At 48.9% G+C, this 57,671-nt stretch carries 49 protein-coding genes (2 of these 49 running past the window's edge); 7 read left to right on the top strand and 42 right to left on the bottom strand.

Translation table 11 applies throughout. The features are described from left to right. The 21 genes from HQN90_RS14655 to iolD form a co-directional block, all read right to left on the bottom strand. On the bottom strand, positions 1-457 hold the 5' portion of the coding sequence (locus HQN90_RS14655; RefSeq protein WP_173219740.1) for a response regulator transcription factor. 353 nt of this gene lie to the left of the window's left edge; 457 of the gene's 810 nt are visible here — the first part of the coding sequence; it begins with the start codon at positions 455-457; the stop codon falls past the left edge of the window. Between the two features lie 133 nt (positions 458-590). Further along, positions 591-1,436, bottom strand: a complete 846-nt coding sequence (locus tag HQN90_RS14650) for a carbohydrate ABC transporter permease (protein WP_246362379.1) — start codon at positions 1,434-1,436, stop codon at positions 591-593. Next, complete coding sequence (locus HQN90_RS14645; protein WP_246362377.1) at positions 1,433-2,371, bottom strand: carbohydrate ABC transporter permease; 939 nt, start codon at positions 2,369-2,371, stop codon at positions 1,433-1,435. The genes HQN90_RS14650 and HQN90_RS14645 overlap by 4 nt, the downstream gene beginning before the upstream one ends. 32 nt (positions 2,372-2,403) lie before the next feature. Next, positions 2,404-3,711 (bottom strand): extracellular solute-binding protein, encoded by a 1,308-nt coding sequence (locus tag HQN90_RS14640; RefSeq protein ID WP_173219737.1) that lies wholly within the window; start codon positions 3,709-3,711, stop codon positions 2,404-2,406. A gap of 211 nt (positions 3,712-3,922) precedes the next feature. Next, complete coding sequence (locus tag HQN90_RS14635; RefSeq protein WP_173219734.1) at positions 3,923-4,333, bottom strand: hypothetical protein; 411 nt, start codon at positions 4,331-4,333, stop codon at positions 3,923-3,925. A gap of 187 nt (positions 4,334-4,520) precedes the next feature. After that, positions 4,521-6,782 carry a glycoside hydrolase family 88/105 protein gene (locus HQN90_RS14630; RefSeq protein WP_173219731.1) on the bottom strand — a complete coding sequence of 754 codons (2,262 nt, stop codon included), beginning with the start codon at positions 6,780-6,782 and terminating at the stop codon, positions 4,521-4,523. Positions 6,783-6,797: 15 nt separating this feature from the next. Further along, complete coding sequence (locus HQN90_RS14625) at positions 6,798-8,534, bottom strand: hypothetical protein (protein WP_173219728.1); 1,737 nt, start codon at positions 8,532-8,534, stop codon at positions 6,798-6,800. A gap of 12 nt (positions 8,535-8,546) precedes the next feature. Beyond that, on the bottom strand, positions 8,547-9,494 hold the full coding sequence (locus HQN90_RS14620; protein WP_173219725.1) for a sugar phosphate isomerase/epimerase family protein: 948 nt from the start codon (positions 9,492-9,494) through the stop codon (positions 8,547-8,549). Positions 9,495-9,595: 101 nt separating this feature from the next. Next, complete coding sequence (locus tag HQN90_RS14615; RefSeq protein ID WP_173219722.1) at positions 9,596-10,612, bottom strand: Gfo/Idh/MocA family protein; 1,017 nt, start codon at positions 10,610-10,612, stop codon at positions 9,596-9,598. Between the two features lie 22 nt (positions 10,613-10,634). Beyond that, positions 10,635-11,714 carry a Gfo/Idh/MocA family protein gene (locus HQN90_RS14610; RefSeq protein ID WP_173219719.1) on the bottom strand — a complete coding sequence of 360 codons (1,080 nt, stop codon included), beginning with the start codon at positions 11,712-11,714 and terminating at the stop codon, positions 10,635-10,637. Positions 11,715-11,833: 119 nt separating this feature from the next. Next, positions 11,834-13,510 (bottom strand): extracellular solute-binding protein, encoded by a 1,677-nt coding sequence (locus HQN90_RS14605; protein ID WP_246362373.1) that lies wholly within the window; start codon positions 13,508-13,510, stop codon positions 11,834-11,836. A gap of 109 nt (positions 13,511-13,619) precedes the next feature. Beyond that, positions 13,620-14,492 carry a carbohydrate ABC transporter permease gene (locus tag HQN90_RS14600; RefSeq protein ID WP_173219713.1) on the bottom strand — a complete coding sequence of 291 codons (873 nt, stop codon included), beginning with the start codon at positions 14,490-14,492 and terminating at the stop codon, positions 13,620-13,622. Between the two features lie 20 nt (positions 14,493-14,512). Further along, the gene (locus HQN90_RS14595; RefSeq protein WP_246362398.1) at positions 14,513-15,367 is read right to left on the bottom strand and encodes an ABC transporter permease; all 855 of its coding nucleotides are present in this window, start codon (positions 15,365-15,367) and stop codon (positions 14,513-14,515) included. 789 nt (positions 15,368-16,156) lie between these two features. Next, positions 16,157-17,176: a LacI family DNA-binding transcriptional regulator gene (locus HQN90_RS14590; protein ID WP_173219707.1), complete on the bottom strand. Its 1,020-nt coding sequence runs from the start codon at positions 17,174-17,176 to the stop codon at positions 16,157-16,159. A gap of 76 nt (positions 17,177-17,252) precedes the next feature. Beyond that, positions 17,253-18,071 (bottom strand): 5-deoxy-glucuronate isomerase, encoded by an 819-nt coding sequence (gene iolB, locus HQN90_RS14585; protein WP_173219703.1) that lies wholly within the window; start codon positions 18,069-18,071, stop codon positions 17,253-17,255. An 18-nt stretch (positions 18,072-18,089) separates the two neighbouring features. Beyond that, positions 18,090-19,127: an inositol 2-dehydrogenase gene (iolG, locus tag HQN90_RS14580; protein WP_173219699.1), complete on the bottom strand. Its 1,038-nt coding sequence runs from the start codon at positions 19,125-19,127 to the stop codon at positions 18,090-18,092. Further along, entirely contained in the window at positions 19,124-20,002 is an 879-nt protein-coding gene (gene fba / locus HQN90_RS14575) for a class II fructose-1,6-bisphosphate aldolase (protein ID WP_079414223.1), read from the bottom strand. The genes iolG and fba overlap by 4 nt, the downstream gene beginning before the upstream one ends. Before the next feature lie 20 nt (positions 20,003-20,022). After that, complete coding sequence (locus tag HQN90_RS14570) at positions 20,023-21,468, bottom strand: CoA-acylating methylmalonate-semialdehyde dehydrogenase (RefSeq protein ID WP_173219696.1); 1,446 nt, start codon at positions 21,466-21,468, stop codon at positions 20,023-20,025. A 25-nt stretch (positions 21,469-21,493) separates the two neighbouring features. After that, positions 21,494-22,504, bottom strand: a complete 1,011-nt coding sequence (gene iolC / locus HQN90_RS14565) for a 5-dehydro-2-deoxygluconokinase (protein WP_173219693.1) — start codon at positions 22,502-22,504, stop codon at positions 21,494-21,496. A 7-nt stretch (positions 22,505-22,511) separates the two neighbouring features. Then, positions 22,512-23,420 carry a myo-inosose-2 dehydratase gene (iolE, locus tag HQN90_RS14560; protein WP_173219690.1) on the bottom strand — a complete coding sequence of 303 codons (909 nt, stop codon included), beginning with the start codon at positions 23,418-23,420 and terminating at the stop codon, positions 22,512-22,514. A 21-nt stretch (positions 23,421-23,441) separates the two neighbouring features. Continuing rightward, positions 23,442-25,307: a 3D-(3,5/4)-trihydroxycyclohexane-1,2-dione acylhydrolase (decyclizing) gene (iolD, locus tag HQN90_RS14555; RefSeq protein WP_173219844.1), complete on the bottom strand. Its 1,866-nt coding sequence runs from the start codon at positions 25,305-25,307 to the stop codon at positions 23,442-23,444. A 183-nt stretch (positions 25,308-25,490) separates the two neighbouring features. Between iolD and HQN90_RS14550 the strand changes: the two genes are divergently transcribed. Further along, the gene (locus tag HQN90_RS14550) at positions 25,491-27,299 is read left to right on the top strand and encodes a cache domain-containing sensor histidine kinase (RefSeq protein ID WP_173219686.1); all 1,809 of its coding nucleotides are present in this window, start codon (positions 25,491-25,493) and stop codon (positions 27,297-27,299) included. Further along, positions 27,286-28,863 carry a response regulator gene (locus HQN90_RS14545; RefSeq protein ID WP_173219683.1) on the top strand — a complete coding sequence of 526 codons (1,578 nt, stop codon included), beginning with the start codon at positions 27,286-27,288 and terminating at the stop codon, positions 28,861-28,863. The genes HQN90_RS14550 and HQN90_RS14545 overlap by 14 nt, the downstream gene beginning before the upstream one ends. A 395-nt stretch (positions 28,864-29,258) precedes the next feature. On the opposite strand, the gene aroC is transcribed toward HQN90_RS14545, so the two are convergent. Next, on the bottom strand, positions 29,259-30,314 hold the full coding sequence (gene aroC, locus HQN90_RS14540) for a chorismate synthase (protein WP_173219680.1): 1,056 nt from the start codon (positions 30,312-30,314) through the stop codon (positions 29,259-29,261). Between the two features lie 173 nt (positions 30,315-30,487). Here aroC and HQN90_RS14535 point away from each other — a divergent pair, with 173 nt between their 5' ends. After that, a complete protein-coding gene (locus HQN90_RS14535) occupies positions 30,488-31,813 on the top strand; it encodes a hypothetical protein (protein WP_173219677.1) in 1,326 nt (441 codons plus the stop codon). 55 nt (positions 31,814-31,868) lie between these two features. Here the strand turns inward: HQN90_RS14535 and HQN90_RS14530 are convergent, their stop codons facing one another. The 11 genes from HQN90_RS14530 to HQN90_RS14480 form a co-directional block, all read right to left on the bottom strand. Continuing rightward, positions 31,869-32,684, bottom strand: coding sequence for a response regulator transcription factor (locus HQN90_RS14530; protein ID WP_173219674.1), 816 nt, complete (start codon positions 32,682-32,684; stop codon positions 31,869-31,871). Continuing rightward, complete coding sequence (locus HQN90_RS14525) at positions 32,668-34,521, bottom strand: cache domain-containing sensor histidine kinase (RefSeq protein WP_173219671.1); 1,854 nt, start codon at positions 34,519-34,521, stop codon at positions 32,668-32,670. Before HQN90_RS14525 ends, HQN90_RS14530 begins: the two co-directional genes overlap by 17 nt. 98 nt (positions 34,522-34,619) lie before the next feature. Beyond that, positions 34,620-36,254, bottom strand: coding sequence for an extracellular solute-binding protein (locus tag HQN90_RS14520; RefSeq protein WP_173219668.1), 1,635 nt, complete (start codon positions 36,252-36,254; stop codon positions 34,620-34,622). Between the two features lie 68 nt (positions 36,255-36,322). Then, positions 36,323-37,198 carry a carbohydrate ABC transporter permease gene (locus tag HQN90_RS14515; RefSeq protein WP_173219666.1) on the bottom strand — a complete coding sequence of 292 codons (876 nt, stop codon included), beginning with the start codon at positions 37,196-37,198 and terminating at the stop codon, positions 36,323-36,325. Between the two features lie 18 nt (positions 37,199-37,216). Next, positions 37,217-38,167 carry an ABC transporter permease gene (locus HQN90_RS14510; protein WP_079414236.1) on the bottom strand — a complete coding sequence of 317 codons (951 nt, stop codon included), beginning with the start codon at positions 38,165-38,167 and terminating at the stop codon, positions 37,217-37,219. 141 nt (positions 38,168-38,308) lie between these two features. Continuing rightward, positions 38,309-39,190, bottom strand: a complete 882-nt coding sequence (locus tag HQN90_RS14505) for a LysR family transcriptional regulator (RefSeq protein ID WP_173219663.1) — start codon at positions 39,188-39,190, stop codon at positions 38,309-38,311. A 72-nt stretch (positions 39,191-39,262) separates the two neighbouring features. After that, the gene (locus tag HQN90_RS14500; protein ID WP_173219660.1) at positions 39,263-40,471 is read right to left on the bottom strand and encodes an MFS transporter; all 1,209 of its coding nucleotides are present in this window, start codon (positions 40,469-40,471) and stop codon (positions 39,263-39,265) included. Positions 40,472-40,679: 208 nt separating this feature from the next. Further along, positions 40,680-42,086 carry a sulfatase family protein gene (locus HQN90_RS14495; protein WP_173219657.1) on the bottom strand — a complete coding sequence of 469 codons (1,407 nt, stop codon included), beginning with the start codon at positions 42,084-42,086 and terminating at the stop codon, positions 40,680-40,682. A 7-nt stretch (positions 42,087-42,093) separates the two neighbouring features. Next, positions 42,094-42,972, bottom strand: a complete 879-nt coding sequence (locus HQN90_RS14490; RefSeq protein ID WP_216855317.1) for a carbohydrate ABC transporter permease — start codon at positions 42,970-42,972, stop codon at positions 42,094-42,096. Positions 42,973-43,006: 34 nt separating this feature from the next. Beyond that, positions 43,007-43,963: a carbohydrate ABC transporter permease gene (locus tag HQN90_RS14485; RefSeq protein WP_246362370.1), complete on the bottom strand. Its 957-nt coding sequence runs from the start codon at positions 43,961-43,963 to the stop codon at positions 43,007-43,009. A 5-nt stretch (positions 43,964-43,968) separates the two neighbouring features. Beyond that, positions 43,969-45,288: an ABC transporter substrate-binding protein gene (locus HQN90_RS14480; RefSeq protein WP_246362368.1), complete on the bottom strand. Its 1,320-nt coding sequence runs from the start codon at positions 45,286-45,288 to the stop codon at positions 43,969-43,971. Between the two features lie 133 nt (positions 45,289-45,421). Between HQN90_RS14480 and HQN90_RS14475 the strand changes: the two genes are divergently transcribed. Both HQN90_RS14475 and HQN90_RS14470 read left to right on the top strand, forming a co-directional pair. Then, positions 45,422-46,897, top strand: a complete 1,476-nt coding sequence (locus HQN90_RS14475) for a sensor histidine kinase (protein WP_173219654.1) — start codon at positions 45,422-45,424, stop codon at positions 46,895-46,897. Positions 46,898-46,932: 35 nt separating this feature from the next. After that, a complete protein-coding gene (locus HQN90_RS14470; protein WP_246362367.1) occupies positions 46,933-47,619 on the top strand; it encodes a response regulator transcription factor in 687 nt (228 codons plus the stop codon). Positions 47,620-47,973: 354 nt separating this feature from the next. On the opposite strand, the gene HQN90_RS14465 is transcribed toward HQN90_RS14470, so the two are convergent. Further along, positions 47,974-49,017: a YeiH family protein gene (locus tag HQN90_RS14465; protein WP_246362364.1), complete on the bottom strand. Its 1,044-nt coding sequence runs from the start codon at positions 49,015-49,017 to the stop codon at positions 47,974-47,976. Between the two features lie 171 nt (positions 49,018-49,188). Between HQN90_RS14465 and HQN90_RS14460 the strand changes: the two genes are divergently transcribed. Next, positions 49,189-50,070 (top strand): LysR family transcriptional regulator, encoded by an 882-nt coding sequence (locus tag HQN90_RS14460; protein WP_173219645.1) that lies wholly within the window; start codon positions 49,189-49,191, stop codon positions 50,068-50,070. 399 nt (positions 50,071-50,469) lie between these two features. Here HQN90_RS14460 and HQN90_RS14455 read toward each other — a convergent pair whose 3' ends face one another. The 3 genes from HQN90_RS14455 to HQN90_RS14445 form a co-directional block, all read right to left on the bottom strand. Next, entirely contained in the window at positions 50,470-51,585 is a 1,116-nt protein-coding gene (locus HQN90_RS14455) for a PAS domain-containing sensor histidine kinase (RefSeq protein WP_173219642.1), read from the bottom strand. Next, positions 51,578-52,228, bottom strand: a complete 651-nt coding sequence (locus tag HQN90_RS14450) for a response regulator transcription factor (RefSeq protein ID WP_173219833.1) — start codon at positions 52,226-52,228, stop codon at positions 51,578-51,580. The genes HQN90_RS14455 and HQN90_RS14450 overlap by 8 nt, the downstream gene beginning before the upstream one ends. A 96-nt stretch (positions 52,229-52,324) precedes the next feature. Continuing rightward, complete coding sequence (locus HQN90_RS14445) at positions 52,325-52,786, bottom strand: GAF domain-containing protein (protein WP_173219639.1); 462 nt, start codon at positions 52,784-52,786, stop codon at positions 52,325-52,327. Positions 52,787-53,076: 290 nt separating this feature from the next. Here HQN90_RS14445 and HQN90_RS14440 point away from each other — a divergent pair, with 290 nt between their 5' ends. Beyond that, on the top strand, positions 53,077-53,754 hold the full coding sequence (locus HQN90_RS14440) for a Crp/Fnr family transcriptional regulator (protein ID WP_173219830.1): 678 nt from the start codon (positions 53,077-53,079) through the stop codon (positions 53,752-53,754). A gap of 83 nt (positions 53,755-53,837) precedes the next feature. On the opposite strand, the gene HQN90_RS14435 is transcribed toward HQN90_RS14440, so the two are convergent. From HQN90_RS14435 to pflB, 5 genes are all read right to left on the bottom strand, one after another. After that, positions 53,838-54,269: a universal stress protein gene (locus tag HQN90_RS14435; protein ID WP_173219636.1), complete on the bottom strand. Its 432-nt coding sequence runs from the start codon at positions 54,267-54,269 to the stop codon at positions 53,838-53,840. Positions 54,270-54,342: 73 nt separating this feature from the next. Continuing rightward, positions 54,343-54,864, bottom strand: a complete 522-nt coding sequence (locus HQN90_RS14430; RefSeq protein WP_079414249.1) for a hemerythrin domain-containing protein — start codon at positions 54,862-54,864, stop codon at positions 54,343-54,345. A gap of 25 nt (positions 54,865-54,889) precedes the next feature. Then, a complete protein-coding gene (locus HQN90_RS14425) occupies positions 54,890-55,432 on the bottom strand; it encodes a hemerythrin domain-containing protein (protein ID WP_173219633.1) in 543 nt (180 codons plus the stop codon). A gap of 18 nt (positions 55,433-55,450) precedes the next feature. Beyond that, positions 55,451-56,176, bottom strand: coding sequence for a pyruvate formate-lyase-activating protein (pflA, locus tag HQN90_RS14420; protein ID WP_173219630.1), 726 nt, complete (start codon positions 56,174-56,176; stop codon positions 55,451-55,453). A gap of 22 nt (positions 56,177-56,198) precedes the next feature. Continuing rightward, positions 56,199-57,671, bottom strand: the 3' portion of a protein-coding gene (gene pflB, locus HQN90_RS14415) for a formate C-acetyltransferase (RefSeq protein ID WP_173219627.1). Its footprint extends 786 nt past the window's final position; the window shows 1,473 of its 2,259 coding nt (coding positions 787-2,259); its start codon lies beyond the right edge, outside the window — the gene reads right to left on this strand; its stop codon occupies positions 56,199-56,201.

The following is a 57,671-nucleotide window of genomic DNA, read 5'->3' as shown; positions in this document are numbered from 1 at the left end:
TTCCCTGCACTAGCTCCGGCAAACGCTGCTGCTCTTGTCGATATGCCTTCTGCCATTCTTGCTGCTCCCGCTTAGCCGCCTGCTCCTCATCAAGCTGCTGAATGACAGCCTGAATCACCGATCGGAACTCCTCCGGTTCAATAGGCTTTAGCAAATAGTGCGACACTTGCAGGGAGATGGCGGTCTTCGCATAGTCGAACTCCCCATGTCCGCTGAGGATCAGAATTTTGAGCTGCGGCTTCAGCGCTCTGGCTTCTCTTGCCAATTGAATGCCGTCCATGAAGGGCATTTTGATATCCGTGAGCAGCACATCTGCCTCATATTCCTGAAGCATTTCCAGGGCGGCTCTGCCATGCTTAGCCTCCTGAATTTCAAAAGGAAAAGCGTACTTATTTAGAAGGAATTGGATGCCTTCCCGCTCAATTTTATCATCTTCTGCAATTAACATCCGGTACATGTGACTCCCCCCTGTCTCCCATTTTATCAAGCAAAATTGATGGCGTACATACAGGTGCTGAGTGCTGGCCGTGAAATAGCAAACAGTTCTCAATCTCCCGATTGAAAACTGTCATTGACTCGCCTTCTTTCCATTAACCTTTGAGCGCTCCGGCCGCAACACCTTTAATCATGTATTTTTGCATCAGTAGATAGAACAGCAGCAGCGGCGCCACACCAAGCAGCAGCATGGGAAACAGGCTGGTCCAATCCACCGAGAACTGTCCGATGTTGCGAAATACTTCCAACAAGATGACGTTGTTTTCCCGCGACTGCAGAAACAATAGCGGATTCATGAAGTCATTCCAGACATTCAAGGTGGTCACAATCGCGACTGTCGCGATCACAGGCTTAAGCAGCGGAAAAGCAATTCGCCAGAACGTCCCCTGCACCGAGCAGCCATCCATGAAAGCAGCTTCCTCCAGTTCCAGCGGCACAGACGTGCTGATAAAGCTGTGAAACAGAAAGATCGCGATGACACAACCATTTCCAATGTTCACGACAATTACGGCAAGCAGATGATCCATCAGCCCTAAACCGTTAATCAGCTTATACAAACTGATCAATCCCATTTGAAACGGAACCATCATCCCTGCTAAAAATAAGTAAAAAATGAACGTGTTGAGCGCATGCGTACGTCTGGCTAAACCATAGGCCGCCATGGATGAGAAAACGATGATCCCACTAACCGAAGCCCCCGTTACGATCAGCGTATTCAGAAAGACTCGTGGGAATTTCATCGCCTGCCAAGCCACCATGTAGTTATCCAAATTAAAATGACTTGGCCATGAAAGTGGGTTTATCGTTGCTTCACTCGGCGATTTGAACGTCGTGACGATGAGATAATAAACCGGGATAAAAAATAACGCAGCAATCGCGATCATGAGAATCTCTAGAGAGCCATTCATCACCTTCGCTTGGGTGGAAAGTCTCATCTTCATTTGATTCGCTCCCCCCATTTCCCCAGAACACGCATCATAACGACCGTAATGACCATGACCACAAAGAAGAACACAACACCGGATGCTGCTCCCTTGCTGTAGAAGCCTTCATTAAAAGAAGTTTTAATATACGCTGTCATAATCGTCTGCGTCGCATTGCCTGGACCACCGTCCGTAAGCGCAAGGATAATATCGAATACTTTTAAACCGCCAATCATCGCCGTAACGGCCACGACATTAACCGATGGCTGCATCAAAGGCAGCGTCACTTTCCAGAACTGATTCCACTTGGAGGCCCCGTCGATGTCGGCGGCTTCGTACAAATCCTTCGGAATACTTTGCAGGTTAGCCAGAAAAATAACCATCGCCCAGCCGGTCCACTGCCACAACTGTGTGAATACGACCGAATACAGCGCTAAATCGGCATCACCGAGGAAGTTGATTTTCGCCAAACCGAGCCCTTGCAGCCCCTGATTGATTAAGCCGAAATCCGACGTAGACATCAGATAATTCCAAAGGAATCCAATAATCAGCGGGCTGAATACAGCGGGTAAAAAGAAAACAGAACGCAGCACATTCCGTGTCAGCAGCTTGCGGTCGAGAAATACGGCTAGCACAAGGCCAAAAGCCGTCTGAAAAACAGTCATTAATACCGCGTATATAATCGAATTTTGGAAACCCGCTATCAGCAAATCATTATGAAAAATACTCAGGTAGTTTTTGAAGCCAACGAAGCTCAAATTCGTCATTTTCGAAACGGAGTAATCGGTCACACTGTAATAAAACATAGATAGGAACGGATACACGGAAAACAATACATAAAACAAAAGCGCAGGCACAATCAATAAGCCATAGTCCAGCTCTCTTCGCAGCAGCTTCATTCGCACAGCATTCAACCTTTCCAGAAAACTTACGGCGGCTGCTTCATCCTGCAAAGCGCCGCCGCAAATTTGATTCTATATTCGCTTTACTTTTTGATGACCTCGGCCATTTTCTTATCGGTCCCTTTTAAAACCTGACTAACATCGCTTTTGCCACCCAGCAGCTCTTGCAAGTGCTTGCCGTAATCCTCAATCATCGATTGAGCATTGTCTCCCCAATTGTTCCACGGCGCATAGACGTTACCCGCTTTAAAAGTAGCTTTGACACTTTCATATTCAGCCGGCATCTCAAATTCTACGCCTTTCAAGTAGCTGCTTCCGCCCTTGTTGTCGTTCCAGAAAGCCTTCTGCCCCTCAGGTGTCGAAATCAGATCGAACACTTGCTTCACTGCATCCAAGTTCTTGGACTTGCTGTTCGCCGCGAAACCAACGCCCGGCCCGCCAATTAGCCAACCTGGTCCTGCTGCAGAGCCGTAGAAAGGGAACATATCCACTTTGATATTCGGATTTTTCTTCTTAATAGCTTCCATCGCCCACGGACCTGACTCCCACATGGCCGCTTTGCCTGTTGCGAATTCGTCCAACGCCTGATCGTAATCCACACCCAGCATATCCTGCGTAATGTAGCCTCGTTTAATCAATTCCGACCATTTGTCAACGGCGCCGTTCCAATTGCCTTCCAAGGTTTTCTGGCCTTGACCAAACTGGACGTCGAACGTTTTGTTTTCCGGTTTGGACAGGAAGTCATTCATGACGAGTCCCATCGACGATTTCATCATGGGTTCCCATGATTTCGCGCCCATTGCTTGCGGCTTGATGCCATTTTTCTTCAAGGCTTCATGGAGCTGAAGCTCTTCTTCAAACGTGGTCGGCGGCTTTAGGCCAAGCTTATCAAAAATCTCTTTGTTATAGAAAATCCCCTCAAACCAGCTAATCCCGGGAAGAGCGTATAGTTTGCCGTCTTGCGAGTACACATTTTTGCCTGCATCATTATAGCGGTCGGACAGTGAAGACAAATCTGCCAAATAGCCCAGCTTCGCATACTTGGCACTTGCCGGAGGGCTCACAGAAATAATATCCGGGCCGGACTGCGCTGCCAATTGCGTAGCCACGATGTTGTCGAACTGTTTATTATCGATAAATTGATATTCGAGCTCAATATTGGGAAGCTTTTGCTTAATCAAATCCAGCAGTGACTTCACGCTGTCTTCTTTATTCCAATAGGCCATTCTGACCTTCACTTTATCTGGCTTGCCTGCCGCCGGCTTCGTCGAAGCTTCAGCATTTGGCGTCTGGGAAGCTTTGGTATCGCTTGCATTTTGACTGGAGCAACCCGTAAGCGCCATAGAAGCAGCCAACCCTACGGATACAAGCATCGTCGATATTTTTTTCACAAAATGACCCTCCCGCTATCTATAAAATGTCGTCGCATGAACTGAACCGGTTCTGTCACTAAGTATATCCAATGCGGCGAACGGACAAAATCTAAGATTTTTTGGAACAGTATGATAAAACAGCTTTCTGTGGGTGGGTAGATCGGACTAAAAAAGCTACCCTCACTCCAAAGCAGAGTAGGTAGCTCCATTTTCAAACTATTTCAACTGCCTATTCAGTACTCTTTCCTGGTTTATCCCCGATCAGTCCCAGCAAAAACATTTGTGAAAAAGCAAAGCCGCCATACGTTTTGGTTACAATCGAAGGTATGGTCAGATCATTCTCCAGATAAATGGATAAAATGAGCTGCGTAAACTCCTTCTGGTTCGTTAAGGAGTATTCCTGCAATTGCTTCGCAAAGTCTTTGCTGACTTGCCCTCTTCCCCCAAGTGATTGCTGCAGCTCATACCCAGCCAGATAGAGAGCAGCAGCTACCGCTTCATCCGTCTTCTGATGCTCAGTCACATAGTTCGAAATCCAATCGCGTACAAGGGACGATGTATCTTTATTGTTTTCTTTGGCGGCAGCTTGAAAACTCTCTTTCAATTCTGTTGATAAACGAATGTGCAAGTTCGTATCCATTTCGCTCATACCTCCAATAAAAGGATAAGCTTAGTGTACTATTTCAGTAAACACAATGTCAACACAACGTGCATACATTTAAAATACAGCCTCTGTGCGGGCAGCCGCCCTTGCTCTTATCCGCCGCTTTTTGAAACACGAAGCTGGATACTTCGGACCAGCATTTGGCAAGCTAATTTGCCAGCTATTACTCAAACACTCCACTTCGCTCTATCTCCTGCTTTCTCAACCAAATCTTCAGCTTCACAACTTCCGTACCTGCAAGCATCATGATTCCGACGCCATGATTGTCATTGGTGACGGTGAGCAGATCTTTTTTATAATAATCGGCTGTAAAGGCATAACGCGATCCGCTGCACACACCGTGAACATTACCTTGGCCGTCTATAGCCAGTCGAGTCAACGCTCGCCATGCTTTCAAAGCTGCGCCGACAAAGCGCTGAGGCTCTTGGAGCCAACCAAAGCGCACACCACGCGCAAAGCTATACGTAAACATCGCCGTGCAGGAGGCTTCTTCATACGCCTCAGGATCATTCAGCACTTGATGCCAAAGCCCGCTGTCTGCTTGCAGCTCCATGTATCCTCCACATAACTCGTTGAAAAACTCAACAAGCGCAGGCCGATTCGGATGCTCGGATGGCAGCACCTCCAACACTTCCGTCAGGGAGAAAAGCGTCCAGCCATTTCCTCGTCCCCAAGGAATTCCCGTCGGCACTTGGTATTTAAAATCAAACACATGAGACATAATCTGTTGATCTGGCATGTACAAATACTTGCGGAATAAGAGAAACTGCTTGGCTGCCTCATCCAGCGCCTCGCTGCTGCCCGTGATCCCGGCATAGCGGCACAGAAACGGCGTGCTCATGTACAAATCATCCGCCCACATCGTATTCTCGGAATATTCGTCCTTGCATATCCGGTAAAAGGCGCCATCTTCCTTCCGTTCCAGCCGATGCAGAATGAAATCCGCGATACGCTCCGCTATGGGCAAGAAGCCAGCATCCTGCTCTTCTTTGAAGGCTTCCAGCATCGCGGAGCCAAAAGACCCGCAGTTGTCCAGCATTTTCATCATCACCAATTGCTGATTCACTGCCGGGAAACCGTACTGCTCCCGGTCCCACAGGGAGTACTCGAACATCTCGGTGCAGCTTCGGACATGATCCAGCGCATACGCAATCATATCCTGCCGCTCCAGCAAGCGGCCCGCTTGCAGCAGTCCGTAGATCGTTACCCCCAGCGGATAATCCCAACGCGCGTAATTCGTAACGTTGCCAACCGTCCATTTATTGCTCAGCATCGCATTCTCATAGTATGGACGCAGCCAAGCATCGGGTCGATCCAGCCGCCAATACGTTTTGGCGTGGGCGTATACATCTGTCGCATACAATTGATCCGTCCGAATCAATTCCGCAACGTTTAACTCCACATCATCATCTAGTGGCCCCACATACAACCACGGTTCACTCGAACCATGAACCTTTCGAGGAGGGAGCAAAGGAAATCTTTCACCAGCACCACCTGAAGCACTTGCACGCAAGGTGCAGCCCCACGAAGCATCCCCGCTTCTGCTGCGGATAACAAGATCGTGCAGCCCCGAGGACAGCTGCACGTCTACTCGAAAGCTGCCCTCATCGATTAACTCCACGACTCGCGTCCCATCCACCCAAACGGTCAGCGGCCCCGTCGAGCTGCCTTCCAAGGAACAAAGCTCGCTCCTATAGCTGGCTTGGTCCAGCTTCGTCCAGCCGTAGAACTGCTTGCCAGGCTGCACGCCAAATAAGCGCTCGCCAACCGGCATCGCAAGCTCGCTCTCGCTCCAATCGCACCTCGGGAGCCAGCGCAGCTCACCCTCCTGCTCAGATCCCAACGCATCGGGCAGCGAAGTGTTCTCGAACACATCCCGGTCCACCGGAGCGGAATATATCCAACCGGCTTGCCCTTGTCGTTCAGCGAATGGGGTCAATACATGGAGAATCCGCACCTTGGCTTCGTCAGACCCAAACAGACAGCCGAAACCGGCAGCGGTATGCTTAGCTTTGATGAAGAGACGATTCCAGCCCTTGACGAAATTGAGATTCAATTTCATGCACGCATCCGGCTTGATTTCATCAATGACATTCGAGCGATACGCCAGCTCGTCATTAAAATATAACTGAATCGGACCCAAACATTGCAGCAGCACATCCAGGTTCCGTTCCCCGTCACTCCAAACCAGCCCATAAGCGTAGGCATACTGGCCCGGCTTAGCTTCAGGCCATCTGCTGCCAAGGTTCAGATCGTACAATCCTTGCGCATTTTGCAAAATGCCGGAACGATAGAAAGCGCGAAAAGCAAAAGGAATCGGAGAATTCGCTCCTATATAGCGATCGGCAAGCACTTTCAATGTGCGGCTATCGTCCTCTCCCAGACGGGAGTGAATACTTTCCATTTCATTAAAATAAGTTGTCATCTCGGGCTTCACCTCCTAAAGCAAACGGATCTTACATGTATAATCGAATGGCGTTACCAAATTTACATGGACATATTGGCAGCCTGCTGGATGCTGATCTTCACGCAGAACAGGCAGTAAGTGCTCATAGGCACCTGAGGATATCTCAATGGCTTCGCCTTCAACTTCGTACTTCATTGCGCCGCTTTTCAGGAAGTACTTCCCTTCTCCGACATTCTCCAATCCCATACCGCTAACTTGACCTTCGTCTCCCAGTATAAAAGTTAGCTGCGTAAATACATCTTCACGCGCATCCGAATGAATGCGAATCTGCCACTCGGATTCACCAGCTGTCATTTCCGCCTGAATTTCATGGGTTTGCAAATGCGTCATTGGCCGATGCTGATGCGGCAGCAGGTACCAAGGGCTGCCTCCTGTTTGATTCCGTCTATCAGGCAAATGCTTACGCGGAATAGGCCCGCTATACCCTTTTTCCATGATGGTGCTCAGCTTGTAGCTGCCCGCTTCGGCGGTCAAACGATCAAACTTGATGATGCCTGGCGAAAAAGAGGTGGACAGCTTGATGCCCAGCAGTCGAACTTTCCCGTGACGAAGTGAGAAAAAGGATGGCGCCAAAGGCATCATTGTCACGCTAAGATCGTGATCGCGAATGCGCACGATGGGGGCACCGAATGCAACATGCATGCTGCTGTGCTGAATCTTCATATGATGGCCAACACGTTCCATGCGCTGCAAATGCTCATCAATCGGGTGCTTCTCGTTAATCATCAGCGTATATTGCTCCGGCAGCTCAGCGCGTTCTAAATCACGAATCGCTGTGTCAGGATACAGCAGCAGACCAAGCAGTGCGTTGTTATTTACGCCTTCTGCTTTGCGAATAAAAGTGCCCGCATAATCGGACATCGCCGCAAACAACGGATTGCGGTCATGCGCAGCCATAAGCCGATAAATCAAGAAATAGGTTGCCATATCATAGGTCTGCCCGAAATCTTGGCGTCCCGAATAATCCGTGACGACTTCACCTGAGGGATGGACTAAATACATCATCATGTTCAAATTGCGGCGCACGCCCTCCAAGAGCTCAGGACGGTTTAATAATCGTGCTGTATGATAGAGCGCAATATCGCTGACCGCATTGTAGATGCCATTACTCCGTTCAGTCCACTCGCCATCTTCCGTAATATCCAGGCCCTCTGCCAACCATTCATTAGCTCTAGCTGCCAGCTGAGGCATTGGAAAAATGTCAAACAGCAGGGCAAGAGCTGCCGTTATTACCCAACGATGGTTAGGCGTATGGCAGCCACCGGTCAGCATAGCTGGAATCGTTCGTTCCAGAAAAAGCTTTAGCTTGGCCTGAGCAGGTTCCACTGCTGCCCAATTCTGCTGCTCCAGCAGTTGATACATCTGCGTCACGCCGCCAACGACGAAACCTGTATCCGGCGGCGAATTATAGTTCGTGGAGCCAAGCGACACAGTACCATCCGGATGCTGGCGATTAAGCATAAACTGCGCAGCCTTGTCGAGTGCTGCCAGCAGCGTTTCGTCGTGATAATAGCGCGAATCCTCGTTCACTAAAGCCGAAACCCAGCATGCCATGATGCTTGGAGAGCTCATATGACTAGCGCGGGCAATCCCCGTTTCATCCCTAATACCGCCGTCATATTTGGAACTGGGATCAAGGATTTGAAGCGGCAGCGTAGACGTGGTGTAATCGTCGTTGATCTTGACTAAATGATGATAAATAGCATCCATGCGGGTCACCTTTTATCCTTTCAGCGCTGAGATTTTGGTTGTGATCAATTGATGACTTTCGTCAATTTCTGCCGGCTGGCATACAGCCTTTAATTCATATACTTTCACCTTGGCGAAATTGATCGCTTCCAGAAAATGATCGAAGTACTCCAAATCCTTGCTGTGCACATACGGGCACCAATGATCGGACAATTCCAGCGTTTCATGGATATGAACGCCATAGATATATGGTTTGACCTCTTCCAGCTCTTTCAAATTGTCATACAAGCCCATGCGATCCATCATCATGGCGTGCCCGATATCGTACCACAGGCGTACAGGTCCGCCTTTCAAATTCTCGCAGATCGTCTTGGCCTCCATAAGCGACGGCATCTGATAACAGCGCGATCTTGTTTCAATGCCAAGCGCGATATCCCAGCCTTTTTGCGCAGCATGCTCGCTGACGATTTCCAAACTTTCTTGAATCCGTTTCGTATATAAGGGACTTAAGCGCTCGCGACGCTCCAGCATCTCTTGCCACAGCTGTTGGTACGCTGCTGAATCCTTGCCCTGTTCACGGTAGAGCTTTTTTAAAGCTGAATCGATATTGTCGTCAAAAGGCACCTCGCCTGGGTGAACAACGACGGCTTTGGCCCCGTACCGATTGGCATATTCCATCGAACGAATCAACAGCTCCACAGAGCGTTTGCGCTTCTCTTCATCATCGAAACCCAACATGACAGAGTCCGTATCATAGTCCTTATCATCAATAAAAGGAAAAACATTATGCACGCTGGATACGCCTATTTCACCTTTTTCAATCATAGGCTCAATCGTTCGCATCATATCTTCGGTCACGTTATAATTCAGTTCCACGTAGCGAAAGCCGAGTTCCTTGATCTCTTCGATCATCTCTCTGCCAACCGTGTGCCTTTTAATATTCCAACAAGTTGAAAATGAATAGCTGCCTTTATCTACCATGGTTCATCCTCCTTAAGCTTCATCCAACGTCCAAAAACAGAAAAAACCAGACAGCCCATGCCAACCTGCAGGGGATGAACTGGCCTTTTCGCAAGAGATCGTTACTCTGAAAGGTCACTCAGCCGATAGGCCGTACCGGATCGGGCCGACAAATTGGAAGCTTCCATTAAACGGGTTAAATCACGTGCCAGCTCAATATTCTCTGCTGCCTTCGTCCCAGCCTGAATATGAGATACCCATTGCTCAAAAGCGGAAGCAGTCGGAGCTGCCGCATCCGCCACTTCCTGCCATCCGCTTGTTCCACCAAGCTTTGCACTGCGAGCAACCAATTTGTTATCGCTTCTGTCGTACATAATGCTGCCTTCCGTGCCCTGCACCTCGATGTTGAATTGCGAATAGCTGTTCACGAACCCAGCTTCAACGATTCCCAAAGCTCCACTGGCGTAATGCAAAATCGTCACAGCGCTATCCTCCACCTCGCGCCCTGTGATATAGCCATATCCAGCGCTTACGCTTTCGGGCAGTCCCAGAAACAACCTCGTCAAATACATCGGGTGGCAGCCGAGATCGATCATCGCGCCGCCTCCGCTCTCTTGCCGCTCGAAAAAGTGAGCAGGCAACGAGCCCTGCGGATTCGCTTCTGTCGGCAGCGCTCCGTTATGGGCAAGTCGTATGCGAACTGTCGTTACTACACCCAGTGCTCCTTCATGAATGAGGCGTTGGGCAGCCTGTGTAAAACCTGTGTAGAGACGCGGTAGCGAAACCATAAGCTTAATCCCGGCTGCTTCTACAGCTGCCAGAATTTCGTTGCATTCTTTCGTTGTAACCGCAACGACCTTCTCTGTGAAAATATGCTTGCCTGCCTCCGCTGCGGCGATCATCACCTCGCGATGCTGCGTAGTTGGCGTAACGACAATGACGGCATCCAGATCCGGTTTTGCCAAAAGGGCCGACAAATCTTCATAGAACGGAACCCCGAGTTCCTCTGCCTTCTGGCGTCCTCTTTCCGAGCTTTCATCCCATACAGCGATAATTTCCGTATCAGGGTGCTCGGCGGCCATACGCGCATAATCCTTGGCATGAACATGCCAATAGCTTAAGATGGCGACTTTTATCATGTGGACAGCCTCTTCCCTCTGTTTAGTCAAAATAGACCGCTTTCCCCGTCCGATTCGATTCATAGATCGCTTCCAGAATCTCCGACACGACACACGATTGTTCCGGTGTTACGACAGGCTCTCTGTCGTGAATAACGGCTTCAATCCATAGACGGATTTCCTTATCCTGCATGCTTTCTTTTTTACCTTCGTAAAAGTCTGCGCCCTTCGCTTCGAATTGCAGCTGATTCATATACAACCGGCTATGGTTTTCACCGTTGATGCGCAAGCCATCCTGCATATCTGCGCCGCCTTCCGTACCGCAAAGCGTGCATTTCGCTTCTTTCGTATCGAGTGTATTTAATGCCCAGCTCGCTTCCACCATAATGGTTGCGCCATTTTTCATGACAATCATGGCAAATGCTGAATCTTCTACTTTGAATTTCTTCGGGTCCCACGGCCCCCAGGAATTGGCGGCATTTTCTTTGCGGGAAAGCTTATGATAAGCAGTGCCCAGCACTACCTTAGGTTCATAGTTATTCATCATCCACAGCGTCAAATCGAGGGCATGTGTGCCAATATCAATCAGCGGGCCTCCGCCTTGCTTCTCTTCATCCAGAAAAACACCCCAAGTAGGCACGCCACGTCTGCGAACCGCATGTGCTTTGGCGAAATAAATCTCGCCCAGATCACCATCCGCAATAATTTGCTTCAAATACTGACTGTCAGCGCGAAAGCGATTGTTGTAACCAATCGTCAATTTTTTCCCCGTACGCTTAGCAGCTTCCACCATGCGACGAGCGTCCGCAGCTGTCTTCGCCATCGGTTTCTCGCACATGACATGCTTGCCTGCTTCCAAAGCGGCAATCGAAATTTCTGCATGTGAAACGTTAGGCGTGCAAATATGTACGACTTCAATAGAAGAATCATCCAGCAGCTCCGAGTAGCTGCCGTATACCTTTGCATTAGGCGCACCGTACTTGGCAGCCGCTTCCTGAGCTCGTTCGAGTGAGATATCATAAAATCCGACAATCGCCACTTGCTCTATTTTGTGCAAACTGGGCAAATGTTTCCCTAAGGCAATACCACCACAGCCAATAATGGCTACGTTTAGCTTACTCATTCCCGTTTCCTCCCAAGCTGAAATGACTGTGACAACGATGCCGAACCGTCAAGGGAAATCCGTCCAACTAACGGTGTAACGGACCTCCCCACCCTGCCCTGTCTCGCTAACCCTATAAATTACTTCACTTGCTCCATTTGCTGTTTCGCGATAGCGAGCACATCTTTGGCAAGGAATGCTTTATCTTTGTTTTCTTGGTACCATTTGTTCATGAAATCTTCGAGCTGCTTGCCGCCTGCTTTGTCCCATGCTGCCTGGGAATCCTTAATTGCTTGTTCAGGACTGTATTTGCTTCCGCTAATAATCGCTTTAACGAAGAGATCGCCTTTTTCCTTCAAAATGGTCGTATTGATAATTTGCAGATCAGCGTTGTACACCGGCATATGTTCCCCAACCGTGAGACCGGGATACTCTCTTTGCGGGTCAAAGTACACTTTTTGAATCTCTTTATACATATCCATGGCAGCCTTTTGCTCAGGCACCTCCGCATTAAAGCCGCTTAGGACAAAGCTGCATTTATCTTGACCCGATGAGTAGAACATTTCGTAGTCGCCCGCATAGCCAACTTCATTTTTGGATTTAGCTGGATCAATCGCTTGTGGACAGCCATTGGCTGCTTTCTTCCAGTGCGTTCCTTCATCGCCATTGATCACTTTCAAAGCGGTTTCCGGCTTCATCATAAAATCAAGATAACGGCCTACAGCTTCAGGATCTTTGGCCTTGGCATTGATGACAGTCGTCATTTGAACCGGATTGTCGATCGCCCCTGTGAACGTACCTACCGGTGATTTGGGATAACCTAATGGCGCAATATCCGCTGTCGGAACATTTTTCTTCAAAGTTGGAAGGTCGTTCATCATGAAATCGTACCAACCTCCGGTAAATTTCACATAAATCCCGATTTTGCCATTCAGGAAGTCTTGCTTCGCTTTGGCGCCATCTTTGTCATTAATATAATCCTTGTCGATGATCCCATCGTCGTAGAGTTTCTTTTTGAAAGTAAGCGATGCAAGCTCATTGTCCCACTGACGAATAACTTTGCCATCCTTCACGCCCCAAGCCAATAAGTCCTTCGAAGAGCCTTCACCGAAGATTTCATTAATTGCTTGCTCGGAATACGTACTCATATTCAAGCCATACGTATCTTTCTTTCCGTTGCCATCCGGATCATTTTCCGCAAAAGCCTTCGCTACCGCCATCAATTCATCTGTCGTTGTAGGCATCGAAAGATTCAGCTTCTTCAACCAGTCGGTTCGAACCAGCAGGAGATGAGCAGGCACAGCTTCTTTTACTTTGCCAATTTCGTACAGCTTGCCGTCCGGCTTCGTTCCTGCCTTTTTGAGCTGCGGGTATTGTGTCAGCAATTTTTGATATTCAGGCATGTATTTTAAAATGTCATCAATCGGGAGCAGCTGCTTTTGATCATACAAACTGCCACGGAACGGCGTATTATACTCACTGACGATGTCCGGCGCCGAACCGGAAGCAAAAAGCACATTTAATTTCTTCGTTGAATCGCTGCGGAGAATCGGCACATACTTCACATTTTCCGGTCCATTCTGGTTGATCCATTTGGTCCAGCGATTTTCTTCGTACGATCCTTCTGAGGCTGGAACCGCACCACGATCATACATCGTTGCCGTGACATCGCCACGTTTGGCCGCACTTGATTTGGCTGATGCCGCTGCAGTTGCAGGCGTTGTTGTTTCCTTCTTGTCGCTGCTGCACCCCACCAATGTTGCCCCTAATGCTACGAACCCTACTGTTACACCCAACCACATTTTCTTGTTCGTCATTCGCATTTCCCCCAATTCATTTATTGTGAAGTTTTGTTAAACGGGAACACCTTATTAGGCAGACCTTTCAGAAGATCAACTGCGTCAGCCATTAACAGATTGAATATCATTAACCCTTCACAGACCCCAGCATGACGCCCTTCACAAAATACTTTTGGAGGAAGGGATACACAACCAGCATCGGAACGACCATAATTACAACGCCGACAGCCTTAACCATCTCTGTTGCTACTGCGGCTTGCTCCTCGTTATTCAAAGATGGCGAATTCAGAAGATCGTTTTTTTGCAGCATCGCCTGAACGATAACCGTCAAATTCTGCAAGCTGCTTTTATTAATGTACATCAGCACGTTCATGAAGGAATTCCAATAACTAATCCCATAGAACAGCGCTAATGTCGCCAGCATAGGGAGTGACAATGGCAGGATAATGCGGATCAGAAGCGATGTATCGCTGCATCCGTCAATGCGGGCTGCTTCCTGCACCTCATAGGGAATATTCTCAAAATAGCTGCGCATCAGAAGCATATTATACGTACTGATGAATCCCGTAAGCCAGATTGCCCAATAGGAATCAATCAAAGACATTTGCTTCACAATGAGGTAGGTTGGGATTAATCCCCCCGAGAACAGCATCGTAAACACCATAGCCAATACGAGATAGCGACGCCCTATCAGATAAGATCTTGATAAGGGATACGCTGCCAGAATAGTGCCGAGCAAGCTTAACACAACGCCGACCAGTGTAATGACAATGCTATTGCGAAAGGCTTGGAAAGCCGGGCTCGATATAAAAAAGATTTTATAGGCAGTAAACTGTATACCAACCGGCCAGAAAAAGACATGACCCGAGTCAACTGCCGATCGTTCGCTAAGCGATAAGGCCACGATATGAATAAACGGCATCAGGCACGTTAAAGCGATAACCGCGAGCAGTACATAGTTAATGGCATAAAAGATCTGTTCTCCCCGTGATATTTTCATGGGCTCCTCCTTTTTGGCTTCTAGAATAATGCTTGGTCAAATTTACGGGCAATCTGATTCGCAATCAAAACAAGACTACAGCTAATGACCGATTCGAAAAGCCCCATCGCCGTCGTTAAGCTGAACTGCGAGCTGCCCAATCCTATTTTATAAATATACGTACTAATCACCTCAGACACGTCAGCTACAGCCGAATTCTGCAAGTTGTACACTTGGTCAAAGCCAACCTCCATCACACGCCCCATCGCTAGAATCAGCAGTAAAATAATCGTGTGCCGAATACCCGGCAGCGTAATGTGCCAAATTTGCCGCCACTTCGTAGCGCCATCCATACAGGCCGATTCATAAAGCGAAGGATCAATCGTTGTCAGCGCAGCGAGATAAATGATCGTACTGAATCCCATTTCCTTCCATACACCAGACCCAACAAAAATCGCAATCCAAGAATGAGATTCATACAAAAAGGTGATCGGTTCCATATGCAAGAGCTTGAGCACTTTATTGATAGACCCGTAATCCGTCGCGAATAAGGATAAAACGATACCGGAAACGATGACCCAGGAGAAGAAATGAGGCAAGTAAACAATCGTTTGCACCCATTTTTTAAACCAGGACTTGCGAACTTCATTAAGCAAAACAGCCAAAATGATCGGCACCGGGAAACCCACTAGCAAGCTAAGCAAGCTGAGCCAGAACGTGTTCCATATAATTTGCAGCGTACTTGCGCTGGAAAACAAGAGCTTGAAATACTTCATCCCAACCCATGGACTGTGCCAGATGCCATCTGCGAAGTTGTAATTCTTGAAAGCGATCACAAGACCGCCCATCGGCCAATATTTGAACAAAATATAATAGGCGATCACGGGGATCAGCATGATAAACAAAGGAATATTTTGTTTCAGCAATCTTCTTCTTCGTATTAGCGCAGCTTCTCTAAGCCGCTGTACATCAAGGGTGACAGGAGTTTTCTCTAACCTGCTGCTCATCACTGCATCGCTCCTTCTTTGGTATACCCTAATTATAGAAGGTACTGCCGATAGATCCCTTAAAAAATTATAGATAAAACTATAATTTCATTGGTTTTGGTGGGGGGCTTCGGCAGGGGCGCAGTGCCGGACCACTTTAAGGCTGAATTTCAGCCTCTCAGACACCAATTAGGGAGAATCCTTGCCTTTCTCCTTCTGTAAGGCTGTTTTTCAGCCTTATGGAGATCCTTTCCAACTTTCCCTCCACTTTAGGGCTGAATTTCAGCCTTACAGCCACCAATTAGGGAGAATCCTCACCTTTCTCCTTCTGTAAGGCTGTTTTTCAGCCTTATGGAGATCATCTCCAGCTTTCCCGCCACTTTAGGGCTGAATTTCAGCCTCTCAGACACCAATTAGGGAGAATCCTTGCCTTTCTCCTTCTGTAAGGCTGTTTTTCAGCCTTATGGAGATCCTCTCCAACTTTCCCGCCACTTTAAGGCTGTTTTTCAGCCTTACAGCGGGGGCTTGCGCCTCGGCCGCGGGCATAGCGCCGAATTTCAGCCTTATAGCAGCTGGATCGCTGCTGCTGTAAGGCTTTTCTCAGAAGCAGGATCGGCTGCTGCTACAGCTGCCCCCTCATTATTGAAAAAAGAACTGTCCCCAAGTAGAATATTCTACTTGTGAGACAGTTCTTTTCAATTAATGCATGTCACCCGGTGATGCCGTGGATTGACGGATCATCAGCTCCGGGCGCAGCACAACGCGTTGTTTTAGTTTCGATTCTTTTTTCAGCTCCTGAATCAGCAGGTCGACGACCTTCTTCCCCATCGGCTCAATCGGCTGAGCGACCGTCGTGAGCGGCGGGTCCGTCACCGAAGCCAGAATCGTGTTGTCGAAGCCAATCACCGATAGCTGCTCCGGTACCTTCAAGCCCAGCTGCTTCGCAGCCTGCAAAGCCCCGATAGCCAGCATATCGTTGCAGCAGAACAGGGCAGTCGGCCGAACGGCAGCCGACTCTTCCAGCAGCGCAATCGCCTGCCGCTTCCCATCTTCCACCGTGTAGTGGCAGTTGCGCACACCGCTGTCCGGCAGTACAACACCCGCTTCCTCCAACGTGTTCCTGAACCCGCGCACCCTCTCACGGCTGCTGATAACTTTGGCATGCTCCGCCAGAATAGCTATGCGCGTATGCCCCAAGTCCAGCAAATGCTTGGCCGCCAACGCGCCGCCAACGCAATCGTCCACAACAACGGTATGCACGCCGATGTCCGGCATTTCTCTGGCGATCATCGCAATCGGGATCCCTTGCTTCATTAGAGGCGTCAGCATCTCCTTGTTGTCCATCCCGGTCCCGATGATCATGCCGTCAATGCTTTTCTGCTGAAGCAGGTTCAGGTAGCGCTCGACCCGTTCGTCCTTATTGTCTGTGCTGCAAATGACCAAGCTATAGCCCAAATGATGCCCTTGATCCTCCACCGCCCGCGCAATTTCCGCGAAAAAAGGATTCGATATATCCGGCACAAGCAGTCCCAAAGTAAATGTCTTCTTGCCGGTTAAAGCCGAAGCGATCACACTTGGCTGATAATTGAGCCGCTCCATCGTTTTGAGAATTTCCGCGCGCCGTTCTTCGCTGATTTTCCCTTTGCCGTTCATCACCTGCGACACCGCTGCAATCGAAACCCCAGCCTCGCGGGCGACATCATAAATTGTTGCCTTCATCCTATGACCCCATTTTTCCCGAAGAATACTTGTTTGTCTTCTATTATGCAGGGGCACAAGGGAAGTTGCAAACGGCCTACTCCTCCACTGGCTTCGCCATTAGCCAAGCATGCTCAGGATCATTATGGAACTTCCAGGTACGCGATGGGCCTGCCATCACATTCAGATAGTAGACATCATAGCCGGGAGGAGCACAAACCGGATGATAGCCTCGCGGTACCAGAACAGCTTCCCCATCCTTCACCAGCAGCGTTTCATCCAGAGAACGATCATCCGTATACACACGTTGGATCGCAAAACCATGTCCGGGATCGACGCGATAATAATACGTTTCCTCGAGAAAAGACTCCTGCGGAAGCGCATCCCGATCATGTTTGTGCGGCGGGTAGCTCGACCAATGCCCATTCGGTGTAAAAACCTCAACGACAAGCAAGCTGTCGGCTGGTTCATTTTCCGGTAAAATATTATGAATTTGCCGCTCGATATTCCCGTAACCGCGGGTTTCAACCCCCACATGGCTAGGTTCAATCAAGCGCGCAGGATAACCGCCAGCACCGGGAGCGCTGCAAATCGCCAGCTCCACAGCTGTTTTGGCAGCAACTTCATACTGATCATCACTTGGGACATAGACCGAAAACGGCGGAATTTTCTCAAAAACGTTCATCCGCTCTCCGATGTCACTCCAGCTTGCTTCCTTAGTTTGCACGTCCGCTTTACCGCTCAGCAGCACTAAGCAAACCTCCTGCTCGCCCGTAACACGGCTCAGAGATTGCCCCGCCGCAAGCCGTACAATTTCAAAACCGACATAGTTCCAGCCCCCGGATTCCGGCGTTATTTTCAAAATGCTGCCCTCAACATGAGGATGTTCCAAAGGTTTCACAATCAGATTAGGCATATCCCGCAACTCCTCCCCTCAAAGCGCATTCTGCTGCAACAAAGCCAAAGCTTCGGACACTTTCACCGGACGACCCAACCTGGAAGATAGCTTGGCAGCAAGTGCAATCCGCTCCGCCTGCATCCCATCATGACCGTTCACAGGTACAGCCTTATCGTTCAACAGACAATCAATAAAGATCTGTGTCTCTTCCATATAAGCAGCTTGATAGCGCTCGAGGAAAAAATGCAGCGGTTTCTCGCTCACAATCGCATCTGCGGTGCTGACCACAGCCGTATTCGGATGATCGTTGGCAACAGCCACGCTGCCTTTGGACCCGAACACTTCAACACGCTGATCATAGCCATAGACGGCTTGACGGCTATTGTCGATGACGCCAAGCGCGCCATTCTCGAAGCGCAGCGTGACTATCGCCGTATCCACATCCCCATGCTCAGCAAAAACCGGATTAATCAGCACATTGCCCTGCGCATACACCTCTTCAACCTCGCTGCCAGCTACAAATCTAGCCATATCGAAATCATGAATCATCATATCCATGAAAATGCCGCCCGACACCTTAATATAATCCTCATGCGGCGGATTCGGGTCACGGGAAGTAATTTTGATAATATGCGGGTTCCCGATCGTCCCTTCTTGGACAACCTCGCGAACACGCTTAAAATTATGGTCAAAACGACGGTTGAAGCCGATTTGCAGCTTCACGCCGGCTTTGTTCACAGCAGCAATCGCCGCTTCCGTTTGCGTAATATCCATGCTGATCGGCTTTTCGCAAAAGATGTGTTTGCCTGCTTCAGCCGCTTGCTGGATTAACGGCACATGTGTGTCGGTCGACGAGCAGATGAAAATAGCATCAATCTCTGGATGCTCGATCAATTCCTTGCTGTCCTTCGTAACTAGGCCAATTTGGCGCGCTGCCGCCCAAGCCTCTAGCTCAGGACCGGCAAATAAATCACTCACCGCCACAATGTTCACTTGCGGCAGTCGCAGCAAATTGTCTGCGTGGATTTTGCCGATTCGCCCTGCACCGATGATTCCGATTTGAATAGTTTTCATGATAAACTCCTTCCGGCTTTGCCTGCGCTGCCGAACAATTGAATTTTGGCTCTTACGGATGCCCCAATCGCTTCCCGCGCGGGGATTAAATAATTCCGCGGGTCATAGGCCTCCGGATGTTCATTCAAAAACGATCTTATGGCGGCTGTACAGGCAATTTGATTGTCTGTGTTCACATTAATTTTGGCTGTTCCGCAGGCAATAGCCTGACGAATTTCTTCATCCGGCAAGCCGCTTCCGCCATGAAGCACGAGCGGAAGACCCGTCACTTGGCGGATTTCAGCCATCCGTTCGAAGCCCAGCTTGGGCTGTCCCCGATAAGGACCATGCACGGAACCAAGCGCTGGCGCCAAGCAATCGATGCCTGTTTCCTGCACTAAACGCACGCAATCCGCCGTGACCGCATACATGCCTTCGGCTTCATCGACGACCAAATCATCCTCGCGTCCGGTAATCCGGCCCAGCTCAGATTCAACGGAAACGCCGAGAACATGAGCAGCTTGTGTCACTTGGCGGGTAACTTCGATGTTATGTTCGAGCGAATGATGCGAAGCATCAATCATAACGGAAGTAAAACCCGCGTGAATCGCCCGGATGCACACCTCATAACTGCTTCCATGGTCTAGATGGAGCGCGACAGGCACCGTAATGCCGTAATGCTCCATCAACGATTTCACCATACCCGCGATGCAAGGCAGCCCGCCCATATAAGGAATGTAAGCCTCGCTGACGCCAAGAATGACGGGCGCTTGCTCCGCCTCGGCAGCCAGCAGAATCGCTTGCGTGAATTCCAGATTGTTTAAATTAAACTGTCCAACCGCATATTGACCGGCTAGCGCCTGATGCAGCATCTCTTTCATCGAAACAAGTCGCATGAGATTCTTCCTTTCTGGGCCTACCAGCGGGCTGTGACCATTTTTTTGCGTGTATAGAATTCAACGCCATCCGTCCCATTCGCGTGCAAATCACCGTAGAACGACTTTTTCCAGCCGGAAAAAGGGAAGAACGCCATCGGTGCAGGAACGCCGAGATTGACGCCCAGCATACCCGCATCAATCGTTTCGCGGAATTGGCGGACATGGCTGCCATCTCGCGTGAACAGGCAGGCCCCATTGGCGAATTCCGAGCGATTGGATAACGCAATCGCTTCTTCCAGCGTTGCCACCCGAACGATGGAAAGCACAGGCGCAAAAATTTCGTCCTCCCAAATTTTCATGCCGCACTCCACGTCATCAAAAATAGTCGGACCTACGAAATACCCCTTCTCGTCGGATGCCTTATCCTTGCGTCCGTCGCGAATCAGAATCGCGCCTTCTTTTTCGCCGATCTCGATATATTTCAAGGTCCGTTCTCTATGCTGGTCGCGAATGACCGGCCCCAAGAACACGCCCTCGTCTGCGCCATTGCCCATCGTGATGCGGTTAGCCGCCTCCGTTAGCTTGCTGACAAGTGTGTCAGCCACATCGCCGACGGCTACGACAACCGAGCAGGCCATGCAGCGCTCGCCCGCTGAACCAAAAGCCGCGTTGACGATTTCCTTCACCGCGATATCCAGATCCGCATCCGGCATCACAATCGAGTGATTTTTGGCGCCGGCTAAGGCTTGCACCCGCTTGCCATGGGCTGAAGCGGTTTTGTAAATGTATTCGGCTACCGGTTGGGAGCCAACGAATGAAATCGCTTTGACTTCAGGATGCTCCAGAAGTCCGTTCACGACATCGTGCGCGCCATGAACGATGTTCAGCACGCCGTCCGGAAGACCGGCTTGTTGGAACAGCTCCGCCAAACGGTTAGCCAAGTGCGGCGTGCGCTCCGACGGTTTCAGCACGAAGGTGTTGCCGCAGGCAATCGCCAGCGGGAACATCCAGCAGGGCACCATCATCGGGAAGTTAAACGGTGTAATACCACCGATGACCCCGATCGGATAGCGGTACATGCCGGATTCCAGATTCGATGCGATATCGGGCAACTGTTTACCCATCATCAGCGTTGGCGCTCCTGCCGCGAATTCGACGCACTCGATGCCGCGCAGCACTTCGCCGTACGCTTCGGTGTAGCTTTTGCCATTTTCACGCGTCACGATCCGCGCAAGCTCTTCCCAGTTGTCGACCAGCAGCTGCTGATATTTGAACAAAATGCGAGCCCGACGCGGCACCGGCGTGCGGCTCCAGGACTGGAACGCCTCTTGGGAGTTGCGAACGGCTTGATCAACTTCCTCCTTCGTAGAAATGGGAATGTAAGCAAGAATTTCTTCCGTTGCAGGGTTGTATACGGGTTCTGTTTGTGTGGATGCGGAAGCGATCCATTCGCCGCCGATCCAATTTTTCAAAGTTTCTGTCATCGTGAAGCTCTCCCTTTTCAGTCAATTAAGAAGCTGTAATTTCGCCGCGGTTGCAGCGTTCGATATAATCATCCACCTGTGCAGCCGTTGGCATAGCATCTGAGCAGCTGTGGCTGGAAATGACGATACAAGCGGCTGCGCTGCCGTATTCCATACTTTTTTCAATCGTCCAGCCTTGCATAATGCCATAGATAAAGCCTGCCGCGTACGAATCCCCAGCCCCAAACGTCTTCACAACTTTAGCTGGGAAGCTCTTCGCACGGTGGCCGACACCGTCAGGCGTATAGGCAATGGAGCCCTCTTTGCCGTGTTTGATGATGACGATTTTGGCCGAATAGTCGAACCATTTGGCCGCTGTAATCCGATCATCCTTCTCTGGGTTCGTCTCGAAACGTTCCATCATGTCGAATTCTTCGCGTGTGCCGAGGATAATATCGCATTTCTCCGCCGCCAAGTTGTAGTAAGTTGCTGTCTCTTCCGCTGATGTCCACGTATAGGGACGATAATCCAAATCAAATACGATCACTGCGCCATGCTTCTTCGCATAGCTGAGTGCTTGGAATACCGCTTCACGTGAAGGGCTTTGTGCAAGGGCCGTCCCAGAGATGAGCAGCACCTTCGCCTGAGCGATCAGCGATTCCTGAACCTCCGCAGGGGTAAGCAGCAGATCAGCCGCATTGTCGCGATACATCAGAATACTGCAATCGGTAGGGCTTTTGATCTCGGTAAAAGCAAGCCCTGTGACAGCTCCCGTTTGATCGGTCACGACATTCGTCGTCTCGATCTGATTGCGCTGCAAGTAATCCTCGATGAAGCGGCCCATTTGGTCATTGGCGATTTTGCCGATAAAAGCCGTTTGCAGGCCAAGTCTCGCCATCCCGATCGTGATGTTGGCCGGAGAGCCTCCGACATACTTCGTAAACGTCATCGTCTCTTCCATCGGACGGTGAATTTCGTTAGCGTTCAAATCAATGCACAGTCGTCCTATTGCGGCAAAATCCAGCGGCTTATCTAGCGGAAAAGTCACGTAGGTCATCGAACCATTACCTTCTTTCTTGGGGAATAAGAGATTGGATATAACGAAGTGCATTTTTGGCATATTCATAAGGAGGATGCGTAACCGGGTCTTGCTCACCTTCGAGCATCGCCCATCCTTCATATTTCCGCTCCAGCAGCTCTTGGAAAATCGGCCCAAAATCAAGGCAGCCATCGCCAGGAACGGTGAATACGCCTTTTCGAATACAGGTCACAAAGTCCACTTGTTCCGCTCTCGCTTCATCCAGCACCGCTTGACGAATGTCCTTCAAATGAATGTACGCGATACGGCCGTAATGCTTGCGCAGCACGGTCAGCGGATCTGCCCCGCCGTAGTAAGCATGGCCCGTGTCAAAAAGCAAATGCACAAGCGCAGGATCCGTCATTGCCATCAGCTTGTCGATTTCCTCCGGGCTTTCTACCACTGTACCGCCATGATGATGATAGGTTAGCTTGAGTCCATATTCCTGCGCGATGGCCCCTGCAAGATTAAGCCCCTCAGCCAAGCTCTGCCAGCCTGCCTCATCCAGACGAAGCACTTCCTTCTCGTTAGGCGTCCGGCGCGGATCAAAATGGAGCGAGCCCCCCACTTCCGCCGTGCTGATGACCGTGCTGCCCATTTCTTGGAGAAACTGCGCATGCTTGCGATAAGCGGCAAGCTCCTCGTCGCGGTAGGCAGGATCGGAGAAAAGCACCGATTTCCACTGCGAAACAAGCTGAATGCCCCGCTTCGCGAGTTCTTCTTTTAACACGGGAATGTCTGTTGGATATTTGCGCCCCATCTCGGTGCCTGCAAGCCCTAGTGCTGCTATATCATCTAAAATTTGTTCATACGTCGTATCTGCGCCATGCTCCTTAACATCTTCACCCACCCAATTAATCGGGTGCACGCCCAGCTTGAATGGAAGCTCTGTCATCGTTCAAATCCCCTTTGTTGGTTAAATAGGTTTGGCCGCTTGGATGCGGTTCTTCATTTCTTCATGCGCTTTAAGCACCTTTTCGCTCTCGGACACCTCTGGCACGCCTACTTGCCACCAGGATTCATAGCCATCCGTGTTCGTTCCCGGCACAACCGGAATTTCGATCAAGGTCGTCACGGTTTCTTCCTTGGCTTTCAGCAGCGCTTCCCTAAGTTGTTCAGGCGTGCCTGCTTTGTAAGCCTTCGCTCCCAAACTGCGGGCATGCGCCGTAAAGTCGATCGGCATGTAGCTACCTGTCAGCTTGCCTGTCGCCGCTTCGCGATAGCGGAATTCATTGCCGAAGCCATCGCTGCCGTGGCCTCTTTGCAGGTTGTGAATACACTGGAAGCCGTGATTATCGAACAGCAAAATCGTGATTTTGCGGCCTTCCTGCAGGCTGGTCAGCAGCTCCGAGTGAAGCATCAAGTAGCTTCCGTCTCCAACGATGGCATACGCCTCGCGATGGGGATCAGCCAGCGCCACGCCAAAAGCGCCGCTTACTTCGTATCCCATGCAGGAGAAGCCGTATTCCATGTGATACGTTTTGGGCTCGGTTGATCGCCATAACCGGTGAAGATCGCCTGGGAGACTTCCGGCTGCACAAACGACGACCGCTGAGGGGTCAATCGTTTGGTTTATCACGCCAAGCGCGCGCGTTTGCGCCATGCCTTCGGCGTGCTCCATGGCATACAGACGATCGACCTCCTGCTCCCACTCTGCTTTCAAAAGCTCCACATACCCGCTTTCGTAACCGCTCTCATAGTAATGAGCGGACAACGCGTGGAATAAGGTGCCTAACGTTTCTTTGGCATCTGCCGTGATGCCAATGCCGTTTAATTTGGACGCATCGAAGCCGCTGATGTTGATATTGATAAACTGCGCATCCGGATGAGCAAAAGCTGATTTGGATGCCGTTGTAAAATCGGAGTAACGCGTCCCGACGCCGATGATCAGATCAGCTTCTCTCGCGATGATGTTCGCTGCGCGAGATCCTGTCACACCGATCGCCCCTACATGCAGCGGATGGTTCCATGGCAGGGAGCTTTTGCCTGCCTGCGTCTCAGCTACCGGGATGTGAAAAGCCTCAGCGAACTCAGCCAGTTCCTTCGTCGCCCCGGCATACAGGACACCGCCGCCAGCGATGATCAGCGGCCGCTTCTTCCCGAGCATCAAATCCACCGCACGATTCACAGCTTCTCTGGCTGGAGGCCGCCGATCTATGTAGTGCACGTGTTTGGCAAAAAAGGCTTCTGGGTAATCATAAGCCTCAGCCTGCACATCCTGCGGAAGCGCTAGTGTAACAGCTCCTGTTTCCGCAGGATCGGTAAGCACGCGCATCGCTTGATGCGCCGCCGTCATCAACTGCTCGGGACGCACGATGCGGTCCCAGTATTTGCTGACGGCCTTGAAAGGATCATTGGCAGACAGGCTGTAGTCTCCTGCGACTTCCAACTGCTGCAGAACCGGGTCTGGCTGTCTGGAAGCAAAATTATCCCCCGGCAGCAGCAGCACCGGAATCCGATTAACAGTTGCCGTCGCAGCGGCTGTCAGCATGTTCAACGCGCCTGGCCCGATAGAGCTTGTGCAAGCGTAAATTTGCAGGCGGTTCTTTTGCTTGGCAAAAGCCGCCGCCGCGTGCACCATGCCCTGTTCATTTTTCCCCTGTATGTAAGTCAAACTCCCTGCGCTGCGTTCCAAGGCTTCCCCGATGCCGGTCACATTGCCATGACCAAAAATGCCCATGACGCCCCGAACAAATTTCGTTTCATGCCCATCGACTGAGATGTACTGTTGATCCAGAAAGCGAAGCAGTGCCTGGGCCATGGTAAGACGTATCGTATGAATGGCTTTCTCCCCCTCAAAGGTAAGGTAAAGCGCTTAATCTTTGTGGGTTAAGCGCTTAATCCGATGATATAACATATTTATTTCCATCGCAATCTTTATTTTTTGTGTTATCCTTTAGGTAGCAAATGCCTCATCTGCGTCGCCCTATATATTCTAAAAATGATTGAAACCGAGGTCATTACGATGCCTAATTGGATGCAAGCCTTGCTTGGAATCAACAGAAGCTTTCGCGTCAAACTTATCCTGAGCTTGTCTGTCATTATTCTTTTGTCCTTTGGGATCACCGGCTATTTAACGTATCAATACAACCTGAAGCTGTTTGAGGAAGAGATCAGCAAGCAGTTCTCTCGCACCAATGAAGAGGCTTTGGCCAAAATGGAGCTTAAAGTCCAGGAGATCATCCGCATCTCCCAAACGATTGTGTTTAATCCCCAGATTGAACAGGTCATTAAACGCATCAATTCGGCCGAAGATGCAGACGCTTTCAATTTGTATTTTGACAAAAAGCAGATCGAAGAACAGATTTTCCAAATCAAATCGGACGCCCCTTATATTACCGGAATGTATCTCTATGATCTAAACGGCAATCCTTCTTATTTCAGCTATACCACCTCCACCATTAACAATTTAAGCGACGAGGTCTTTCAGGTCATTAGCTCCAAATTGAGCGATACCTCCGGCAATCTTGTGTGGACAAGCATGGCCTTGCCCAGCTCTGTTGAGCCCAGCGGCTTCCGACAAACGATCATCATTGCCCGTTATATGAAAAATAGTGCCTTGAATACGTATGGTGTGCTCGTCATGGCGATGGATGAATCCTTTTTCTCAGGGTCGCTCAAGGAGTTGACGAAGGATGGAACAGGTGAAGTGTATTTGTTTAACAATAACAAGGAACTGCTTTACAGCAACGTTACGCAAAATTTGGCCGAGAAGCAGCAGCTTCTGGTTAATCTCAATCAAACCCAAGTGATGGATAACCATTTGTTCGTTCAAGGCGAATCCAAAGCCACTTCGTTTAAGCTGGTAAGCGGAACTTCTTTGACGGATATTCGAAGTAAAAATAAAGCCCTTTCGCAAAGAATCGTCTACTCGGGTTTAATCAGCATTATGCTTACCAGCATCCTGATCGTCTTGTCCACGGGGAAATTGCTGCGCCCGCTTAAGGATTTGTTGATGGGACTCCGCAAAGTTCGCTCTGGCGACTTCGAGGCCCGCATCGAAATTCGCACCAAGGATGAACTTGCTTATATGGCCGAAAGCTTCAATGCCATGGCCGAGCAAGTCGGGCGGTTGATTAAAGAAGTCTATATGACGCAGTTAAGCGAACGGGAAGCCGAGCTGAAAGCGCTGCAAGCGCAGCTGAATCCGCATTTTCTGCATAATATGTTTAACGAAATTTACTGGAAGCTTTATTTGCAAAATGAGAAAGAAACCGCCTCTTTGATTGCAGCGATCTCCGAAATGCTCAAATACTCGTTAATGCCTGTCAGAACTCCAACGAGCGTACGGGAAGAATTGCAGCAAATGCGCAACTATTTGAAGCTGCAAACGGAGTTATTTGAAGCGAATTTAGAGACCATCATTCAAGCAGATGAGGATATTCTTGACTGTGAAATCATGCGTTTCCTGCTTCAACCGCTCGTCGAGAATGTATTCGTGCATGGCTTCCGCAACAAGGTTGCCCATAAAGTGCTAGTCATTAGAGCTCGCAATGCGGATGGATTTCTGGAAATTGAAGTGACTGATAATGGCTGTGGCATGGATGGATCCGCCATTTCACAGCTGCTGGGTGAGAAAGGGGCCGCTTTGCCGCAGCGTTCTGACGGGCGTGAAAGTCTTGGGGTGCGAAGCGTCGTTCGCCGCATTGAGTTAGTCTATGGTTCACCCTACCGCTTGGAAATTATGAGCGTTGTGGACAGCGGAACGACGATGCGTCTTCTTTTGCCTTATATCACCATGGAGAACGGGGGCCTGGCATATGCCGAAAGGTAAAGTGCTGATCGTCGAGGATCAGCCGAATTTCCGCATGGGACTGCGGAAAATGTTTGAAGACGGCCAACAAGGCTGGACGGTCGTTGGCGAGGCAAGCAATGGTCAGGATGCGCTTGCGTTAATTGAGCAGGTGCAGCCTGATCTAGTGCTGACCGATATCCGGATGCCCATTATGGATGGAATCGAGTTCGTTGGTCATTTGCGGCAAAGTCATCCCGATCTGCTTGTTATCATTTTGACCGGATACAAAAACTTCGAATACGCGCAGGCCGCCGTCCGGCTTGGGGCGTTGGATTTATTAATTAAGCCATGCACGGAACAAGATGTCCAGCAGGTGATGAGCAAGGCATCCGAGCGTTTTTATGAAAAATATTCGAAACAGCAGCAGCAGTTAGGGCAGCAAAGGCAGCAGCAGGATCAGGAGCTTCGTTCCGCTCTGCTGAACTTGCCTTACACCCATAGGGCTGATGCCGAGAAAAGTCTCGACAGTATGCTCAGCAACAAAGAATTGTGGCTGCTTCAGATGAATAATGAGGATTTAGCCATCAAAGATTACGGCATCAGTGATATGCGTTTAATTCAGTTTGCCTTGTCCAATATCGTGGAGGAGCTGCTGAAAGGCTCGGGACTGGATGCTCGTCTTCTGCTCGTGGAACATGACCGTTTTGTGCTCGTTTCGGACTACCATACCGTGAATGCGGCTATACAGGAAGCCATTCAGCAGGCGTCTTGGGAATATTTGAAAATCCATCTCAACATTCACCCCATGGGAGCTGATGTTTCAGCCAAGCAGTTGGCAGAACGCTATGTGCAGTTCAAAGAAGCCGCCCTCTCCTCTGGCGGAGCTCCGGGCACAAGCGGAAGTGAAACCAGCAACGGATCCAGCATGACCATGACGCTGTCGCTCAACCAGTCAAAGGTGAACGAACTGGAGGTCCAGCTCATGTCCGCCATATTGATGAACCAAGAAGAAAGCCTTCAACAGCTTCTTGATCGCTTGCTGATTGAGCTTTCCAACGCCACGCTGGCAGACATGAAAATTCAGGCGCTTTCGCTTTCCATTGCATTGCTGGGAACTATTCAAAAACAATTAGCACCTGAGGAACAAACCTCGCTGGCTCGGATTCCCGGGGACATGCCTCAAACCCATTGGACGGCGGAGGAAGTCGGCCATTGGGCGAGCGAACAAGTAGCTAACTTCTTGCTGCTCTTCAACAACTGGCAGGCGTCCAAAAATGACAATCTGATCGAGCGGGCTGTCAAATATATCGAGGAGCATTACAACGAGGAATGCCGGTTGACGGATGTCGCCTCTCATATTCATCTGAATGCCAGCTATTTCAGCGTATTGTTCAAGAAATCAACGGGAGAAAGCTTCACCCGCTTCGTCACTCGCGTCCGTATGGACAAAGCGGCCATTCTGCTCCGCAATACGGACATGAAAATATTCGAAATTGCTTGCGCTATCGGCTTCGATGAGCCGAACTACTTCACCAATGTGTTCAAGCAGCAGTATTTGATGTCTCCAAAAGAGTATCGGAATGGTCGTTTGGCTCCGGGTTGAGCCTTCTTATCCGAAAAATAGAACACCAGAGGTTCGTTAGGATGCTCTTTGCCTAACTTCGACGAATGAAGAGGAGCTATCGGGGCTGATTAAGAGCCTCTAAAGACTTCTATCTACTTTAAAAGCGGCCTCTTGAGCGAAATAGGAGTCTTTGGGGGCTGCTATTTGGCGCTCAGGCGGCAGAATGGGGATACTTTGGCCGATTAAGAGCCCCTAGAGACTTCTATCTACTCAAAAAGCGGCCGTTTGAGCGAGATAGGAGTCTTTGGGGGCTGCTATTTGCTGCTCAGGCGGCAATTGAAGCTATCGGCCCGTTTGAGCGAAATAGGAGTCTTTTGGAAAAAACCGCCTCTCCATAAATTGGAGACACGGTTTTCTTGCTACTTTTGCGACAGTTAATACAGCAGAGCAGCTTGACGCTTATAATGGTCCTCGATTACAAGGCATGCCATCGCTTCTACCACGGGCACGACTCTTGGGCAAATACAAGGATCATGCCGTCCTTTTGTCACAATGACTTTTTCCTCGCCATTGACATTGATCGTATTCTGCGGCACGGAGATCGACGAAGTCGGTTTGACCACGACGCGAAAAACGATGTCTGCGCCCGTACTGATGCCTCCGATGATCCCGCCTGCATGATTGCTGCTGAACCCTTCCGCATTCATTTGATCATTATGCTCACTGCCCAGCATGCTTGCTGCAGCAAAACCTGCACCAAATTCGATCCCTTTGATAGCTCCGATGGACAGCATCGCTTTGGCTAATTCGGCATCAAGCTTATCAAAAGCCGGCTCGCCCAGCCCTGGATGAACGCCGCGAATTCTGCATTCTACGATGCCGCCGCAGCTGTCTCCAGCTAATGCCAAGGCTTCAATCTTCTCAACCATTTTCATCGCTGCATCCGGATCACACGCTCGAACAGGATTGGCTTCAATCGCGTCCTCTATAAAATCACGACATTTGATCCCGCCGATTTCCGTTGTGTAGGCGACGAGGGACACGCCTCTGCGCTCAAGCAGCTTGCGTGCGACAGCCCCCGCTGCTACTCGGGATGCCGTTTCTCTGCCTGATGCCCGGCCGCTCCCTCTGTGGTCGCGTACGCCGTATTTTTGCAAGTAGGTAAAATCTGCATGACCAGGCCGGAACGAATTTTTGATATCATCGTAGGCTTCAGGTCTCATGTCCGTATTGTATAAAATAATCGATAGCGGAGTCCCCGTTGTTTTACCTTCAAAAGTGCCGGAAATGATATGGATTTTGTCATATTCCTTGCGAGGGGACGTCACGGAGGATTGCCCTGGCTTCCTTCTATCCATCTGCACTTGAATGTAAGCCTCATCGATCTCAACGCCCGGCGTCACGCCATCAATAATGACTCCGACGGCTTCTCCGTGGGATTCACCAAACGTTGTAATTTGAAATCTCTCGCCAAATGTGTTGCCAGCCATATTGCCCATCTCCTAATCAACGAATGTTGGATCTCTATTCCTTTATTTTAGACATTTCGTTGGCATAAATGAAATTGGAATAATCGCCATTTGGCATAGAGAGCATTTATATCACCTTTATGACCCGAAACAAACTTGCCCACGTCTAATTGGTAATAAAAGGGGGTAAACGAATGATTATCCAATACCGCATGTTTACGATGATATCCCTCATAGGATGTATGCTGCTTGCTGGATGCGATTCAAATGAAACCAAAGTGGCCATGCAGTCATCCGCCCAGCCAACTCCTCAAACGGTCCCAACTTTGCCGCCCAGTTCAACCGTTGTGGCATCGGCAGCGCCAACATCCCTGCCAGATTCGGTGCTCCCAGCCAGCCAGCCAACCCCTGCTGCCACAGTCGTTCCATCTCCCTCAGTATCAGCTAATCCGACGAAACCGCCAACCGCATCACCGAAACCTCAGCCAATACCCGTTCGCTTATTCCCAGCCAGCATCCTAACGATGGACCGTCAGGAAGGTTTAGGTATGCAAGACGGCAAACTGCTCTATACGAAGAATACAGGCAAGACATGGGAGGTTAAGATCCCAGACGGTATGCAGATCAAGGATCGCCTTCTCACGGGTGATTTCTTAAGTCCGTTTCTGGGCTTTGCCTATTATCTTACAGATGCCAAGCAGCCGAAGCTTGTTGCTACCCAATGGTTGCAGGATGGCAGCAGCTTGCCCGCACATTGGAAATCAGCAGCTTTGCCAACGGAAGAAGCATGGGAAACGTCAACTAACGTTTCGGTGTACAGCAACCTCAGCCTCACTTACCCTGATCCCAGCTATGCACTCCTTACCTCTTCTCCCGCAGCGGGGCTAATGGGAAAGTCGCTCTATCGGACAGATGATCAAGGCACGTCTTGGCAACGAGTCAGCGATATCTCCAGTGCCATCAATGGTTACCCGACTGGTATCGCTTTTCCCCATTCCAATGATGGCTGGATAACAGCGACCTATCACGGGCCAGACAAATTCCCCTTATTCCGTACCCAAGACGGCGGTAAAACATGGGCAGTTCAGCATGTCGAAATTCCCGATGAATTTAAAAATGGCTACGCCAACACATTCTCTCCCGTTTTCGATCAGGAAGGCGATCAGCATGGGTTGTTTATTGCTCAATTTGCACTGGGTGATAGTAGAACCTATGTCCCCTACGAAACCCATGACGGCGGGAATACGTGGCTTCCGCTGAAGTACCGGTTAACGGATGTGCAAGAATCTCCTATTTACCAATTTGACAACATGATTGAAGGGCGTGCCATATCCACGGATGGCAAAAGCATTTATACCATGAGAACTTATAACAAGGAGGATTGGCAGCAAATTGTACCCAACATCATCTTAAAAGATGCGAAGCAATTTTTTCTGAACATGGACGGATTTGGCTGGGTTGTTCTCAATGGACATTTAATGATTACGATGGATGGCGGCAGAACGTGGAGCGCTCCCTAGTCACGATAGGGAGGGCTGATACTTCACAGGGTACGATTTAGTGAAGTAAAACGATTCACAAAAATTTATTCCGATACTCTGACGGCGTCAAGCCGTACTGCTTTTTGAAGCTTTCCCGAAAATGATCCTGATCCGCATATCCGATCCAGTCGCAGATTTCGTAGATTTTAATGGCAGGATCCTTCAGCAGCCGGGCAGCTTCCTGCATGCGAAGCCGAATAATCCAATGGTTGATCGTCATGCCGGTTACTTCTTTAAACAACAAGTTTACATATTTATCGCTTAAACCGACGGAAGCCGCCACATCGGAAAGCGCCAGCTCCTTGCGCATGTAGGATTCCTTCACATACTGGATGGCCTGCTCGACCAGCTTCTTCTTTTTCAAGCTTCCGGTCCACTCCCCGCGGGGCAGCGCTTCTGATAAGTTCGGAAGCTGATCTTTGGCTGTTTGTTCCGCCATCGTCAGGGCGAGGCGTTCTTCCCTTTCTTTGCGCAGCACCTCAACGGCATTCGACAGCACTTTCTCAATCTCGCTGGGGTCGATCGGCTTCAGCACATAATCCAGCACTTGCAGCTTTATAGCCTGGCGGGCATGATCGAACTCATTTAGTCCTGATAAAATGATGCAGCGAATATCCGGATTACGCACTTTGAGCGCTTCAATTAATTCTAATCCGCTCATTTTCGGCATCCCGATATCGGTCAGAAGCAGATCCGGCTCCTCGCGCTCCAGCCATGCCAGCACTTCCTCTCCATTCTCTACAGCGCCGAGCAGTGTGATGCCTAACGCATGCCAGTTAATAGCATGGATCAATGTCTCACGAACGATTTTCACATCTTCGGCAATCAGCAGCTTAATCATTCGCAGCATCCCTTCTTCCTGTCTTCTGCTGCCTTGGATACGGCAGTACGACTTCAACACTAGTACCCTCAGGTACTTTCACATAACGCAACCCATAGGTTTCGCCGTTATACAGCTGAATTCTCCTGTGAACATTCAAGGTGCCGTAGCCGGTACCCGCCTCGCCTGCTTCACCGACTTCTCTTGCTGGCTGCTTAAGAAGCATATGATTCATCTGATCTGCCTCACAGCCCCGGCCGTTGTCATCGACCCGCAGCACAAGTCCCTCCCGCTCCAAGCGGGCTGAAATCGTAATCCGGCAGCCCCTTCGGCCGTCCGCAAAGCCGTGTTTAATCGCGTTCTCCGCGAGCGGCTGCAAAATAAGGTGCACAATGGTTGTGGATAACAATTCCTTGGGGATGTGAATCTCCACCTGCAGATCGTCGATCATCATCTTTTGAATATGGAGATAGGCTTCCACCTGCTTGATTTCCTCTTCCAAAGTGATCCACGTTTGCCCACGGTTCAAACCATACCGAAATACATTGGCTAACGAACGCACGATGCGGCTCGTCTCCTGATCACCCGTCATGATCGCGCGGCAGTTAATGAGATCCAGTGTGTTATACAAAAAATGGGGATTAATTTGGGCATGCAGCAGCTCCAATTGAAGCTGTCGTCGTTCAATCTCTTCCGTAAATGATTTCTCGATCAGACCATGAATGGTGACGAGCATCGAAGCGAACTGCTGGTTCAGCTCGTCGATTTCATAAATGCCCGTATTCTGATAAGGAAGCGGTTCTTTAAACTCCACCACCTCCGGACGCTGGATGGCCGTAACCAGTCTTGTAATAGGAACCGTTACCCGGACAACAATTCTGCGGAGCCAGAACCCGGCAATAAGTAAGGCAACAGCCGCTGTCACAGCGCCAAATAATGAAATGGCAAAGGTATACTGGCTGAAATGGCTCTCTGGTACGACCGCAAGCAGCTTCCACCCGTTCTGAAGCGTCTCGAACATGACTCTGTGATTCTCTCCGTCAATTCTCGTAACGATGGACCCCTTGGAATCCTTAAGCGAACGAACATAGGGAAGCGCTCCTGCATCGTCGAGAAAATCGTAGCGTTCGCTGTAAATTACTTTGTCAGCTTCATCCAGCAGTAGATGATACCCTTCCTCAAGCCGGGCATTGTCAAAGATCCCCCTGATGCTGCGCGTATCTGCTCCAACAATGAGCGTACCGATATTTCGGCCGTCCTTGAGGCTTGTTTTTTTTCTCGCCGAAAAGACCATCGCTGTATCGGACTCTGTCCTCTGGCTCCACCATATGTTCTGTCGTTCCCCGCGGCTTAGACTTTGGAACCACTTCTGATTCTGCAAATCATCGTTCTTAAATATCCCCGTGATGGGGGAAAAATGCTCAGCTGCCATGGCATACAAGCCACTGCCCGGCTCCAATGCGACTGAAACCACGTATGATTGCTGCGCAACATTCCCGGAGCCGAAATCATTCAGTAAAGACAGCAAGGATAGATTCTGTAAATTGGTTTCAAGCGTATACAAATCGCTGACAGCTTCATAAGGCTCCTGATATGTGTTCACTAACAAATTTTCTATAGATTGATTGCTCAGAAAAAAAGCAGCCACATTATTCATCGTATCGAATTGATATTCGATATTACGGTAAACAAATTTCATGGACTGCTCTGCCATCTTCAGCGTATGGTCGTTCTGCACCCGGATGAGGATGTAGCTGGCCGCCGTTGCAAACAGGGCAATGAAGGTGACAATCAACACAAATATCGGAAGACTGAGCCGTGACAATAACCCTGAGTGACCGCTGCGTTTCTTGAAGCGAATCGCCATGCCTGACATCCTCCTTCACCTTAATGATGGCAAAAGCCCCCGCGCCGGCTGCTGCCGAACGAGGGGCTCCATAAGCTTTTATCCAGAAATAACGGGGTTTATTTGCCTGATTTCTTTTTGAAGGAAGCTTCCAGCTCGGTAAGAATCTGAGTGCCGCCTTGTGATTTCCATTTCTCTGCGAAGTCATCGAATTTCTTGATGTCCGCGCCCATAATAATTTGCGTAAAGACGGAATCCCGCAGCGTGTTCAGTTCCACAAGCTTGGTGATTTTCGTCGGAGAATCCAAGTAATTCGAAGCATCTGTAATTTGAAATTTATTGTTGATGGCAACATCCAACGCCTGCGACTGACGCAGCGGCAGCGATTCCAGATAACGCGGCCAGCCTTTCAAACCAGGAGCGAACAAGTAGCTTTGAATCCCTCTGAAGTTCCCATTCTTATCCTGCTGAGTCTTAGGATCGATCAGATCCGTAACCACTTTCATCTTGCCATTGTCGATCTTGTAGTCTTCACCTTCAATGCCCCACACGGTCAGCATTTGATTCTCCAGCGACAAGGAGTTCTCTATGATTGCCAGCACCTTTTTGGGATCTTTGGTCTTGGCGCTGATTGCGTTCATTTGGCCGAATGGCGCGCCTGACGGAGCAACCGCTTTACCGTCTGCACCAACAAGCGAGCTGTTCAAAGACAAATATTTGTACGGTACATTGGACTGATCCGGCAGCTTGCCGTCAGCAGCCAATTTGCCGCTTTTCTTAAGTTCATTGCTTTCCACTTGTGTGTCATAGTCATTTGGTGTGGACCACCAGCCCATCCAAGAGAACAGTTTGCCGCTGTAAAGCTTCGCCCGCAGCTGCTCTTCCTTAATGGTAGCGAATTCTTTATCAATGAGTCCTTCTGCGTACATTTTTTGCAAATACTGCAGGGCCTCTTTCATTTTCGGATCGATATCATAATTGCTGAATTTGCCGTCTTTTTCCGTGAAATAGCCCGGTGTTACGCCAAATGCGCCAAAAATATGATCAAATGAATTGTTCGCATATTTCTGCTGGCCAATCTGTGCCGTATAGCCGCCGAGTGGGATGATATCCAGTTTCTCAGCTTTAACTTTCTTCAGCAAGTTGTAGTATTCATCCAGCGTTTTGGGTACTTGAGCGCCCATCCCCTCGACGAAGTCCTTGCGCAGCACAACATTCCAGCGATAGCCTGCACCTGGTCCGCCTTGATAAGGAATCCCGTAAATTTTACCATTTACTTTGGCTTGCTCGAAGACTTCCTTCGGCACTTCCTTGAGGATATTCGGCGTATCTTTCTCATTAATGAGACTCGTCAGATCAACGAAAGCGCCTTGCTGCGCATACTTTTGGAAATCGTCGGCGAAATCAATTCGTACGACATCGGGAATGTCACCGCTCGACATTTTGAGATTAAGCTTCGTCTTGTACTGCTGAACGTCCACCATCTCCGGAGTGATTTTGATGTTCAGCTTTTTCTCTACGGCTTGCTTCACAGCATCCTTAGTAGGATCATAGGGCTTGGATATATCTTGAGCCTTCAGCCATTTCAGCTCGTAAGGCTCCTCTGTTTTCGGTGCCGCCGATACCGCGCTGGCGGATGTCGTAGGCGCAGCAGGTGCCGGATCGCCGGTCTTGCTGCAGCCTGCAAGGGTTACAGAACCTGCAAGCAGTGCAGCAAGTGCGGTATACGACCAAACTTTTCCTTGATTTGACATGAGAATTGACCTCCTTGAATTATATTTTATTTTGGCCTCAATGGGAATGAATCCGCCAAACAAATCACTTAGCCTTTGACAGAGCCAATCAACATCCCCTGCTCGAAATGCTTTTGAATAAAAGGATAAATAATAAGCATCGGCAGTGCCACGATCACAATCGCAGCCATTTGGATACCGATCGTCGGCGGAGGCGTTGAGCCTGCCGCTTCAAGCAGCTCCGGCGGAAGGCTGGAACTGGCAATAATGGTGCGCAGGATGAGCTGCACGGGCGCTTTGTGCCAATCCGTCACATACAGCATGGCGTTGAAGAAATCATTCCAATAGACGACCAAGTACAGAAGTCCGATCGTGGCGATAACCGGTTTGGACAGCGGCAGCACAATTTGCCAGAGGATTCTGAACTCCGAAGCGCCATCGATGGAAGCTGATTCTCGCAAGCTCTCGGGAATGCTTTCGAAAAAAGATTTCATAATAATCATGTTGAAAGCGCTGTAGGCCATGACCAGCATAAGCACATAGTTGGTGTTCAGCAATCCTAGCTGCTTGATGGTGATGTAGGTAGGAATCATTCCGCCTTTGAACAGCATGGTGAAGACGAAGATGAGCATGAAGATTCGCCTGCCCGGCAGTTTTTTCTCTGCAAGCGCGTAGGCTGCTGTTGTTGTCAGAAACAAGGCGAGCAGGACGCCCCCCGCTGTATTGCGGATCGTATTGCCATAGGCCGTGAAGATCAGCGAGCCTTCCTTTAACAAGTACGCATAATACTCAAAACTCAGCGAGCTCGGAAACAAGATCAGGCCGTTCTTCTCGCTGAAAATATGATAGGGCGTCACGGAAACGGAAATCACGTACCAGAAAGGAATGACAATAATGATCGTCATGACCGTTAGCACAAAGTAATTCGTGGTGACAAAGGCTTTCTCGCCTTTCGTTAGCTTCATCGCATCTCTTCTCCTTCGTCAGAAAATACCGGAATCATTGATTCGCTTGGCAATTTGATTGGCTACCAGCATCATCACTAGCCCAATGACACCCTTGATCACGTCCGCTGCGGCAGCAAGGCTCAAATTAAATTGCTCAATGCCAACACGGTAAATGTACGTATCCAGAATATCTCCGACTTCAAAGACCATCGGATTGTACAAGTTGATGACCTGATCCAGCCCTGCGCTCATGATATATCCGACTCTCAGGATGAAGATGACGATAATGGTCCCGGTAATGCCCGGCAACGTTACGTGCACAATTCGCTGAAACCGCGACGCGCCATCGACAATAGCAGCTTCATAGACCTCCGGGTTAAGCCCGGCGATCGCCGCCATATAGATGATGGCCGCCCAGCCCATCTCCTTCATCGCATCCGTGACGACCAGAATCGTCCGGAAATACGCGGGTTCGACCAGTAGATAGGCGGGATCGCCGCCAAAAAACTCAATGATCTTGTTAATGACGCCCGTTTCCGGCGAAAGGAGCAGCGTGATGATTCCCCCATAGACGACCCACGATACGAATCTGGGTAAATAGACGGCTGTTTGGAGTGTCTTTTTGAACCATACGAGCCGTATTTCATTCAATGCAAGCGCTAACAAGATGGGACAAAGAAAACCGCTGATCATTTTGTACAAGCTGATGAGCAGTGTGTTCTTGAACGCATTCATGAACATATCCGATTCAAACAGCATTTGAAAATATTTAAATCCAACCCACTGACTTCCCGAGAACCCCTGTATCGCGTTATAGTCCATGAAAGCAATGCTGATCCCGTATAACGGCAGGTAATCAAAAATGAAGACCCATACCAATGCGGGCAGCAGCAGTACATAAAGCAGCTTGTACGTCCATATCCTCCTTATCTGCCTCGATAGCGACGTTTGTGTGGTAGTGGTGATCTTGGCAGTTATCGGTTCCATCCGTTTCCTCCTGTCCGCTCTCTCTCCCTACGCTCTCTCTGTAATGAAAGTGTTTACACTAATTAGCTTAGCGGAATTTGACGGAACGGAAAACGGGAGCGAAGGACGAAAATACAGGGGAAAAGTCACAAGTATTGTATTTTATTGCGTGAGCACATGCGCTCTTAACGTTTCAATCAAAACTTGCAGCTGAGGCAAGTTCCTATTTTTTATTTTATAAGCCAAATACAAATCATTCGTCACCCCGTACGATTGGGCAATAATTTTTATTTTATTGGCTTGCAAGGAATTTCCGAGCATATAGGTGGGCAAAACACTAATCCCTGCTTGATGCTCAATGGCAGACAGAATCGCATGCAGATCCGGCAATACGAATATAGGCTGCAGCTGCGGCCTTTTTCCAAAATGCTCCCGCCAAAATCGTCGGATAATCGGCAGCTCTTGACCATAAGCAAGCCAGTTTTGTACACAGAGCCACTTTTCCTTATTCTCCGCTTCTTCAAACTGCTGATCATCAAAATCCGCAGCTGCCACAACGACAAATTTTTCTTGAAAATAAGGAATATACTCGATGCCTGGAGCTGACAGCTTCTGCGAGGTCACAATAAGATCAAGCTTATCTTCCAATAATAACTCCAAAATATGAGCAGCAATTCCGTATTGAGCAATGACACGCAGATTAAAACGGCCGAGATGCGGGGCTACTGTTTCCCTAAAAAGCTCATGAGACGAGCCGATTCTTACCACTGGCAGCATAGGGACAGCCGCCGAGTTGAAATTTCGCGTTGTTTCTTCAAGCGCCTCAACCAGAGGAGCCAATTGCGTGTAGAGCTCCTTCCCTCTTTCCGTGGGAAATATTTTTCTCGAGGCTCTTGTAAATAAGGGCTCTCCAACCGACGCCTCCAAAGCAGCCAAATGCTGACTCATTGCAGGCTGCGTCATAAGCCGTGCTTTGGCCGCTTCCGAGACCGAGCTATGCTTGTATATGCTGATGAAACTGCGGTACCATTCAAAATCAACCATATATGATTCCTTTCCAGATCGTTACTGGGTATATTAGGTATGAACAAATTCTATGAGAAAAAGAGCCTCGAATCAATCTCGAGACTCTCTGTTCATCTGCATCCTTCCCCAGAAGGTGAAGAGTATGCCTAAGCAAGTAACCAGTGCCGCTACCCAAGGGACGGCCTGAAGCCCCCCTCCAAATTGATAGTCGATCACGACGCCTCCCAAATAGGCACCCAACGCATTTCCGAGGTTGAACGCGGCTATATTCAACGTAGATGCCAGCGTTGGCGCTTCCTTGGCTGTATTCAGCATGTGCAGCTGCAGCCCGGGAACGATACCAAATGCCGCTATTCCCAAAACAAAGATGGTTATCAAAGCGAGCACTTTGTTATGATCCGTCAAAGTGAAAACAGCCAACACAACAGCCAATAGAATGAGAAAACCAATTAGCGAAGGCATCAGCTTCCGATCAGCCAGCTTTCCGCCATAGATATTACCTATTGTAATCCCTACGCCAAATAAGACAAGGATATAAGATACCGAACTTGGCGAAAATCCTGTTATATCCACGAGAATCGGGGAAATATAGGTGAAGGCTGTAAATACACCGCCGAATCCAAATATCGTCATCAAAAGCGCTACGTGTACGACGGGCCGCCGCAGGACGCCTAGTTCCTGCCGCAAGCTCGAAGGCTCCGCTTTGACTTTCGGGACAAGCAGGATGATCCCTACCAGCGCGATGACTCCCATCAAAGTAATCACCCAGAACGTTGACCGCCAGCCGTAAGCCTGTCCCACAAAGGTTCCGATGGGAACACCCAGAATGTTAGCCAAGGTCAATCCGGTAAACATGATCGCAATAGCGCCAGCGCGCTTCTCCTTGGGAACCAGCGACGCTGCCACAACAGAGCCTACGCCAAAAAAGGAGCCATGCGTCAGCGCTGCAATGATGCGCGCAATCATAAGGATCGTATAGTTGGGTGAAACGGCTGCCAGTGCATTGCCGGCAATAAATACCACCATCAACAGAATCAGCAGTGCCTTTCGCTGCATCCGATGCGTGGCAATCGTAATAAACGGTGCTCCTAAGGCGACTCCCAGTGCATAACCGGTGATGAGCAGACCTGCTGAAGGTATGGATACATGGAGATTCGAGGCCACTTCAGGCAATAAGCCCATAATGATAAACTCGGTCATCCCAATGGCAAAAGCCCCTATGGTAAGTGCGTATAAAGCGAACTGTGACGCTTTGCGCATAGCGACTGAAGAATGATTGAACGTGCTTTCTGAATTCATGAAGCTCCCTCCTTACTTTTTGTACAACCCTAGTGTAAGTTCAGACCATTCATAATACAAATTATGATTTTATAAGTTAATCATAAATATTTTTATCTATTATGCCGTCGTCAGCACATAAATATGAGAAAACAGAAAAAGTCTAGCAAGAAGAACGAGTTACTGTTCCTCTAACTAGACTTTATATATTCGCAATACGAACGAGAGCTCATGACAGTTCGAATGCGTCACCTGTACGTGTTAACCAACTCTTTAGCTCTTCTTCCAATGAAAGCAGCAGCTCATCTTCCTGACATTCCGTGATGATGCGTGGATTTAACTGATACGGATCTTGTTCATGATCATACAGAAGACGCTGCGGCTCAGCTCCAGGCACATATCCTTTATGCACGACATACGTATAACGTTCTGTACGAAGGCCTCGCCAGCCAAATAGCCGATTGTCCAAACCACAGGCAGCGTACTGCTCAATCGTATCTTTCCGTCCAGGAAATGCACAGATAAAAGCGGAAGAGACCTCCGTCTGACTTTTCCCCAAAATGTCGCCTGACAAATCCAGTCCCTCCGCTGTGGAAGGAACGGGAATACCAGCAAGACCAAGCAATGTAGGCATAATATCCACACTGTTAAAAAGCAGATTCGTGCGTCCCTTCTCAATCGTGCCCGCCCAGTTCATCAGACAAGGTATCGCTATGGATTCTTCATGCCAGGAATGCTTGGCCATGAAACCGTGCGAGCCCATTAATTCCCCATGATCCGAGGTAAGCACGATCAATGTGTTCTCAGCAATTCCGAGCTGCTGGACTTCCTGCATGATGCGGCCGAACTGCTCATCCATTCCGGTTACGGCCGCAAAATAATCACTTGTATACCGCTGCAGCGCTTCATCTCCGCTTTCAAATGGCTCACCCGTGTGCGCAGCAAGATGCTCTGCACGCACATTGGGACGCAACTTCAGCTCTCTTCCCGTGTAAAGCTGCTTGTATTTCTCAGGGACAAGCTCGAATGGACTATGGGGTGGATTCCAGGAAACAAACAAGGCAAATGGCTCGCTGCCGCTCCCTTTGGATCGTATATAATCAAGTGCGACATCCGTTTCATGCTCAAGCGACCATTGGTTGACCTCTATCATATCCGGTGTGTCTTTCCAATAATGCGGTTCCATGTGATCGTCATAGGCTCCATAGGAGTACCAGAAATCAAAACCGTGTCGCTTCGCACCTGGCGGTGTGTACGCATCCCAATCCCGCGCACCGGACACAGGCTCTGGGCTGAGATTTTGCTCTGGCAGATCCAGATGCCATTTGCCGATATAGCCCGTCTCGTAACCCGCTGATTTCAGCGCATCCCCGATGCAGACCTCGTCTGGACTCAGCATGACATCCGCACCGATTTTGCAATTCGTGTATACCCCCGTCGATTGCGGATACTTGCCGGTCATTAATGCAGCTCGGTGCGGGGAGCATAAAGGTGTACATGAGAGTGCATGGTTGAAAACCAAGCTCTCTTCCGCAAAGCGGTCTATATGCGGGGTCATCACAGGATCTTGGCCCATGAAACCAACGGCCTGCTTCCTCCACTGATCAGCGAAAATATAAATGATATTTGGCTTCATGTCTGACTCACCCTTTAACCGCACCAGCGGATATTCCTTCCACGAAATGGTCCTGGGCCATGAAGTAAATAAGGATCGTTGGCACAATCGCACAAACGGCTGCTGCCATTAACGGTCCGTATTCGGTGGCATGTTCCGATTGAAAATGCTGCATACCAAGCTGAAGCGTAAACAACCGATCCGAGTTCAAATAAATTAACGGCCCGAGGAAATCGTTCCATGCATGCATGAACGTAAAAATGGTTAAACTCGCAATAGCGGGTCGGATCAACGGCAAAATAATGCGGGAATAAATACCAAACTCACCCAAGCCATCAATTCTGGCCGCTTCCGAGAGCTCCTCTGGAATGGACATAAAAAACTGTCTGAACAAGAATACCCCAAACGGGCTGAAAGCTCCCAGCAGGATTAATGCCCAGTGTGAATCCATTAAACCCAGCTTCTTCATGAGCATGAACTGGGGAATCATCATGACCTGATAAGGCACCATCATCGTCGCGACATAGAGGAAAAACAACTTATCCCGTTCCGGGAATTTCACTTTGGCGAACGCATAAGCGGCTGTGGAACATGTAATAATTTGCAGTAAGGTGGTCAAAAGCGCAATTTTGATTGTATTCAAATAGTACGTAAAGAAAGGCAGCTGCGTCCACACCTTCGTATAATTGGACCAGTAGAAATGGCTGGGTATCCACTGAATCGGGAATCCGAATATCTCCGCTTCCGATTTCACGGAGGCAGAGAGCATCCAGAGGAAGGGAACAATCATGGACAAAGAGATCGCGATTACGATCGCATACAAAGCTATTTTTCTAACCCATGCCCCAGTAGGCAAACGTTTCGGTAGGTTGATGGATGTCTTCCTAGGTTCTACGATTGTATTCAAGTCGGCTTCTCCTTTCTCTAACCCGCTAAACTCGTTAGGAATAGTTCACCCAACGTTTCTGTCCTCTAAATTGAATCAGCGTAATAACAAGGATGATGGCAAAAAGCACGTAAGCCATCGCAGAGGCATATCCGTATTCGAATCTTTGGAATGCCGTATAATAAATATCATAGACCAGCATATGCGTCGAGCGTCCCGGACCGCCTTTGGTCAAAACGAACACAAGATCAAATACTTTGAACGAATTAATAATTCCCATAATGATGGTGAAGAAAATAACCGGCGACAGCATCGGCACCGTAATCTTGCGGAATTGCGATACCTTCCCTGCGCCATCGATTTCCGCTGCTTCATAGAGATCCTTCGGAATTCCCTGCAATCCAGCTAAATACAGCACCATATAGTAACCGATGGAATGCCAAATGCTGACGATAATAACCGAGATAAGCGCCCAATGCGTGGAGGCTAGCCATGTGGGCGGATGATCGACCCCCAAGCTGCGCAGCATGCCGTTAATCGGCCCCATAGTTGGGTTGTAGAGAAGCTGCCATACGACGGCTACGGCTATCGTAGCTGTTATGTGAGGCAGAAAGATGGCGGTACGAAATATTTTAATGCCTCTCAATCCTTTATTGAGGGCAACAGCTGCCAAGATCGCGAGTAATAACGTAACCGGTACGGATACGCCCGTCATGATTAAACTGTTGAGTAGCGAGATGCGGAACGTTTCGTCACTCCATAAACGCACATAATTCGATAATCCAGTGAATTGGATGTCGCCAAAGCCATTCCATTCCGTAAAACTCATGAGAAAAGATGCGCCTACCGGAAAGCAAATAAATAATAAAAATCCAATGATATTCGGAAGCAAAAATGTGTAACCGATGAACCGATTGCGCCGTACTTCTTTGCCCGTTTCTCTCATATGCTTCACCCCTATGGAAGCAATCGAGCTTCGCCAACTTCGGCGAAGCTCGACCGTCTCATTCATGTCTTTTACTTCTTGCCTGCTTTGAAATCCTTCGCGTATTTATCTGCCCATTCCTTTTCTACACGTTGGGCAATTTTGGAAATTGCCTGATCCACCGTCTGCGCGTTGGTCAAAGCCATTTCCCCTTCTTGCTTATACACGTTGTTGACCAGAATATTTTTCACGCCTGGCAAGAACGGATATTCCGGATATTCCTTTTGTTCCACGAAATAGTGAATGTTTTTAGGCTTCATGCTGCCATCACCGATATACGTTTTACGGATATCGTCATTGATATAGCCTGTCAAGAATCCTTTGGCTGCGAATTGCTTCGCGCCTTTGGCTCCCGTCATGAATTGAATGACCTTAAACGCTTCTTCTTTGTGTTTGGAGTTTTTGTTCATCATTAACGACACGGGTGTTGCCAGACTTGTGTTCGCCGCCACGCCATCTGGATGCGGAACTGGAACGACATCCCAATCGAAGCTGATTTTCTTCTCCGTTTCCGCTTGTCTGAGCTGTGCGACATGCCAGTCACCAATCAGATTCATGGCAACGTTGCCCTTTTGGAAAGCCGAATTATAATGTGCGGAAGTCGTAATTTGCTCCGCCCAGCCCATGATCGAGCCGTCTTTTTCCATATCCATGCGGAATTGAAGCCCTTTCTTGAAGGGGGTTAAATCCTTATCGATAATCGAAGCGCCGGTTTGAACGCCTTGCATATACCAGGTTTGCGCCCATGGATGCAGGAACGCACCATATACTTTGTTCGCGCCCTCGCCCTTCGTCATTTTCTTCGCGAGCTCCCGGAATTCATTCCAAGTCATATCTGCTTTCGGATAAGGAACGCTCGCTTGATCAAACAGTGTTTTGTTATAAAACAACATCCAGTTGGACTTGCGGTAAGGAAGACCAAAAACTTTATCGTTAACTTTCAACGAGTCATAAAGCGGACCATATCCGGAAACGTCAACATTCCCTTTTTTGATATAATCATCCAATGGCTCTAAGATGCCTGTATCCAAGAAAACATCCATATTGCCGCCGAACAAATCAATGTCTTCTCCGGATGACAGTTGCAGACGAAGTTTCTCATAGTATTGAGCCTGAGGAACGGTTTCAAATTGTACTTGGATCGTTGGATTCTCTTTACTAAACTCAGCATAGGCGGTTTTGAATGTTTCCAAATCGTCCGTTAATACTGTAGCCTTCAGGTTAACCTGTGCGGTTTTCGCCTCTGGCGAAGCCGTATTTTTATCGCCAGTCGTTTGCTGTGTGGAACCACATCCGGCAAGCAAACCTACAAGCACTGAGCCCGTTACCACCATACTCCAACTTTTTTTCATTTGACTATCACCCTTTTTTTGATATGATTTGAATGCGTTTTCTATATTTTGAATTATACGTAGATTCAAAGTCCATCGACAGGTGAAAGTTTTATTCCCCCTTTTTTTGGCCAAAGAGAAAGAAGTGATTCCTATGCTTTTCATTACGCTTCTACTGCTAATTTTTACTATTTTATTTACTTACAAAAAACTAAATAATGCCTCAACCCGCTTCATGTATGGCATCATTATCGGTTGGATACTTTCTTTCGTATCCTTCACCCTGTATTTGAGCAAGTTCAACTACTATTTCAACGTCATTCATAGTTTCTTTGATTTCAGTCCAGGTACGTGGAATTATCTTGTCTTAACCAAATTTAATCCAAACTGGCTTATTCGTATGCTGAATGTGGGGGTAAGCCTGTTTTATTGTTCGCTGCTTTGCTTTGCGGTATCCTTCACCAGGAGCCTCAGCCACAGAAAACAGCAATTCGTCTACATTGGTGTTCTGACCTTTTTCATCGTACAAACGGCTTATTATGATCCTACTCTTCACATCGCTTTAACCAATTGGAATGATAGTCTACCGTACCTAAATGCGGTTGAAGCTATATTTAAAAGCTTTCGCTACCTCTTTCTTTTTGTTGCATTTGGCCTGTTAGTGAACTATTATTTGAATTATCCGAAAATTAGATTCATCAAAAATCTTACCTTATATCATATTTTGCTATTCATCCCGCTTGTGATTATTCACTTGTTAATCTTCTCGTGGGCACCAAAAATACTAGTAAAAGCAACATTCCTGGATGGCTATTACAACTACTTGCAGCCTCCGCTTGGTTCTCAGCCAATTCTGCTGTCTGTGTTTCCCTACGCGATTTATTTGACACTGATCCTGATGATCTTCATCGTTTACAAGTTCAATTCCATTGAGAATTATCGCAAAAATCGCGATATCCAGATTAATAAAAGCATTGACACCGCAACGTTGGGCACCCGGGCTTTCACCCATGCGCTCAAAAACCACTTGATCGCGATTCAATCCGAGGCCGCTTATTTGAAAGATCGCCATCAAGCGGATAACGAATCCGTGTACAGTCTTGAACTTATTTTAAAATCATCGCAAACAGCCCTTGCGAGCATTAACGATGCCGCTGATAAATTAAAAAACATGAATTTAAATCTTCAATCCATGTCGATCGAGCTGCCTATACAGCAAGCACTGCTCCAGCTGCGGGAGCAATCCAACCGCTGCCAAGTCGACTATCGACCAAGCTCGGTTCCCGCAAATTGTTATCTCGATTACAGCCATTTCACGGAAGCCATTTACAACTTGCTGATCAATGCCAATGAATCGTTGCAGTATCGCGATGATGGTCTCATCGTTGTAGAAACGAATCAGCAGAACGGCTGGGCGCTTATCCGCATTTCTGATAATGGCCCAGGCGTAGCCGAGGAAAATTTAGAAGCTATCTTCGATCCGTTTTTCACGACGAAAGCTTCCGTAAACAACTGGGGGATCGGCTTGTCTTACTGTCACAAGATCGTACTTGGCCACGATGGCAAGATTCTGGTGGAAAGCAAAGAAGGTCTCGGAACGACATTCACCCTATTCCTGCCGATTATCTAATGTTCATGGAATGCTAAAGAAAGGGGTTCATGCGAATGACACAACTACAAATGCGAATCCTCATTGCGGATGACATGGAAGCCCACATTAGAAGACTAGAGAGGACATTCTCTGGGCATAAAGATTTTGAGTGCATCGCGCGCGCTTCATCTGGCAATGAGGCGGTCACGCTGGCTGCTCAGCATCAGCCCGATGTCATTTTGATGGATATCGAGATGGAAAGTCAATATGCCGGAATTCACGCAGCTAAGCAGATTCACGAAAAGCACCCTCATATCAAAATCATCGTATTAACCGTTCACAAGGATGAGAATTTCATCTTTGCCGCCTTTCAGACGGGAATCACGGACTACTTGCTGAAGAACGCTTCAGATGTAGAAGTCATTGAAGCCGTTCGGGCCGCTTTTAAGAACGAATCACCGATCCGGCCGATGATCGCCGAGAAGATTAGAGAAGAATTTGTTCGCGTCAAAAAAGCAGAAGCCAGCTTGCTGAATATCATTCAGATCATCTCCGAGCTGACTCCGAGCGAGCTGCAGGTGCTCCGCCTCCTGTGCGAAGGCAAAAAGCGTAAGCAAATTGCCGAGGAACGCTGCGTTGAGTATGAAACGATCAAGAAACAGATCAATTCCATTCTCAAAAAATTCCAAATGCCCGATGCCGCTAAAGTGATTCAAACGATTAACGATTTGCGCATTTTTGAGGTTATGAGGAAGCTTTGATGTTGGTTTGTGGGGAGGAAGCTGCTTCTACGCGCTAAGACTGCCTTTTTCGCCGTCTCGGGGCGGGGGCGGGACTTTTTTCTTGTTGAGCCTGCCTTTTTGGCAGGCTCGGCTTGCTTTTCCGGGATGCTGCTTTTCCGAGCTGAGCCGGCCTTTTTCGCCGCCTCAGGGCGGGGGCGGGGCTTTTTTACTGTTGAGCCTGCCTTTTGGGCAGGCTCGGCTTGCTTTTCCGGGGAGGAAGCTGCTTCTACGCGCTGAGACTGCCTTTTTTCGCCGTCTCGGGGCGGGGTGGGGACTTTTTTCTTGTTGAGCCTGCCTTTTTGGCAGGCTCGGCGTAATTTTACCAGTAGGAGGCTACTTCAATCCAAAAAACACAACAAGAGCGTAGCCCAAAACCGAAAGCAATACCGATCCCACCAACCCCGCAGCAAACGACTTCATCCCCATGCGGCGAAATGTGAGTAGATCAACTTGCAGTCCCAGACCAACCATCGCCATGGCGATTAGCATGTAAGCAGCTACAAGGATCTGAGTCGTCAAGCCAGCGGGAAGTATCCCCCATGTGTTGACACCGCTCATAGCAAGAAATCCAACGATAAACCACGGCATCGGAATCGATTTCCAGCTCGCCTTTTTCACTTCGCCACGCTCTTTTCTTTCCATCCGGTTCGTCCAGATGCCGAGCACAATAGCGACCGGTACCAAGAGAGCAACGCGCGTTAATTTCACGATGACCGCTAAATCAACCGCAGCTTTGCCGCCAGGAGCCGCAGCCGCAATGACATGCGCAACTTCATGAAGCGTTGCCCCCGAGAAAATACCGTAGCCTTGCGCCGTCAAGCCCAGTACAGGATAAAGAAGCGTGTAAGCAAGTGTGAACAGTGTCCCCAATATGGCAACCGTGGCTGCCGCTACAGCGGTCTCTTCCTCATTCGCCTTAATTTGTGGGGATATTGCGACAACAGCAGCCGCACCGCATATCGCCGTGCCGCAGGCCGTCAAGATGCCCAAGCGCTTTTCTACCTTGAACATCTTCGTAAGCGCATAAACAACAACCAGTGTAAAAACGATATTGATGACGGCAATCGACAGCACCTTTGGACCGGCATGCACGATATCTAGCAAATTCAATCTTATGCCCAGCAATATAATGCCATATCGTAAAAGCTTTTTGCTTGAGAACGATACGCCTGTAATGGTCTGCCGGGGGACGCCGATGATGGCCTTCCAGAGGATGCCGAGTAAAATGGCTATTACTAGCTGTCCCATTATATTTAGAAATGGCGATTCGGCCAAATATTTGGCGGCAACCGCAAGCATGAACGTTAAACCAATGCCTTGTGCAAATCCGAAACCTTTGTGTTCTCTTCGTGGTAAGACGTAGGCGTGTGCCATCATCCTCACTCCCATCTTCAAGCTGCTCTGTGCTGTTCTTCTAACCTCACTATAAAGCGAACCGAACGATAAGTGAAATATCAATATCCTATCTCTATCATGAGAAAAACTGATGATAAACTTGTCGTTAACCCCCTTCCTTATGTAGAATATAAAGACTAGGGGGAGATGCAGATGATCGTAGAAACACTTCGTGTTTTTGTAGCCGTTACCGAACAACGCAATTTCTCCCGAGCAGCGGAACTGTTGAATTTATCCCAACCGGCCGTCTCGCTGCATATTCGGAATCTGGAGAACGAATTCAGCTCCAAGCTCATGCATCGTTCACCTAAACATGTCATGCTCACAGAAGCTGGTGAAATTCTATATCGGCGAGCCAAAGAAATTCTTGCTCTTTATGAACAAGGAAAGCAAGAAATCCATTTGCTGACTGAAAAAGTAACAGGGGCGATTCACATTGGCGCGAGCTTCACGATTGGGGAATATATTTTACCGCGCCTGCTTGCCGAGTTTGCACATCAATTTCCAGAGGTCGAGATGTCCGTTACGATTGCAAATACCGAGGAAATTACCCAAGCGCTGAAGGCGAACAAGCTTGACCTCGGTTTAGTTGAAGGGCAAGTATCACCGAATGGGCTCCAAGTTTCCTCGTATATGAAAGACGAAATGATCTTAATAGCGTCTAATTCCCATCCTCTCGTTTCCAAAAAAACGGTAAAACCGGAAATGCTCCACGACCTCACTTGGATTTTCCGCGAGCATGGATCCGGTACTCGGTCTTTCAACGATCAGTTTATTCAGGCGGCGGGGCTTCGCATCAAACGCTCGTATGTGTTCAACAGCAGCCAGGGCGTTAAAGAAGCCGTTTCCGCTGGGCTGGGGATATCCATTCTCTCACGCTGGATTGTGCGCAAGGAGCTGGAATCCGGGGAAATTTGCGCTATCCCACTCAGCCCCAAGCTGCCGGAACGGAATTTCTGGATCATTCAAAATCAGGATCATTCACCTACGATGGCGATCCAAATGTTCCTGCATATGCTCCTGCAGCGCGCGTAGTTTTGTTAGTTTTCACCTGCTGCGGCGTATTTATGCCGAATGCTAGTAAGCCGGATGCCTCATGAGTGGCGTCTGCTCCAAAACCATGCGCAACCAACCACATCGGCAATATCCGTCGCTCCCCGAACTTAAGAAACCTGCGAAAATGCAGGCTTTTTCGAGGGAATCGCGTGAAAACAACAAAAGCCTGCGATTAAGCAGGCTTTTCAAGCTTTTCCATCCCGATATTGAAAAAAGGCCTCAAAAGCCTGCAGATTCACAGGCTTTTGGAGATTATGCATCCTTTCCAAGATAAAAGGATGCATAATCGCAGGAATTCCCCAATTTAGAAGGTTCAGACATCTACGAAAGTGGGGCAAAAGCAAACTTTCCGCTCAGTCAGGACGCAAGCACCCTCTTTCATCCTTTCAAAGGAACAACCAAACTAACCACCGTTCCTTGCCCTTGCTCGGAGCGAATGTCCAGCCTGCCGCCAATACTCTTGGCTCGCTCTTCCATGCTGAAAAGACCCACGCCTTTGGCTGCCTTATTCCTCGCAAAGCCTTTACCTTTGTCCTCCACACGTACTAAGACTTGGGAGTCCATCTCCTGCACAACAACCGTCGCTTCCGACACGTCCGCGTACTTGGCAATATTGGTAAGCGCCTCTTGAATCACGCGGTAAATGACCGTTTCCTCAAGCGCTCCCAGTCTGCGGGACAAGCGGCTGTCCAACATCACCCGAATCCCGTAATGATTGGTATAGTTTTCAATATACGTTCGAATCGCAGGGACAACCCCTAAGTCATCCAATACGGAGGGCCGTATTTGCCAAGCCAGACTTCGCACATCTTCAATGATGCCGGAAACCTGCTGTCTAAGTGCAGTCAAATCCGTGCTTTTGGCCTCGCCCTCCCCGATCAAGCGATCCATTTGGATCAATAAGGAGAATAGACTTTGACCAATGCCATCATGCAGCTCGCGTGAAAACTTGCGGCGCTCTTCCTCCTGAATGCGCATGACCTGCGACATCATCAGCTGGAGTTCTTCTTCCACACGCTTTAATTCCGTTACTTCATTCCGAATGGCAAGATACTGGTAGGATTGCCCCTGTTCGTCCACGAATGGCACGATCGTTGTATCTACCCAATAAAAGCTGCCGTCTTTGGCTTTATTTTTAATTTCGCCGCGCCATACCTGCCCTGAGGAAATGGTTTGCCACAAGACAGCCATGAACGGCTTCTGGTGATAGCCAGAATTGATAATCCGATGATCTTGACCGAGCAGCTCGCTCCGGGAGTACTTGGAAACTGCGCAAAATTTATCGTTTACATATAAAATCTTCCCTGCATGGTCGGTAACAGCCACAATGGAGGATTCGTCGAGAGCAAATTTAACATGGGATAATTGTTTAAGCGCTTGTCTCAAATCCTGCTGAAACAGGGAATCCGCGATATGCTCGTCAAGTCGATTTAATAGGTTCAGCACATTCTCACCGATGACTTCTGGATACGCTCTGTTCTTATCCTCACTCAAAGTTCAGCAGCCCTTTCTTCACAGCGAATTTCACCAGCTCGGGTCTCGTCTTGAGTCCCAGCTTCTCCATCACATTGCTTTTGTGCGACTCTACCGTTTTGACGCTGATAATCAACTGTTCGGCAATTTCTTTATTCGAGAAGCCTTTGGCAATTAGCGCCAGAACTTCTTTTTCGCGCTCCGAGAGCGTGTCGAAGGTATCTTTGTTTTCACCTTGCTTCAAGCGTTCGATATATTCATTCATGAGCCTCTTCGTCGCCGTAGGATAGAGATAAGCATTTCCCGCAGCAACGGAGCGAATCGCCGTTAACAGCTCCTCATGCGGCGAGCTCTTCAGGATATAGCCTGATGCGCCGACATGAATAGCCCGAAACAAGTACTCATCATCGTCATGCATGCTCAAAATCAAAATGGCCAAGCTTGGCATTAATCGCCTGAGCTCCGCTGTCGCCGCAAGTCCGTCCATGCCAGGCATATTCAAATCCATCAAAACAACGTCCGGTTTAAGCTCCAGGGCGGCCCGAATTCCTTCTTCGCCGTCCGCCGCTTCTCCAATAATTTCGATCCCCTGCTTGCCATGGAGCAGCATGATTAAACCCGATCTAACTACAGCATGATCATCCACGACCAGAACCTTCAATATGCGATACCTCCTAGTAAATGGATAATCACTATCCCGATCCCATTTTCTTTTTATTTGCCCTAATCATAACAAAAAAAACGAATTCCAGTAAGGAATTCATTTGGCAGTCTCTTGTATGATTCCTTCCAACAAAGAAGCTAGTGTGGCAATCTTCTCCTGCGCTGCGAGCAACTCATTTACTTCAAAGTTACTTTGTTTGCGCTTACCTAAATAAATCAAGCCAACAATCTGGCGATTCGCAGTCGTCATAAGGGGAAACACGGCGGCGGATTGCAGATGTTCAGCAAGCATCATCGGACAATGAAGTCTTTCCTGACTATTTTCAGCACCCGCACCGTCGATCTTGACCCACCTGCCCAGACGCAGAGCGGTACCTGCCAATCCATGTCCTGCCCGTATGACCATATATTGATAACGATCGTTTCTGTTTCCCCATACATAATCCCACCCGCCGCGACCTGAATGGCCCTGAAGAGATGCCAATGCCATGAAATCGCTTGACGTCAAGCTTTGCAAAAGCGCTAATTCTACTTTCAGGCTTGTATCGCCAATTGCCATCTCCTGCCACCTCCTTTTCGACGAAAACAGTTAGATTTTCCTTTCCTACCATTGTAGACCTTTCGACGCGTCTTGTAAGTCAGGGAAAACCCTGATTTTCGTATCAGGATTTCCCGCCTTTTTCCCCTAAAAAGATCAGCGTACCTCCCGATAACCAAAAACCGGAAATACCGTTATGATGAAGATAACAAAGAAACGTTGAGGAGTTGGTCCTTATGGCCATAAATCATACATCGACTAAAGGATGCCGCACTTGCGATCACACGGAAGTCCAAGCGAATAAAGGGATTATGAAATATTTCTCTGCAGCCAATTTCGAAAAGCTTCAAAGCATCATGTATGTGAAGCATGCAGCCAAGGGCGATTTCCTATTCAGAGAAGGCGACGCAGCCGACAAATTGTTTTATGTCCGCAAGGGCGGCGTCCGCATTACGAAGCTGTCTGAATCGGGGAGAAGCTTTATCCTTTATTTGCATCAGGAAGGTGACTTGTTCGGGCAGATGGACCCCTTCCAAGATTCTATGCAAAGCTTCAGTGCCGAAGTGACCGCAGATTGTGAAATTGGCGTGATTCAGCGCAAAGATCTGGAGGTGCTGCTTTGGCAGCATGGGGAATTAGCGATTGAGTTTATGAAATGGATGGGGCTTATGCACCGCATGACGGAAACCAAATTCCGCGATTTAATGATGTATGGCAAGCCAGGCGCGCTTTGCTCCTTATTAATTCGATTAAGCAATTCCTATGGCGCTCCCACCGGTGACCATGTTCGAATCAACTACAAAATCAGCAATGCTGAAATGGCCGATATGATTGGAGCTACGCGAGAAAGCGTTAACCGCATGCTGAGCGATATGAAAAAGGAAGACGCCGTCGATTTCCACAACGGACTCATCACGATTAAGAACCCCGCTTATCTCCGCGATATTTGCCACTGTGAAAACTGCCCTCTGGACATCTGCCGCATGTAGGTGAATAAGGATTTTTCCCTTTATGACATAAAAAGGACTTCACACTTCATTCGAAAATGTGGAGTCCTTTCGCTTGTGCTTCTCTATTTGATGACAAGTACAGGAAGCTTGGCATGCTGAACTACATTGTGGCTGACACTGCCAAGAACAAACTCCCCAATACCGCTAAGGCCTCGGCTGCCGATAATGATAAGATCAGCTTGGATCTCATCGGCATAGTCGAGAATTTCCTTCGTAATCGCCCCGCTTCTCACTTCAATATGAATATTGGAGAAGTCCGTAATTTTCTCTTTAATTTTCCCAATGACTTGCTCGGAGTAATCCAAATAATTCGTTTCGATCACAACCGGCGGGATGACAACCGAAGAACCTATGACATACGTAGGAAGATTAAAAATATGAAGGATATCCAATTTCGAGTAATGGTTCAATTTGGCCAATTTCAACGCCGTATCCAGCGCCTTGTCTGCAGCTTCAGAGCCATCGTAGGCGACTAAAATTTTTGAATATAACATATCACTTACACCTCGTTTGTATGATGTTTTCGTATAATGAATATTACCCTCGGACACGATGTTAGAAACATCCCTATCGCTTTATCTCACTCAGCATTTGATTGGCAACCGGGAAAAACATCTCTTCTTCCGCTGCCAAATGCTCGGATAGCACCGAACAGGCCACACTCAGCAGCGAAATGGCTTTCTTCAGCTTCAAGCTGTCAGCCCCCTTGCAGGAATCGGCATATTCAAGAAATGAGCGGACAAATCGTTCCGCTTGCTTGTGATCCTCTTCCAACACCCATGTTGAGGTCAAAAAGGTTGGCTCCATCCCTTGATTCGCATAATCAGCTAGCAGGGGCAGCACTTCTTCTTCTTCCCAATGCTCGTGCGCATCAAGCTGTTTCATGAACATTTCCATTTGCTTGCGGATATCTTGAAGCAAGCGCTTCGAATCTTCCGAGCCAAGCCTGCTGACCATTTGACTGGTCATATCCTGAACATGGTCAAGCTCCTTTTTCAGCGCACCATGTTCGTCTTTCAACCGCGTTAGAATCTGTTGACATCTAGGCATCTGTGCCTGATCCTGCGGCAACCCAAGGTCCACAACCATCTATAATTCCTCCTTTTATTGTCAGCTACGAGAAAAAGGATTCCAGATCGGTTAATACATTCTCAGTCAATGGAAAAATAAGCTGTTCTTCCATGGTAATGTGATCGTTTAGTATTAAGCAGGCCTGCACCAGATGTGCTGCGGCATCGGCTAATTGCTTCTTCACAACGAATGAAGCAGCATCAAGAATGGCCTCTTGAAAAGACTGGATAAACGAAAGGCCAAGCTGATGATCCTTTTCCAATACCCAGAATGAAGGCATCATCGAGGGCTGCGGTTGACGATCAAAATACGTGAACAGGAACGGGAATAACTCCTTTTCTTCCCACCCTGCATGCTGTTCCAGCTCATCCATGAATTGATCGCTCAATTCTTTGAGCGCTTGCACCAGCTGTATACCTTTCGCCAAATCATCGATTAGAATCAATTCTTTGGCACTGTGTTCAATCATCCTTAGCTTTTCTCTTAATGCCTCATGTTCGTCCTTCAAACGATCCGTCGCATAGGCTAGCTCCGCCGGATTGGAAGATGCAATCCCCGATGCGTAGCCTGCCGTATAGATAGCCATACCTACTCCCTCCCCTATCTACCGTAAGGATATTCCTGCATCAATGAGCCCCTTCGCCCTAATAACTTCTTGATCTGATGGCGTAGGACAAAGCTCGAGCGGATATTCCTTCCCCATCTGGCGCCATTTGTAGACACCCATTCGATGATAGGGGAGTATCTCCAGTTTACATACATGATCTAATGAGCCAATGAACTTGCCGAGCTCGATTAGATCGCTGCTGTCATCCGTCCATCCCGGCACGAGCACATGACGAATCCAAAATGGCTTGCCGAGTTCGTCTAAATAATGCGCAAATCGTTTCATGCGATCGTTGGGCTGAGCCGTAAGCTCGATGTGCCGATCGGGATTCAGCTGCTTCAAGTCGAGCAGCACCAAATCCGTCACTTCCAACAGCTCCCGAGCATGACTTGGTTCACAGAAGCCGTTTGTATCCAGCACCGTGTGCAGCCCCCAGCGCCTCTTGCACTCGGCGAATAATCGGGCTAGGAAAGGAGCCTGCAAAGTCGGCTCCCCGCCCGTCACGGTAATCCCTCCACCCGAGCTTCGATAATACGCCAGATAAGGCTCTATCTCATTCATAATCTCCTCGACATCCATCTGCATCCCCACGTTCATTTCCCATGAATCCGGGTTATGGCAGTACTTGCACTGCAGCGCACAGCCCTGCATGAATAGTACAAAGCGAATGCCCGGACCGTCCACGGTGCCAAAGGTGTCGAAGGAATGTATGCGTCCTTTCATATCGCTCTGCACTCCTCTCTTCTTACATCGCGCCGTGGAACGTACGATGGATGACATCCAGCTGCTGTTCTCTGGTCAGCTTGATGAAGTTTACCGCGTAGCCAGAAACGCGGATCGTCAATTGCGGATACTGCTCTGGATGCTCCATCGCGTCCAAGAGCTGCGCCCGGTCAAACACATTAATATTCAAATGATGACCCTGATTCGCCATATACCCATCGAGCAGTGAAACCAGATTCGATATGCGCGTCTCTTCCTCACGGCCAAGAGCCTTGGGCACAATCGAGAATGTGTTGGATATCCCATCCAAGCAGTGCTCATAAGGAAGTTTGGCGACAGAAGCCAACGAGGCAAGCGCCCCCTTGCGGTCGCGTCCATGCATCGGGTTAGCGCCAGGCGCGAAGGGTTCTCCGGCTTTGCGTCCGTCCGGGGTGCTCCCCGTCTTCTTCCCGTATACGACATTCGAAGTAATAGTGAGTACGGACATCGTTGCTACTGCGCCCCGATACGTCTTATGCTTCCTGATCTTATTCATAAAGGTTTCCGTCAATTGAACAGCAATCGCATCTACCCGTTCATCATTGTTGCCGTATTGCGGGTACTCGCCCTCAATCTGGAAATCAACCGCAATCCCTCGTTCGTCACGGATCGGACGGACCGTCGCATATTTAATCGCGCTAAGCGAATCAGCGACAACCGACAAGCCCGCGATGCCTGTAGCCATCGTGCGTACAATTTCACGATCGTGCAGTGCCATTTCCAATCGCTCGTAGCAATATTTATCATGCATATAATGAATGACGTTAAGCGTGTTTACATACAGCTTCGCCAGCCACTCCATCACGGTATCGAATTTCTCAGCAACCTCTTCATAAATCAGAATATCGGATGTTAAAGGCGTTAACTGAGGTCCTACCTGTATCCCCAGCTTCTCATCCACACCGCCATTAATCGCATAGAGCAGCGCTTTGGCCAGATTGGCGCGGGCGCCAAAGAACTGCATCTGCTTGCCGATGCGCATCGCGGATACACAGCAGGCAATGCCGTAATCATCGCCATAATAAGGCCGCATCAGATCATCATTCTCATATTGAATGGAGCTGGTCTCCACAGATACCTTGGCACAGTAAGCTTTGAAGCCCTCTGGCAGCTGCGATGACCACAGCACAGTCAGATTGGGTTCAGGAGCGGGGCCCAGATTGTACAAGGTATGCAGGAAGCGGAAGGAATTTCTCGTCACTCGCGCTCTGCCGTCCAGTCCCATCCCGCCGATGGATTCCGTAACCCAAGTGGGATCTCCGCTGAAAAGTTCGTTGTAATCGGGCGTGCGTAGAAATTTGACGATACGAAGCTTCATGACAAAATGGTCCACAAGCTCCTGCGCTTCCACCTCCGTCAACGTTCCAGCGCGCAGATCCCGCTCGATATAAATATCCAGAAAGCTGGATACGCGGCCTAGACTCATCGCCGCGCCATTTTGCTCCTTAATCGCAGC

The sequence above is a fragment of the Paenibacillus alba genome (assembly GCF_013204855.1).
In the GTDB taxonomy this organism is placed as follows: Bacteria; Bacillota; Bacilli; order Paenibacillales; family NBRC-103111; genus Paenibacillus_E; species Paenibacillus_E alba.
This window is presented reverse-complemented; position numbering and strand designations above follow the sequence as displayed.

Bases quoted from the DNA above. Each gene is read 5' to 3' on its own strand.
- HQN90_RS14445 (WP_173219639.1), bottom strand. From the start codon at position 52,786: ATGGCAATTGGCGATACAAGCCTGAAAGTAGAATTAGCGCTTTTGCAA.
- HQN90_RS14500 (WP_173219660.1), bottom strand. From the start codon at position 40,471: ATGAATTCAGAAAGCACGTTCAATCATTCTTCAGTCGCTATGCGCAAA.
- HQN90_RS14520 (WP_173219668.1), bottom strand. From the start codon at position 36,254: ATGTCAAATCAAGGAAAAGTTTGGTCGTATACCGCACTTGCTGCACTG.
- HQN90_RS14535 (WP_173219677.1), top strand. From the start codon at position 30,488: ATGATTATCCAATACCGCATGTTTACGATGATATCCCTCATAGGATGT.
- HQN90_RS14635 (WP_173219734.1), bottom strand. From the start codon at position 4,333: ATGGATACGAACTTGCACATTCGTTTATCAACAGAATTGAAAGAGAGT.
- HQN90_RS14515 (WP_173219666.1), bottom strand. From the start codon at position 37,198: ATGAAGCTAACGAAAGGCGAGAAAGCCTTTGTCACCACGAATTACTTT.
- HQN90_RS14505 (WP_173219663.1), bottom strand. From the start codon at position 39,190: ATGGTTGATTTTGAATGGTACCGCAGTTTCATCAGCATATACAAGCAT.
- HQN90_RS14615 (WP_173219722.1), bottom strand. From the start codon at position 10,612: ATGATAAAAGTCGCCATCTTAAGCTATTGGCATGTTCATGCCAAGGAT.
- HQN90_RS14650 (WP_246362379.1), bottom strand. From the start codon at position 1,436: ATGAAGATGAGACTTTCCACCCAAGCGAAGGTGATGAATGGCTCTCTA.
- HQN90_RS14550 (WP_173219686.1), top strand. From the start codon at position 25,491: ATGCCTAATTGGATGCAAGCCTTGCTTGGAATCAACAGAAGCTTTCGC.
- aroC (WP_173219680.1), bottom strand. From the start codon at position 30,314: ATGGCTGGCAACACATTTGGCGAGAGATTTCAAATTACAACGTTTGGT.
- HQN90_RS14475 (WP_173219654.1), top strand. From the start codon at position 45,422: ATGCTTTTCATTACGCTTCTACTGCTAATTTTTACTATTTTATTTACT.
- HQN90_RS14465 (WP_246362364.1), bottom strand. From the start codon at position 49,017: ATGATGGCACACGCCTACGTCTTACCACGAAGAGAACACAAAGGTTTC.
- HQN90_RS14425 (WP_173219633.1), bottom strand. From the start codon at position 55,432: ATGGCTATCTATACGGCAGGCTACGCATCGGGGATTGCATCTTCCAAT.
- HQN90_RS14590 (WP_173219707.1), bottom strand. From the start codon at position 17,176: ATGAAGGCAACAATTTATGATGTCGCCCGCGAGGCTGGGGTTTCGATT.
- iolB (WP_173219703.1), bottom strand. From the start codon at position 18,071: ATGCCTAATCTGATTGTGAAACCTTTGGAACATCCTCATGTTGAGGGC.
- HQN90_RS14605 (WP_246362373.1), bottom strand. From the start codon at position 13,510: ATGACGAACAAGAAAATGTGGTTGGGTGTAACAGTAGGGTTCGTAGCA.
- HQN90_RS14485 (WP_246362370.1), bottom strand. From the start codon at position 43,963: ATGAATGAGACGGTCGAGCTTCGCCGAAGTTGGCGAAGCTCGATTGCT.
- HQN90_RS14545 (WP_173219683.1), top strand. From the start codon at position 27,286: ATGCCGAAAGGTAAAGTGCTGATCGTCGAGGATCAGCCGAATTTCCGC.
- HQN90_RS14525 (WP_173219671.1), bottom strand. From the start codon at position 34,521: ATGGCGATTCGCTTCAAGAAACGCAGCGGTCACTCAGGGTTATTGTCA.
- HQN90_RS14510 (WP_079414236.1), bottom strand. From the start codon at position 38,167: ATGGAACCGATAACTGCCAAGATCACCACTACCACACAAACGTCGCTA.
- HQN90_RS14610 (WP_173219719.1), bottom strand. From the start codon at position 11,714: ATGAGTAAGCTAAACGTAGCCATTATTGGCTGTGGTGGTATTGCCTTA.
- HQN90_RS14430 (WP_079414249.1), bottom strand. From the start codon at position 54,864: ATGGTTGTGGACCTTGGGTTGCCGCAGGATCAGGCACAGATGCCTAGA.
- HQN90_RS14570 (WP_173219696.1), bottom strand. From the start codon at position 21,468: ATGACAGAAACTTTGAAAAATTGGATCGGCGGCGAATGGATCGCTTCC.
- HQN90_RS14595 (WP_246362398.1), bottom strand. From the start codon at position 15,367: ATGCTGATCCCCGTGATCGCCTATTATATTTTGTTCAAATATTGGCCG.
- iolC (WP_173219693.1), bottom strand. From the start codon at position 22,504: ATGACCTACGTGACTTTTCCGCTAGATAAGCCGCTGGATTTTGCCGCA.
- HQN90_RS14620 (WP_173219725.1), bottom strand. From the start codon at position 9,494: ATGGTAGATAAAGGCAGCTATTCATTTTCAACTTGTTGGAATATTAAA.
- HQN90_RS14480 (WP_246362368.1), bottom strand. From the start codon at position 45,288: ATGAAAAAAAGTTGGAGTATGGTGGTAACGGGCTCAGTGCTTGTAGGT.
- HQN90_RS14435 (WP_173219636.1), bottom strand. From the start codon at position 54,269: ATGTTATATTCAAAAATTTTAGTCGCCTACGATGGCTCTGAAGCTGCA.
- HQN90_RS14495 (WP_173219657.1), bottom strand. From the start codon at position 42,086: ATGAAGCCAAATATCATTTATATTTTCGCTGATCAGTGGAGGAAGCAG.
- pflA (WP_173219630.1), bottom strand. From the start codon at position 56,176: ATGAAAGGACGCATACATTCCTTCGACACCTTTGGCACCGTGGACGGT.
- HQN90_RS14530 (WP_173219674.1), bottom strand. From the start codon at position 32,684: ATGCTGCGAATGATTAAGCTGCTGATTGCCGAAGATGTGAAAATCGTT.
- iolE (WP_173219690.1), bottom strand. From the start codon at position 23,420: ATGACAGAGCTTCCATTCAAGCTGGGCGTGCACCCGATTAATTGGGTG.
- HQN90_RS14625 (WP_173219728.1), bottom strand. From the start codon at position 8,534: ATGGATGCTATTTATCATCATTTAGTCAAGATCAACGACGATTACACC.
- iolG (WP_173219699.1), bottom strand. From the start codon at position 19,127: ATGAAAACTATTCAAATCGGAATCATCGGTGCAGGGCGAATCGGCAAA.
- HQN90_RS14600 (WP_173219713.1), bottom strand. From the start codon at position 14,492: ATGAAAATATCACGGGGAGAACAGATCTTTTATGCCATTAACTATGTA.
- fba (WP_079414223.1), bottom strand. From the start codon at position 20,002: ATGCGACTTGTTTCGATGAAAGAGATGCTGCATCAGGCGCTAGCCGGT.
- HQN90_RS14470 (WP_246362367.1), top strand. From the start codon at position 46,933: ATGACACAACTACAAATGCGAATCCTCATTGCGGATGACATGGAAGCC.
- HQN90_RS14630 (WP_173219731.1), bottom strand. From the start codon at position 6,782: ATGACAACTTATTTTAATGAAATGGAAAGTATTCACTCCCGTCTGGGA.
- HQN90_RS14440 (WP_173219830.1), top strand. From the start codon at position 53,077: ATGAAATATTTCTCTGCAGCCAATTTCGAAAAGCTTCAAAGCATCATG.
- HQN90_RS14460 (WP_173219645.1), top strand. From the start codon at position 49,189: ATGATCGTAGAAACACTTCGTGTTTTTGTAGCCGTTACCGAACAACGC.